Below are 56,878 nucleotides of genomic sequence, written 5' to 3' on the forward strand. Positions count from 1 at the left end.
GCCGCCGCACCCGGCATGGTGGTCAAATGGGTTTATCCGGAAAAGGGAAATGAAAAGGCCATCGGACTGGACTACCGAACAAATGAGAAGCAACGGGCGGGCGCGATGCTGGCGCGCAACACCCACAATATCGTGCTGACGGGCCCGGTCGACCTTGTCCAAGGCGGAACGGCTTTCGTCGTCAGGTGCCCGATCTATATCGACAACGGAACAAGCCAGGTCTTCTGGGGCCTGCTGTCCGGACTGATCGACATTCCCAGGCTCTACGGCGAAAGCGGCCTTGGCGCGAGCGAGCTTGAGATCGCCATCAGCACCGTGCCGGATCCGAACGCGCCCAAACAGGTTTTTTTCGGCAGCCTGGAAACTTTTTCCAAGCAACCGGTCGTGACCTCCGTCGATATGACCTATGGCCGATGGACGCTGGCCGCCGTGCCGAAGAGCGGATGGGGCCGATATAGCGGGCTCGGCACCTTTGAACTCTATGCGAGCCTATTGTCACTCTGTGTCGTCGCACCGATGATCTGGGTCGGCTTTCTCACGAAATCACGCCAGAGAACCATCGAAAAGCTTCGCCTTCACAAGAAAAAGCTCGTTCGCGCACGCCAACGGCTGGAATATCTGTCGCTGCACGATGCCCTGACCGGGCTTCCCAATCGACGGTTTATCGACCGGATGATCGCAGAGCCACCGAGACCCGGCCCGGACGATTGCCTGATCCTGATCCATATCGACCTCGATCGCTTTAAGGAGATCAACGACACGAAAGGCCATGCCGGAGGCGACACGGTCTTGCAGACAACGGCTTTCCGCCTTGCCGAACTGGCCGGCCCGAACGATGTCGCGGCGCGGATCGGCGGCGATGAGTTCGTCTTCGCCAGCTGGAGCAGCGATCCCGAACCGAAAGCCAACGGACTGGTCCAGCAGATCGTCGAGACGCTCGAGCAGCCCCTCTTCATCGATGGTGCGGAATGTGTGGTCGGGGCGAGCGCCGGTGTCGCCTGGGAAACCGAACAGGCGCGCGGACGCGACCTCGGCCAATTGCTTTTGAATGCCGATCTGGCTCTATACGAGGCGAAGAAGACGGGCCGCGGCCGCGCGGCGATTTTCACCGAGGAACTTCGCAGCGCGGCGATCCAGTCAAAAGAACTGGCGGATGAATTCGATCATGCGCTCGACAGCGATGAACTCGTTGCATTCTTCCAGCCGCAGTTCGATGCCAATACATTGGCGATCGCCGGCGTCGAGGCCCTTGCCCGCTGGGATCATCCGAAAAAAGGTCTGCTCGGCCCGAACGCATTTCTCGATGTCGCCGAAAGGCTCGGGCGCAGCGGCGACATGGACAGGCTGATCCTGCAAAAGGCGCTGTTCGAGCTGACGCGATGGGATAGTCTCGGAATGCAGATCCCGCGTGTCTCGGTGAATATATCGGCGCGCCGGCTGGCGCAGGCAGATCTGCTTGCCGAGCTCTCCGCGCTTCCCGTCGCCAGGGGCCGGCTCTGTTTCGAGCTGCTCGAGACAATCTCCTTCGACCATCTTCAACCTGTTCTCAGCGAGATCATTCCGGCGGTCAAAGCGCTCGGCATCGAAATCGAGATCGATGATTTCGGCACCGACCATGCCAGCATTGTCAGCCTGCTTCGATTTGAGCCACGCAGACTGAAGATCGATCGGGAGATCATCAAGCCGATTATCGCCTCTCCATCCCAGCGCCGCCTGGTCTCCTCGATTATCGAAATCGGCCGCTCACAGAACATCGACATCGTTGCCGAGGGCGTGGAGACAATGGAACATGCGAAGATCCTGAAAGATCTGGGCTGCCATCTGCTGCAGGGTTACGCTCTCGCACGGCCGATGAGCTCGCAGCAGCTGATCGACTTTTGCAGCATGAAGGACAGGGGACTGACAGGGGCAGGCTGATCGCTGCTCCTGCTTCGACACTCTAGAGCATGTCGCGCAAAAGTGTGCAGCGGTTTTGCGGCAACGATATGCGAAAACAAGGACCTAAAGCGCGAGGAGCGAATCTGAAAGATCGCGACGCGCTTTAGACCGAGAAGCCGTCCAATGCGTCGGCGAGCTTCAGCCACAGATCATGGGGAGGCGAAGGAATGGGCCGCGAATCCTCATCGGAGATCCGAATTGCGAAAGCGGTCTCATCGCGTGTGAAAGCCGTCAGCATCCGGCGAAATTTCGCAGCCCTGTCGGTAAACTGATCCGAACCCTGCTCGCCCAGCACCGTACGCACCGTTGCAATGGCCAGATTGAAATTCTTCTGCAACGGCCCGAAGGCGCCGCGGTGCTTCTCCCGCACGCGGCGATGCAGATCGCCCTGGGCGAGAGCGGCCATTGCATCGTTGAAATCATGCAAATTATCGCCGATCGATACGATCAGCTGGTTGAGGATGGCGGCCGAACGGCCAAGATCCGGGTCGGCATAATCGGCATGCATGCGCTGCGTCAGATCTCCGCTCATGACAGCCGTCGCCAAGGCCGCGATCTCGGCGCAGAATCTGATTTTCTGATCGTTGGGATCGGTTGATGCTTCCATGGTTTCGGGATCTTCGGAATCTCGATCCTGGCACGTCTTATTCCGCCCGGAGCCGTTCGTTATCTCGACCATGTCCGCTCAAGCCCTAGCGCAATGCACCGCGGCCGGACGACCCAAGGCGGATCATAAGCCCACAATTGCCACGTACCATGTCGTTTCCCATATGCCTGCTGGAACCCCCGCCGCTGTCGCCGCCTGACGGGTTATCCCAGCCGACAGCGCGCAATCCCATCCAATGCGGCAACGCTTAAAAAAATCCTTCGGCCTTGCCGCGGCCCGCTCTTTTGCGCGCAGAACGGATAACCTCGACGCATTTTGATTAGGACAGCGGCCTGCACAACGCGTTTCGAAGCCCCGCGGATCGGCAGGCCCCTCCTAAAACAGCAACTCGCCCGCGGAGAGTTTTCAATCGAAATTCACTGCGCAGCTGCCGTCACCAGACTGATTAAGCGGCGGCTGGAGGACAGCCGTTGCCCGCACCAAAATTCCCGGGAACCTTTTCGCCCGATCTGCATCCAATGCTCGCTACCGAAGGCGCATCACCGATGCTGCCGGCAGACATTCCGTCATGCGCGAACAAAGGAGACAGATCATGTTCAAGCAAATTCTCGGCGCAACCTTCATCGCGGCGTCGCTCGGCACCGCCGCGCTCGCCGCCGATGCCAAGCCGACCGACCCGCAGATCGCTCATATCGCCTATACGGCCGGGCAGATCGATGTCACCGCTGCAGAGCAGGCGTTGAAGAAGAGCAAAAATGCCGAGGTCATCGAATTCGCCAAGACGATGGAGCGCGACCACAAGGCCGTCAACGATCAGGCGCTCGCGCTTGTCAAGAAGCTGAAGGTGACGCCTGAGGACAACAAGATCAGCCAGTCCTTGTCGACACAGGCAAGCAAGGAACTGACGACGCTCGGTGCCCTCGATGGTGCGGCCTTCGACAAGGCCTATGTCGAAAACGAGGTCGCCTATCACAAATCGGTCAACGACGCGCTTGCCAAGGTGCTGATCCCTTCGGCTCAGAACAAGGAGCTGAAATCGCTGCTGGAAACGGGCCTGACCCTGTTCAAGCAACACCAGATGCATGCCGAGCATCTTGCTTCGATGATCAAGTAGGCCAGCGATGGGCAGGCTTATCAAGGTGCTGCGGCTTCCCTTGCTGTTGGCGCTGCTTTGGGCGAGCGCCGGCGTCGCCTCGGCGGCGGAGTATCAGGTCACCATCGCGGGCATGAAATTCGGTGCGCCGCCGGCCGAACTGCATGTCGGCGATGTGATCGTCTGGCGAAACGATGATATGTTCAGGCATACGGCGACGGCTCGCGACAAGAGCTTCGATATCGATCTGCCGCCGAAATCGGAAGCGCGGATGACGATCAGCCGGGCAGGAGCGGTCGATTTCTATTGCCGTTTTCATCCCGCCATGACGGGCAAACTGAACGTCCGGCCATAGGGCCGGGCTCCGATCAAACAACGCGGAGATTTGCATGGCAGCCATTTCGGTTCCGGTCGCGCGACACCGGCAGCACATATCGACGCTATCGGACGCCGAGCTCGTGCCCCTAGCAAAGCAGGGCGACGAACCCGCCATTCGTGCTATTGTCCAGCGCCACAATCAGCGTCTGTTCCGCACAGCGCGCGCCGTCATCCGCAACGATGGGGAGGCGGAAGATGTCGTGCAGGCCGCCTATATCAGGGCCTTCACCAATCTGGCGACGTTTCGCGGTGAGGCCGAGCTTTCGACATGGCTGACCCGGATCACGCTCAACGAGGCGCTGGGTCGTGTGCGCCAACAGAAGAACACCACTACGCTCGAGGAAATCGACATGCAGACGACGTCGCCGGGCGGCGAAGTGCTTCAATTTCCATCCTCGCTTTCCGCAACCGATCCCGAAACCGAGCTGTCGCGGAGCCAGGCGCGCCAGCTCCTCGAACATGCGGTCGACGAACTGCCGGATGATTTTCGCGCCATCTTCGTGCTGCGCGATGTCGAAGGCATGAACACCGAGGAAGCTGCATCCTATCTCGGCATCAGGCCCGAAACCGCCAAGACACGGCTCCACCGGGCGCGAAAAATGATGCGTCAGTCGATCGAAAAACGGCTCTCCGGTGCATTCCAGGCACTGTTCCCCTTCGATGGCGCCCGCTGCGTTTTCATGGCCGATCGCGTCATCGCCGCGCTTCGGCAGCCGTCATGATATCTCGCAATAACATCGCATAACCCACCGGGTCTCGCCAACCAATCGTGCGGGCAACAATGGTCACCCTATGCCCCCGCCAGCGAGGAGCAGGCTTGCAGTGCACCGGTTAGTCTATCGAGTTCGTCCAAAACGTTTCGGATCCGGGCACGCGCCTGGAGCATCTGATCCATCTCCGGATCGCCGGACGGTTGGCCCGGGATCTGCGGGTCGTGAAGCTCCATCGACGTGCCAGAGACCGGATTTGGAAAGAGGATGATTTCAGCCATTTGCATTCTTTGTTTCGTTGGTCTGGCGGACAGGAAACGCTCATGTCTCCGGATCCGATGGCTTAAAGGGATGCGGTCTATTTCATGCCGATCGCCCGGAACATCCTCGCTATTCATTGCAGCGAGTTGCATGTGTTCGTCAGGCCATAAACACCGCCTCAGCCTTAACAAATTCCTATTTTCGCGTGGGCCGGAATTCACATGACAGCTTTGCTGCGCCAAGTGGATAGGGCTGCGACAATCGCACATTTTCGGATCGTTGCGCCATCGGCTCCTGCCGCTCGACAAGCGCTCTCGGCCGGGCGAACGCCGTAGATTTCGCAGCAGTCTCGTGCAGGGCAGCAACGGCGCCTAGATCATCATTTTCCAGCGGCCTTCATCCGCAAGACAGTATCTCGCCCGGCTTGGCGCCGCTCGCCGCAGAGCGCAGCCACAGGGCGATGATATCGGCCTTGGGCACGGCTTTGCTGTAGAGGAACCCCTGCGCCGAACCGCATCCGTTTGCCGCCAGGAAAGCTGCTTGCTCGGCGGTTTCGACGCCCTCTGCCACCACGCTCTGTCCGAGACAGCGCGCGATGGACAGGATCGCCTTGACCAGTTCCTCGTTGCGTCTGTCGGTGCTGTTGATGAACGAGCGGTCGATCTTCAGCGTGTCGATCGGGAAGCGCGCCAGATAATTCAGCGCCGAATAGCCGGTGCCGAAATCATCGATGGCGATCGAAAATCCCATGCTTCGAAGTTCGCAGAGCGCCTGCAGCGTTTCGTTCTTCTGATCGAGCAGAAGGCTTTCGGTTATTTCGATCTCGACCCATTCCGCGCGGCAGCCGGTCTCGTCGAGAATTTCGGCAATCGACTTTACCAGTCCGGCAGACTGGAACTGCTTGACCGACAGATTGATCGCCACCTTGTGCGTTGACTGGCTATCGGCGTTCAATTCGGTCGCCGTCTGGCAGGCCTCGCGCAGCACCCACCGCCCGAGTTCCACGATCAGCCCCGTGTCTTCGGCGACCGGAATGAAACGGGCGGGAGGAATCATGCCCATTTCGGGGTGACGCCATCTCAGCAAGGCTTCGGAGCCGACCATGGCGCCGTTCTCCAGAAGCACTTTCGGCTGGTAGTGCAATTCCAGCTCTCCACGCTCGATGGCGCGGCGCAATTCCGATTCCAGCCGCATGCGCTCCTCGGCGCTCGCCGTCAGGTCCTTCGAGTAGAAACGAAAATTGTTTCGCCCCGAGCGCTTGGCGAGATACATCGCCGAGTCGGCGTATTTCACGAGGTCGTTGGCGTCGGCGCTGTCATCGGGATAGAGCGCGATGCCGACACTGCATGAAATGAAGACCTCCTGGCCATCCAGCAGGAAACCTTCCTTGAACTTCTCGAGGATCATGCCGGCAATCCGGCCGAGATCGCCCGCCTGGCGGATATCCGGCAACAGGATCGCGAATTCGTCACCGCCGAGACGCGCGACAGTGTCGTAGTCGCGCACGCTGTCGTTGAGCCGCGCGGCGGCCTGGCAGAGCAACTGATCGCCGACGGGATGGCCCATCGTATCGTTGACCACCTTGAAGTGATCGATGTCGATCAGCATCACGCCGGCCCGCTGGCCGCGCGAAACGGCCGAGGTGATCATCTGCCGCAATCGATCGTTGAACAGCGATCGGTTCGGCAAAGAGGTCAGGGGATCGTAGAAGGCCATCTGGTGGATTTTCTGGCGCGAGACATTCAATTCGGTGACATCCCGCGATACGCCGAGAACCCCGACGACTTCTCCTCCTGCACCCAAGACCGGAACCTTGCGCGTTTCAAGAAGAACGGATTGCCCGTTCTCCTGGGAAATGACCCATTCCTCGTTGACGAGGATGCTCCCGGCCTGGATCGCCGCTTCATCGAACTCCCGGAAGGACCGAGCCCTTTCGGCGTCGAATAGCTCGAAATCCGTTTTTCCGACGACTTCGGTCTCCGTCTTACCCGTCAGTCGCTCGAATGCGTGGTTGCATAGGAGATAGACGCCGTCCATGTCCTTCACCCAGACCATGTCAGGCATGGTCTGAAGCACGCTGAGCAGCTGCGTCCGCACGGAATTTATGGCTTCTTCCGCCCGCTTTCGCTCGGTAATGTCGCGCGAGAATGCCAGAAGCGTGTTGACCGTGGGATCGGCGCTCGGTCGTTTGGCGACCGACAGCTCGAACCATCGCGTCTCGCCGTTCGGCAAGGAGACGCTGATGCAGCGACCGTAGGCCACCCCCCTTTTGGCGGCCGTGCCGAGCGCCTCCATTGCAATGGCCGCCTGGTCCGGAGCCAGAACGTCGTTGACCGTTCTGCCGAGCAGCATCTCCTTCTGCTGGGCCAGCAGTTCGGGACTTCTCGTCCAGACTTGGAGATAGCGGCCTTCCTCATCCGCCTCGAACAGAACATCCGGAATGGCGGTGATGATCCCCTCCGCGAATTCGAGCGCCTTCGTGAGGTCTCGCTGCGCCTGCTTGTGCTCGGTGATGTCGACGACGGCGCCGATCAGGCCAGCCGGAGCGCAGTTATCGCCGGTCAAGACAGCCTTGTTGATGGCGACGTCCCGAACGGCCCCATTCGCCGTGGTAAACTTCCTTTCGGTGTACTGGGCTCCACCCCTTTGAAGGAGCGCCCCATTCTCAGCGAAATAGAGTTCGGCCAGATGTTTCGGATGGAGATCGAAATCGGTTTTCCCGATGATCTCGTCGCGCGTAAGACCAACGAAGTCTTCGAAAGCCTTGTTACAGCCGATATAACGGCCATGCGTGTTCTTGTAGAATACGGGAAGGGGACATACGCCGAGCAAGACTTCCGGAAGAGCCTCCTGGGCGAAGGCCGCGTCCTGATGCTGCGCTCCATCCCGCTCGCAGCCCTCCATGAAAAGGACTGGCTGCTGGAGCGATTGGGACGACGACTTCGTCATGAATATCCTCACCATGCGTACCGGCCGGATGCGTCATTCATCCGACCGCGAATTCTCTAGGAAAGCCGCCCAAGTCATTTGAGGCGCAAACTGATGAAGATGTGACCGCAGGAGCGCCGGGCCGCTGCAACCGCAGCACGTCACTCAGACCTGAATAATGCGGCCAGAAAATTAAGAGATCGCTGCGTCCTCCTGCAGCGCCTCACCTTTCGCCGCGCGATCCGGATTGAACGGCGCAATTTGGATATTGCCGACTTGCCTGCCAGGGTTTCACCACCGGCCCGGAAAGGGACATCGTCTTTATCCGGAATCCGAACAGCGTGGCCAATTCACGATGTTTTCGTGCGAATCTTCTCGCAAGAATCTGGTTTTGTTAGTTTTTCGCCAAGGCGTTTACGCTTCTGAAACCAGACCGTCCGCAGTTTTGAACCATTCGAACGAGGTGCTGCCCGTACCTCTCCGCCATGAAGACGGGTTGCGGGACAAGCAGAAACAGGCGCTGCTCATCAATGCAGATGGCATGCGCTCAGAGGGGAAAATGTTCAATAATTCGCATGCACATGGCAGCAGTTTTTCTCGATGCGGCGCAGAAAGTGCGCGCCGGTCCGGCTCGACAGATCGGAATATCCCTGTCGCCTCGAACTCTTGACCCACGGAGGCGCATCGCTCCGGCAAGTTCCACGACAGTCTTGCCAGCGAGCGTCGATGCGATAGCGGTTCGAAGAGCGCACGTCACGGCGTGAGCCCCGCACTTTCCGGCGCGAACCCAGGCCATGAGGGCCGATCTTCCGATACATCATGGTGATGCTTCCGTCCGGCGCAAACGTGGCGGCTTCGGGCAGCGGGCTCCAGCAGCAAAAAACTCAAGCCGTCTTTGAGAACGGGCTGAACGGCCTGTGCGACGAAGGCAGCGCGGCCAATTTATACTTTCCTGATGGAGCGCGAATGGGGGGTGGTTCGAATTTGGAAAATACGGTGACGCCGCCCGGCGAGTCCCATTCCTCCGTGGCGAAATATATCCGCTCCATCGGGCGCCATTACGTGCTCGCCGTCGTCGTCATGACGGTTCTGATCGGGGCAACCTTCCTGACGGTCAAGGTGGCACTTGACCGTCATTCCCTGCAGCAGAACATCAGCTATCTGATCGGCCGCCAATTCATTCGCTTCCAGCAGCTTGCCAATCAGACCCGGGCGATCATGCGCGCTTCGGCCGATCCGAACATGCCCGAATATATCGTCCGGCCGATGGTCGAGGACGTTCAAGGAGCGATCGACGACATCCGCGCCATGAGCGCGCAGTTGAACGCGCTGAATGCCGAGGTCAAGACGAACCTTCTCGAACGACTGAACGGGCGGGACGCGGCATCGGAGAAGCTGCGCCTGGAACTCGACGGGCGGCTGGAAGATTTTCTTCAACGAGCCGAACGCGTCGTCACCGCGAAATTGCAGGATCGGCGGGAGCGTTACAGTTTCTGGGGACCGATCGACTTCGCCGTCTCCTCCGACAGCATGCTCATGCGTCAGTTCAGCGCCTTGATCGAGAGCGCGCATGACCGGAGCGATGTGAGCATCGATCATACCCGCCTGATCAGCGCAGTGCTTCTGAGCCTCACTGCGGCAACACTCATCCTGGCGACCCTCATTCTGTTCATACCGCTTTTGATAAAGCTGCGCAGCGAGCACCGTCGGACGCTCGATTTCGAGATCAAGCTGACGCATCTTGCCCATACCGACACGCTGACAGGCCTTGGCAATCGCTCTTCCTTCAATGAGGCACTGAACGGGCTTTTCAGCTCCGTCGAACGGACGGGCGCCGGTTTCTCCATGCTGCTGGTCGATCTCGACCACTTCAAGGCCATCAATGACAGTTTCGGTCATCCGGCCGGGGATGCGGTTCTGAACCATGTTGCGAGCGCGCTGCAGAAGACGTTCCGCGCCGGCGACGTCGTGGCACGGCTCGGCGGTGACGAATTTGCCGCTCTCATTCCGGGGATATCGGATACGGCGACGCTGGAAGGAATTGCCGAACGCGCCGTTGCAGCCATTGCCACGGAATGTCGCTTCGAGGGCCGGCTGCTGCCGGTTTCAGCCAGCGTCGGCGGCGCGGTCGTGCCCGGCCATGCGTCCGATGAGGCAACCCTCATGCGCATCGCCGATCTGGCGCTTTATGCCGCCAAGGCCAAGCGCAATACCGCAGTGATCTTCGATGAGACGTCCTTCGCCCAGCGGCTGGAGCAGAACCGGCTCGCCGCAGCCCTCGCCTTTGCTGCCGACCGCGACGAGTTCGTCGTCTACTATCAGCAGAAGGTCAATCTGCAAACCGGCGAGCATCTGGGCTTCGAGGCGCTGGTGCGCTGGCGCCACCCCCAGCTCGGCATTCTGCCGCCCGGCCGCTTCCTGCCGCTCATGGAAGGCCATCTCATCCAAAGCATGACGCGCTGTATCGTCGATATCGTCGCTCGTGATCTCAGAGCATGGAAGGCTGCGGGGCTAAGGGTGGGATCGGTCGCCATCAACCTGCCGGAGGCCCTGCTGGTCAACCACGACGGTTACGACCTCATCGCAGCGGCGGTCAAAGCGAACCGGCTCGACTGGCGTGATTTTGCCATCGAAGTCACCGAGGACGTTTTCCTCAATCGCGGCGCCGATCAGATCGCCGAAACCATCTCCCGTTTCCGCAAGCATGGGGTGTCGATCTCGCTCGATGATTTCGGCACCGGCTTCGCCTCGCTCGTGCATCTGCGCGACTTCCCCTTCGACGAACTCAAGATCGACCGTAGCTTCGTGGCCGAGATCGGCAAGGATATCCGCTCCGAGCAAATCATCAGGGCGATCATCGATCTCGCCCGCAACCTCGGAAAGCGATGCGTCGCGGAAGGCATCGAGGAGGAAACCCAGCGTCATTTCCTTTTGAACGCCGGTTGCGAGATCGGCCAGGGTTATCTCTACGCCAAGCCGGAACCGGCTCTCGCAGCGGTCGAACGACTGACCCGCCGGCCGGCCCTGCGCGGGATATCAGGGCGATCACGTAAATTGCGGGTTGAATCCATCTCCTGAGCGCAGCGCACAGAAACGATGCGGCAGGATCGATCAATGAAAGAGGGGCAGAGAATGAACCGGACAATCAAACGGGCATGGCTTGCCGCGGCACTCGCGGCAGCGACACCCGCAGCGCAGGCTTTTGCCGAAGAAGGCCTGGCGGTGGACGTCGTGCATTTCTGGGTATCGAAAAGCGAGTCCGCGGCACTCGACGTATACCGCAAGGCCTGGGCCGCCGCCGGCAATCGATGGGTCGACATGCCGGCGCAGAACAAGGTTGCCGTCCAGCAGGTGGTGAGCGATCGCATCGCCAACGGATATGCGCCGGCGGTGATGCAGTGGAATGCCAACGAGGGATCGCGCGAGCTGCCGGAAATGGGCATCGTGCAGGATATCGATGATGTCGCGCGGGCGGATCATTGGCAGGAGGTCATTCCCGCAACAGTTCTAGACCGGATCTCCTACAAGGGAAAAGTCTATTTTGCGCCGACCAATATTCATGCCGAAAACTGGCTCTGGACAAGCACGGCAGCGCTGGCCGAAGCCGGTGTGAAGACACCGCAGAGCTGGGACGAGCTCTTCGACGCGGCCGAAAAGATCAAGGCGACGGGACGCCTGCCGATCGCGCTCGGCGGCAAACGATGGGAAGTATCTCTCATTTTCAACGACATCGTCTATCATAAGTTCGGGCCGGAAGGTTATGCGCGCCTGATGAGCGGCGATGCCGAACTCGTGCAGGATCCGCGCATGATCGAAGCCCTCGATCTGCTGCTGCGTCTGTCCAATTATGTGGAACCGATCGAGCAGCGAAAGGACAAGACATGGGCCGATGCCACCGCGGCCGTGGGCCAGGGCAAGGCCGGTATGCAGTTCATGGGTGACTGGGCCAAGGGCGAGCTTGCGGCACGCGGCTACAGCGTCGACAAGGATTTCGATTGCAGCCTGGTTCCAGGCACATCGATCGCCTATTTCATGGTGATCGATGCCTTTGCCTTCCCGCTGACCAATCGGGACGGCGCGGCAGAGGCACAGCAGGCTTTCGCCCGCATGGTGCTCGACCGGGACAATCAGGTCGCGTTCAGCCGGATCAAGGGATCGCTGCCGGTGCGCACCGATGTCGATCCGGCCGGACTTGATCGATGCGGCAAGCTCGGATTGGAGATGATCAAGGCCAAGAAGGGCGAAGTCAGTGCTCAATCCCAGGCCATGCCGACCCAGATGTCGGAGGGCTGGATCGCCGTGGTGGGCGACTTTTTCAACAACAGGGACATGTCTCCGCAAGATGCTCAAAAACGCCTGCATGACCTGCTGATGCAGCGCTGAGCGTGAGTTGCCGCCGATGCGTTGATCGCGCGCTTCGAAAGCGGACTCCAGCCGGATAGGGATGAAGGCTGGCGCTCCCCTCGCCCCCAGATCGGCTTCATTGAGGCCGGGGATATCATCGCCGTCGAAATCCCGGCTATAGGTGTTTCCGGCAATCCCGTCGTCAATGAAGGAGACTTGTAATGTCGCAAGAAATGTTCGAACGCGGCCTGGCGATCCGCAAGGAAGTTCTCGGCGCCGACTATGTGGAGACGGCGCTTGGTGCAGCCGACGATTTCAATCGGGACTTCCAGAACCTCGTCACGGAATATTGCTGGGGTGCCGGCTGGGGGCGATCGGCCCTCACCCGCCGCGACAAAAGCCTTCTGAATCTCGTCATGCTCGGCGCCCTGAACCGGAGCCACGAGTTCAAGCTGCATGTGAAGGGCGCCCTGACGAACGGTTGCAGCCGTGAAGAAATCAAGGATACGCTGATGCAGCTCGCCATCTACGCCGGCATCCCGGCCGGCGTGGAAGCCTTCCGGCTGGCGCGCGAAGTCTTCGCCGAAGTCGACAAGGCCTGATATCCAATCCATCCGTCGGGAGATCGCCTGCGCCATGCCATCAGCACGATAATCCGCGGGTCGACCGCGGGTTTCTGCTATGGAACCTGCTCCTGGCCCGCATGAGAGCGGGAGATCGCCGCGGCATGCGGGGCCTTGCGATATCCATAATTCGCAGACATATCCAATACGCGCAACAAACGACGCGCCCGCGACCCGTTTTGGTCAAAACTTTCAAGAATTAACAAAGGCTTAAGCGTCTTTAATACATCTAGCCCTTACTGTTTTTATGTTTTGGGCAGCGGTGTTTTATTGAAGTCGGTTTTTTCATATTCACTCGGCCGGGCCTTCGAAGCCCTTCGCGGTCTTAAAAGGGACAGAACCGGCAACGTCGGAATCATCGTCGCTCTCAGCCTGGTGCCGATGCTCGTCGCAGTCGGCGCAAGCTTTGACTATATTCGCAGCTACAATGTCCGCCAGAGGATGCAAAGCGACCTCGATGCGGCGCTGATCGCCGCGGTCAAGCAGATCAACAATACCGAGGACACCGACGCCCTCAAGGTGAAGGTCTCCGACTGGTTCCACGCACAGGTGGAAAACAGCTACACGCTTGACGAAATCGACATCGATACATCAAACCACAACATCACGGCGACGGCGAGCGGCACCGTTCCGACGACGTTCATGAAAATCGCCAATATCGACACCGTTCCGGTCAGCGTCGCAAGCGCCGTCAAGGGACCGGCGACCTCCTATCTCAATGTCTATATCGTCATCGACACGTCGCCGTCGATGCTCCTGGCGGCAACGACGGCGGGTCAGTCGACCATGTATTCCGGCATCGGTTGTCAGTTCGCCTGCCACACCGGCGATGCCCACACCGTCGGCAAGAAGACATATGCCAACAACTATGAATACAGCACGGCAAAGGGTATCAAGCTGCGCGCCGATGTCGCCGGCGACGCCGTAAAGGACGTGCTCAGCCTGATCGACACATCCGACGCGAACCACGAACGGATCAAGGTCGGACTCTATAGCCTGGGCGATACGCTGACGGAGGTTCTCGCCCCGACGCTGAGCACGGACACGGCGCGCACCCGCCTCGCCACAGCAAGCTATGGCCTCACCAGCGCGACCTCGACGGCCGCCACCTATTTCGACGTTTCGCTCACGACGCTCAAGCAGAAAGTCGGCGCCGGAGGGGATGGAACTTCCTCAGGCTCGCCGCTCAAGCTGGTTCTCCTGCTGACGGATGGCGTCCAGTCAAAGCGCGAATGGGTGACGGACAGCGTCGTATGGAAAAGTGGGAAGGCTGTATCTGGGGCATACTGGAACAAAGTTGCGCCGCTCAACCCCGATTGGTGCGGCTATCTGAAAAACCAATCTAATACGATGGCGGTGCTCTACACCGAATATCTGCCGATCACCACGGACTGGGGTTATAACGCAACCGTCGGCTCGACCATGGCGAGCGCCAACTGGAAGAACACCTGGGGGGGCACGATGGACAGCGACGTGTCGACCAGCATTACGCGGCGGGATTATATCCCTTATGCGCTTGCCGACTGCGCATCCTCCAAGAGCCTGTTCCTGTCGGCATCCTCGTCGACCGAAATCACAGCAGGCCTGTCGACGCTTTTCACCCAATATCTCTCTGCCGTTCGGTTGACCCAATGACGCGGAAAAAAACCTTCGCACCGCTGCGCCGCCTGGTCGGCGACCATAAGGGGGCTGCCGCGATCGAATTTGCGATCCTGGCCCTGCCGCTCTTCATCATGCTGTTCGGCATTATCGAAGTGTCGCTGATGTTTTTCGTCAACTCCGCCCTGGACGCTTCGGTTCACAAGATTTCCCGAATGATCCGCACCGGCGAGGCGGCGTCTTCCAAGATCACGCTAGCCGGCTTCAAGGCCAAGATATGCGACGACATGCTTCTGACCTTCGACTGCTCCAGCGGTCTCGTCGTCAAGGTGAACGTACTTTCCGACATGTCGGCCGCGGCCAGCACCGATCCCATCGACAATAGTGGCAACCTCACCGTCACTGAAACTTATGATATCGGCAAGGGCAGTGACTACATCCTGGTTCAAGTGTTCCTGCCGTGGACGGCCGTCGTCAATTTCTTCAGCCTGTCAAGCGCCCAGCTTTCCGACGGCCGCTACCTGCTTGGCTCTGCCGCTCTGTTCCGCAACGAGCCTTTCTGACATGACCAAGAAATGGAGCCTGTCCTCTTTTCGCTTCGCGCAGTCGCACTTCCGACATCTCTCACGCGACCGGTCGGCTGCTTCGGGCGTCGAATTTGCGCTCGTGCTGCCGATCCTGGTGATGCTGCTGTTCGGCACCGTCGATCTCGGCCATGCGCTGACGGTCAGCCGAAAGATCGACGAGATCGCGTCGTCCACCGGCGACATGATAGCCCAGCAGAGTTCCTGGACGAAGACCGACGTCGCCAAGCTTCTTTCCGGCGCCAGCTTCATGCTGCAGCCCTATGACACCAGCGAGCTGACGATCACGGTCGCGGTCAACGATGTTAATGCGAGCGGCAGTGCGACCGTCAACTGGTCTGCCGCGCTCAACACCTCGGCTGTGAATTCCGGCACCGCGAGCGCAGTCGCCATCCCCTCGACAATCCAGGAGACCGGCGTGCAGGTCGTGCTGACCCGTGTTCAATACACGCTGACGACACCGGTCTCGGAGTTTTTCTCAAGCTTCACCGGACAGAACGGCTATAGCTTCGATCGCTATTTCTTCAATCGTCCGAGAGTCAGCGACACGATCAAATACAATTGAACCGCAGGCTCTGTCGCGACCCCGTGGCAGTTGTCGCCGGAAGAACGATCGAGGCGGTTTCGATATCCCCTGAGCCGTCAGGCTCACTCTGGAAGCCTGACGATGCCGTATGAATTGAACTTGAACTCATTCACTTCGTAAGTGGGAATGAGCGAGAGGCTTGCCCGGCGCTTTTCAGCGTCGGCTCAAGTCCCCGCTCGGCGATCTCGTCGGCGACTGCATCCATGCTGGCGACGATCTGCCGTTCACTGCCGGCTGTGTCGAACCAAAACGAAAGCAGATCGTCGCTAAAGCCGATGCCGCCGCGCGCCTTTCTTCAGGCCCAGATGTCTCCTGGCATGAAACCTTCGGTGAAGGGATCGTCATTGTCGAGAACGAGCGTGTTCAGGCCGGAGATCCAGCTGGTGCCGGACAGCGTCGGAACGACGGCGGATTTATCGCCGATCCTCGCCTCTTCGACCAGCCTGCCCGTATAGATATTGCCCAGGATCCCCTGATGCCGGAAATCCTGGTTGAGCGGCAGTTCGCCCTTCGCATGCAGAACGGCCATCTTCGCGCAGGTGCCGGTGCCGCAGGGGCAACGATCGAGCGCTCCCGTCCAGGTGGCGGGATCGTCCCAGGAAAGATCCCCCGTCGCCATCGTCACCGTATTCTTCCAGTCGGCGTTCGGATCGTCGGCCGGTCCCGACAGCTGTGAGATCGTAATGCCGACGCCGGGATAATGCGGGTGGGCAACCGGCAACTGTTCGATGGCCGCCTGCCGGATCATCGCGGAAACACGCGCGATCTCCCGCCCATGTGCCGGGATCAGTTCAAGGCCCTTGAACTGCCTGACATCGGCGATGACATAAAACATGCCGCCCCAGCCGACATCGACGGTGACCTTTCCAAGATGCGGCACGTCGATGACGGCATCGAGATGGGCGGCAAATGCCGGCACGTTCTTGAAGGTCACGCTTTTGACCTTGCCGTTGCTGCATTCCGCCTTGACGCGAATGAGGCCGGCCGGCGCCTCGAGAACCAGTTCGGTGACGGGTTCTTTCATCGGAAGCATGCCCATTTCCAGCAGGACCGTCACCACCGAGATGGTGTTGCCGCCGGACATCATCGGATATTCGACCTGCTCCATGATGACATAGCCGGCATCGGCCTCCGGATGACAGGGCGGCACGATGATGTTGCAGCAATGAGCGGGATAGCCGCGCGGCTCACGCAGCATCAGCTTGCGCAGTTGGTCGTCATTGCTCTCCAGCCATTTCATCTTCTCATAGACGGAATTGCCGGGAATATGCGGAACACCGCCCGTGATCACCCGCATCGGCGTGCCGGCGTGCGTATCGACCGCGTGAATCGTCCTTTTAAATCCCATTTCTGCTTCCTCCTCTGTTCGGTTGCGAGTGCGTTTTCAGAGCGCCGCGGGTTTCCCTGTCAGGAAATCAGCGCGCCGCATCTGGATATTGCTTTTGGAATATCGTATACGATATCTGAAAACGCAGACTCGTCAACCGGGGAAGGCGGAAAAATAGACATAGCTGTACATTTTACCTGTCAGCATTCCCCCACTTTTGCTAGAGAAGCTTCAGAACGGCTCTGTCCGCTCCGTCGCTCAGAAAAAACAGGAGGAGATTCAAGATGTCGGATGAGATCATACTCGATCTGGCGGAAGCCGAAGCCTTGGCGATGCGCGCCTGCCTGGCGGCAGGTGCTGGGGAAGCCACTGCCCGCTCCCTCGTGGACGCCACCTTGTCCGCCGCGCTTTATGGACCTGCCGTGCTCGGATTTCCGCACATGGTGGACTATCTCGACAGCTTCCGCGAGGGCCGCATCAACTGCGACCCAGCGCCGACATGCGAACGTCCCTATCCCGCCTTCTTCGCCGCGGATGCCGATCGGGGCATCGCGCAGCTTGGCTTCGATCTGTCTTTTGACGATCTCGTGGCAGCGGTGCGCAACTTCGGGCTAGCAGTCTTCACGCAAACAAACAGCTATACGACCGGAGAACTCGGCTATTACGTTCGCCGTCTCGCCGGCGAAGGGATCGTCGGGATCGCCGCCACCAACGCCAATGCCATGCTGGTGGCGAAAGCGGGCGGTCCGGCCGTCTACAGCACCAACCCGATGGCCTTCGGCTTCCCGCTGGGTGAAGGGGCACTGCCTCTGATCATCGACCAGGCCTCAAGCGCGACCGCCTATGTCAATATCGTCGCCGCCGCGGCCGAGGGACGCGCCATCCCCGAGGGATGGGCCGTCGACGAAGCGGGTGTCGACACCCGGGATGCGGCAAGAGCACTCGGTGGAGCGCTGCTTCCCTTCGGCGGGCGCAAGGGCGCCAATGTGGCGCTGATGGTGGAAATGCTGTCGGCCGGCCTGTCCGGAGGCCCCTGGTCATTGGACACACCGTCTTTCAGAGAGGGGAGCGCCAGCCCTGCCGTCGGATTGACCGTCGTCGCGATGATGCCGGGGCGCACTGAGAACGGCCTTGTCGAACGCGCCCGCCGCCAGGCTGAGCGCCTTCAGAGCCACGGTGTCTTCGTGCCCGGCGTCAGCGGCATCGAATATCCAAGGCCGGCGACGGAAGGCCTGAAAGTGCCGCGCACCGTATTCGAAGCTGTCGTGAAGATCGCAGGCGCCTGACGGCTCCCGCCGTCGATGCGATGACGCTCAGCGGGGCTTTTTTGCCGGAAGATGTTCGAGAAGCGATTGGCAGGCGCTCATGATGTGCGCATAGAGCAGGCCTGCCGCCTTTTCTTCGTCGCGCGCGCGGCAGGCTTCGAGAATCTGGCGATGTTCGCGATCCGCCGTCTGCTTGCCATGCGACAGCGTCAACTGCACCCGCAGATACCGTTCCAGCCGGTCGTTGACGGAGCGGATCGTGGTGACGAGAAATGGCCGCTGCGCATCCTCGTAAAGGCAGCTATGGAATCGCCAGTTCAATTCCGACCACCGGGCGACATCGGTTTCCCCAGCGAAGGCATCGCAATAGGCAAGCGCCTTTTCAAAGGTCTCTTCCGTCATATGGGGGATCGAGAGCTTGATGGCATTTGATTCCAGGATCGCGCGCACCTCGAAGATCTGCGCGATCTCGGGCTCCGAGACGCTCGTGACGATCGCGCCCTTGTTGCGGTGGAATTCAACGAGGCCTTCGGCCTCGAGCCGTTTGAGCGCCTCCCGCACCGGGATCTTGCTGACGTTGAACAGTCGGGCGACGTCGTCCTGACGGATCGGTTCGCCTTCATCAAGCGAACCGTCCGCAATGGAATCGCGGATGAATTTCAAAATGACATCCGAGGCCGTAGGCGCCTTCCCGAGATTTATCACCTGAGCGGTGTTGAAAGGCATAGCCCAAGCTCCTTAATGTCCATGGGACAACGTTCCTGCTTGGGATATCGTAGACGATCTCATTCCTCAAGATCGTTTGGCCTCAAGGTCGATCAGCCTCGAGATCGATTGGCTCTTTCACACCACTCGCCGCTTCTATTGTTTTATTGTCGGCCCCGTGTCGACGAACAAAGATATGTCAACAGCGCGTCGACAAATCCAAGCGGAAAAATTACATTGCCGACAGGCTGCTTTTCTGGCCCAATGCGACCATGCGTCGAGAGAAAGGGACTTAAGTGTCTGATGAATCGGAAGTGAAACGTATCCGCGGGACCGGCTGGAAAAGCGTCTACGAGGCGCTCCGCAACGAGATCCTGTCGCTCGCTCTGCCGCCCGGCCAGATTCTCGACGAGATGACGCTTGCCGAACGTTTCGACATGTCGCGGTCGCCGGTCCGAGAGGCCCTGATCCGGCTCAGCGCCGACGAGCTGGTGGTGACGCTCTCGAACCGCAGCACGATCGTCGCGCCCATCGAAGTGGCGACCTTTCCGAAATATGTGGAAGCACTCGACATCGCGCAGCGGATGAATACACGGCTTGCCGCAGCACTGCGGACGGAAGCCGACCTGAAGATCATTGCCAAACGCCTGAAATTATTCGAAGCGGCGGTCAGGACAGGCAATCATCTCGCCATGTCGGAGGCCAACAAGGAATTCCACATGGCAATCGCCCATGCCGGAAAAAACCAGTATCTCGCCTCCTTCTACAACAAGCTGCTGTCGCAGGGGCAGCGCATGCTGCACCTGCATTTCGAATATCTGGAGCGCACCCATGAGGGCTATCTGCTGACCGACGAGCACGCGCTGATGCTCGATGCGATCAGGGATAAGAATGTCGAGCTCGCCGACGAGCTCGCCCACGCCCATACACGCCAGTTCCAGGATAATTTCATCAACTTCATGCGCGAGAACTACACGACCGATGTCGCGCTGGGGCCGTTGCGGGCCGCGGAGTAATCACATGCACGTCAACAGCATTGGGTTCGTCGGTACCGGCGCCATCACCGAAGCCATGGTTCGCGGGCTTCTCGCCGAGCCGGCCTACGCCTCCGAGATTCACGTTTCGCCACGAAGCGCTCACATCGCAGCGACACTGGCGGACGAATTTGCTGCCGTGCGGGTTGCTGGGGATAACCAGGACGTCGTCGATCGCAGCGACATGGTGTTTCTGGCGATACGGCCACAGGTCGCCGAGGAGGTCGTGCGCGGGCTTTCGTTCAAGGCCGGCCAGAGGATCGTCAGCGTCGTGGCGGCGACGGAGCGCCAGGCCCTGCTCGACTGGATCGGCGCCGACGTGCATCTCGTCCAGGCGATCCCTCTGCCCTTCGTCGCAAGCCGGCAAGGCGTGACCGCCGTCTATCCGCCCGATACCGCCGTCGCCGCGCTGTTCGATACGCTCGGAACGGCTGTCCAATGCCAGTCGAGGAAGGAATATGATCTTCTCGCAGCCGCGAGTGCGGTCATGTCGACCTATTTCGGCGTCATGGAGCAGGTTACCGTCTGGCTGGAAGGAAGCGGGCTCGAAAGGACCAAGGGACAGGCCTACATCGCCCCGCTTTTCGCAAGCCTGGCGCAGAAGGCGAACAGCCCCGGCACCGAGCCGTTCAGCGCGCTGAGCCGCGAATTCGCGACCAAGGGCGGGCTGAACGAGCAGGTTCTTTCGGATTTCGAGAAGAAGGGCGGCGTTGCCGCGCTGACTGCCGCACTCGACGGCGTGCTTGCGCGCATCGAAGGCCGCACGCCTTGAAGCGATGGCGGCATGCCGGAGGACGGGGATGATCCGCAGATATTCGGCCGGAAGCGACAATCCCATTCATGGCGCTCGCCCATGCGAATAGGAACGATCCTTCTGGCTGTCGCGACCATTCTGGCCGCGCCGGTCCTGGTGCATGCCGAAGCGGTGAAACCACCGGTCGTCTCCACCGTCATTCTTTCCGCCTCGCCGCGGATCGTTCGTTGGGCCACCGTTTACAAGTTGCCGGATCCCGCCGATCACGATCCCTACTACCATGTGGAGGTGATCGAGAAGGAGCGACATACGCCGCCATGGCAATTCAAACGGCTAGCCGCACATATGGTCGTGACGGCCGATGCTTTGGATAGGAGCCGCCAGAGACAAAAAGTCAGGACCTATTTTTATAAAGACATCGAATTCCGGGGCTCCTACCGAGCCTGGCGAGCGCAACCTCTTCGGCAACGGGAGGCCGGGGTTTGCCGCACGACAATTCTTGAATGCATCGGCGCCGCCGGCACTATCGCCCCTTAAGCATAGCACGCACGGAGACGTATCGATGCCGCCAGAGCGTGAACGACAGAAAACCGCGGCACAGTTTTGCGAGACATGCTTCAGAAGGTCGGCGGCGTGCAGGCGCTGATGACTTCGCAGGGCACCGGCCCGACGCAGCGGAAACGGTGCGGGCGCCGGCTTTCGAAATAGTAGGCATCACCCGGCCCAAGGATGCGCCGCTCGTCATCGACGGTCACCTCCAGCCTTCCCGAGAGGACGATCCCGCCCTCTTCTCCCTCGTGAACAAGCGGAATTTTTCCGGTGTCGGCACCGGGCTGATAACATTCCTTGAGGATTTGCAGGCTGCGTCCGAACAGATTTTCGCCGACCTGCCGGAAGGAGATGGCTCCCTTGCCGATCTCCACCAGTTCCTCGGCGGCATAAAAGGCCTTTCTCGGGCGGTCGGGCTCAAAGGCAAAGAATTCCGCAAGCCCGATGGGGATGCCGTCGAGAATGCGTTTCAAGGCTCCGACCGATGGGTTGGAGGCGTTCGATTCGATCAGCGAGATCGTCGAATTCGGCACGCCGGTGCGCTTGGCGAGTTCACGCTGGGAAAGCTTGTGGGCGATGCGGAGATGGCGAAGGCGGCCGCCGATATCGATGGACATATGCGCTCGTTTCTGTTGTCTAGAATATCGAAAACTTACCTCCCCGTTATCACGATTTCAATGGGTTACGCCGGCAAAGAAAAGGACTTGTTTGAAAAGCAGAAATCACGCCATTCTCGGTTCATCCCCAAGGAGGCCAGGATGGACCAGATCAGCAAGACGAACGCGCCCGTACTCGAGAATTTCTGGATGCCGTTCACCGCGAACCGGCAATTCAAGGCGACGCCGCGCCTTCTGGCCGCCGCCGACGGCATGTATTACACCGACGTCGATGGAAACCAGGTTCTGGACGGTACGGCCGGGCTCTGGTGCTGCAATGCCGGCCATGGCCGCAAAAAGATTTCCCAGGCCGTCGAGCGGCAGCTTGCGACGCTCGACTATGCTCCGACCTTCCAGATGGGCCATCCGATCGCCTTCGACTTCGCAGCGAAGCTGGCCGCCAACGCGCCGGGCGGCGCTGAAGCCAAGCTCGACAGGGTCTTCTTCACCGGCTCCGGCTCGGAATCGGTCGATACGGCGCTGAAAATCGCCATCGCCTATCAGCGTGCGATCGGCCAGGGCACCCGCACGCGGATCATCGGCCGCGAAAAGGGATATCATGGTGTCGGCTTCGGCGGCATTTCCGTCGGCGGGCTCGTCAACAACCGCCGCGTCTTCCCGCAAATACCGGCCGACCATATGCGCCACACGCTCGACGTCGAGCGCAATGCGTTTTCCAAGGGCCTTCCCGCCCACGGCCTGGAACTGGCCGACGATCTCGAACGCCTGGTGCAGTTGCACGGCGCCGAAACCATTGCCGCCGTCATCGTCGAGCCGATGTCGGGATCGGCCGGCGTCGTCCTGCCGCCGAAGGGCTATCTGGAGAAGCTGCGCGCCACCGCGGACAAATACGGCATCCTGCTGATCTTCGACGAGGTGATCACCGGCTTCGGCCGTCTCGGCACGCCTTTCGCGGTGGACTATTTCGGCGTCGTGCCCGATCTCGTCACCACGGCAAAGGGCCTGACCAACGGCGCGATCCCGATGGGCGCGGTCTTTGCCAGCCGCAAGGTCTATGACGGCCTTATGGTCGGGCCTGACAATGCCATCGAACTCTTCCACGGCTATACCTATTCCGGCCATCCGGTCGCCTGCGCCGCCGGCCTCGCCACTCTCGAAATCTACGAGGAAGAAGGCCTGCTGACCCGCGCAGCCGATCTGGCCGACCACTGGCAGGAGGGTCTCCATTCGCTGAAAGGCCTGCCCAATGTCGTCGACATCCGCAATCTCGGTCTGGTCGGCGCGGTGGAACTGGCGCCCCGTGCCGGCGCACCGGGAACCCGCGCCTACGACGTCTTCGTCGATTGCTTCAACAGGGGCCTGCTGATCCGCGTGACCGGCGATATCATCGCGCTTTCTCCGCCGCTCATCATCGAAAAAGGCGAGATCGACACGCTCGTCTCGACGCTCGGCGATGCGCTGAAGCGTGCAGCGTAAGCCTGTCGAAGGAATTATCGACACGACGTCCTCGGGCGGCTGCATCCCGCCCGGGGAAGGAAGGAAGCGCCCCTGCAAGTCCCGAGACGACAAGTAAACATATTGTTAACTCTCAAGCCCCAAAGTCGGGTTAATCGTTAACCAGCGAATCGGGGGACAAGATGGGGTGCGCCTCAGTTGAAAGCCTTTGCCATTTCAGGGATCTTCGCGAGGTTCCCGCCCATCGGCAATTGCGCAACAGCGACCTGCTGGAACAACTGAGGAAGGCCATCGATTTCCGCTACATCGCTGTCGGCGGGCTGGATCTGGAAGGATATCACATCGGAAGGGGCCGCTCGATCGATACCGATATGCCTCCCGCCTACGTCGATACCTACTTTGGGGAAAAGCTCGGCCTATCCGATCCGCTCGTCGTTCAGTCGCTCGAACGAACGACGCCGCTGACGGAAGACGAAGCCTTCGACATTCTGGCCCCGTCCCAACGCCTCCGGTATTTGCTGCGTTCCTACGAGATCGGGCGGCGAATACAGATTCCGCTCTCAAGAAATGGCATCGTCTACGGAGGGGTCTGCTTCACGCGAGAACGGCCGTTCACCGCAAGCGAACAGGAATTGCTTGTCTTCTTTGCCGAGCCACTGCATCGGGCAATCACCAAGCCGCTGATGGATCGTTTTGCAGCCGGCGTCCTTCGCCTGACCAGCGGCGAACTCCGCTGCCTCGAACTGGCGGGCAAAGGGCTGACGAGCGAGCAAATTTCCGATGCGTCGGACTATCAAACGGAAACCATCAACAGCTATCTGAAGAGCGCGACCAAGAAGCTCGGGGCGGCCAATCGCGCCCATGCGATTGCCGAAGCAATCCGCCGACAGCTAATAAGCTGAACATCGAATCTTCCAAACCGAATATCCTTGAAGCGCAGTTCCCCACACGGGAGTTGTCGCCGTTCGCAGGCATGCGTACATGTTCCACTGAAATTCCTGCATCCAAAAATCGCATAATGTATCCGGATATCGAAAAAATTGACAAAAGCCATTTCCGTGTCGGTTTGGTTAACTGGAAATAAACCAAATACCCCAAATTTGGGGTTATCGATCAGGCGGGTGGACGCCGCGTTCCGACATGAGGGCGGGTTTCGATGTGATTGAGGCACGTGCCCAATTACGGTTTCAGCCCAGTTTCGAGGTCGGGAATGTCGAGTCAATTTCATACGCATGCCAGCAGCAATTCGGTCCACGGTCACGACGGCGGCGCCGGACCGCGCCATGCGAAGAGCAAAAGCCAGAGTGTCGAACGCCGCCTCGACTTCATGCAGCTCGACCGTCAGGGCCGCGCCGGCATCCGATCTTTAAAGACGCTGATCGAACGCGAACTGCCGCATGGACTCGACAAGTTTTACGCGCAGCTTCGCAAGAGCCCGGAAGTCAGCCGCTTCTTCTCGACGGACGAGAATATCGCCCGCGCAAAGGGTGCGCAGATGGGCCATTGGGTCAATATCGCCGACGGCAACTTCAACGAGGAATATGTCGGCAAGGTCAAGACGATCGGAACCGTCCACGCCCGCATCGGGCTGGAACCGCAATGGTATATCGGCGGCTACGCGATCATTGTCGACCATCTGATCAACCGCGCCGTCGAGGAGATGGCCCCGAAGGGCGGAGTATTCTCGAAGAAAACGATGAAGCCGGCGGAGTTCGGCAAGGCTCTGGCAAGCCTCGTCAAGGCCGTGATGCTGGACATGGATCTCGCCATCTCGGTCTATATCGACGAGGCCGAGATCGCCAAGCAGAAGGCGCAGGCCGATGCGATCGAGGCGGAACGGCAGCTCGTCTGCGGCACCTTCGGCAAAGCCATGGCAGCGATCGCCGCCAAGGATGTCAGCTACCGGATCGACGACGACCTGCCTGCCGCCTACCACGCCTTGCGCAACGACTTCAACAATGCGCTGGAACAGCTGTCGACGACCATAGAACAGATCAACGGGGCTGCTTCGCAGATCAATGCCGGGTCGCAAGAGATCCGGTCCGCCGCGGACGATCTTTCCAAGCGAACCGAGCAGCAGGCCGCCTCCATCGAGGAAACGGCAGCCGCGCTCGAGGAGATCACGACCACCGTCAAAGACTCCAGCCGGCGCGCGGAAGAGGCGGGCCAATTGGTTGCAAAGGCCCGCATCGGCGCCGAGAAGTCGGGCCAGATCGTCCAGCAGGCCGTCGCCGCGATGGGGGCGATCGACAGCTCGTCACGGGAAATCTCCAACATCATCGGCGTCATCGATGAAATCGCCTTCCAGACCAACCTTCTCGCGCTGAATGCCGGCGTCGAAGCGGCGCGTGCGGGAGAGGCCGGCAAGGGCTTTGCCGTCGTCGCCCAGGAGGTTCGCGAACTGGCGCAACGGTCCGCGAAGGCCGCAAAAGAGATCAAGGGGCTGATCAACAATTCCGGCGAGCAGGTAAAGGCAGGCGTGTCCCTGGTTGGGCAAACCGGCGAGACGCTGACGGTGATCGTCGACGAGGTCCAGGAGATCGACCGCCACATCGGCGCCATCGTCAGAGCATCGAGCGAGCAGGCAACGGCGCTTCAGGAGATCAACACGGCCGTCAATGCCATGGACCAGGGTACCCAGCAGAACGCCGCCATGGTCGAAGAATCCACCGCCGCCAGCCATTCCCTGGTTCGGGAAGTCGGCCGCATCGCTCAAATGCTCAGCGCGTTCAACATCGGCAAACCCCTTGCATCCCGGCCGCACATCGCCGGGCGGACAAGCGGACAGGCGGCAGTGCCGTCTCCGGCGCGCGAGTTGCGGGCAAAACTGGGTGCCGCCTATCCAAGCCAGGGCAACGCCGCTGTCGCAGCAAGCGAGTGGGAGGAGTTCTGACGAGCCGTCGCGCCCGGCCATTCCCGGGATTTCCGCGTTATGTTATGACCATGACCAGCCGCGAGACACGCGGCTGGTTAGGCGACCGGGGCCGTTGCCCAATCTCAGATGTCGGAATGCAGCCGAACGCCCTGGGAGTTCAGCGCTTCAACGTCTGTGACGGCAGCTCACCGAAACGTTTCCTGTACTCGGCCGCAAGCCGCCCGAGGTGTATAAATCCCCATCTGAGCGCGATCTCGGCGACGCTTTGCTTCCCGTCGCATTCCAGCAGATCCCGATGCAAAGCCTGCATTCGGAGTTCATGCAGGTATGACATCGGGGTGGTATTCCTGAACTGCCGGAACCCCTGCTGCAGAGTGCGAACGCTGACCTCCGCTACAGCAGCGATGTCGTCAAGAGAAAGCGGCTCGGTAATATGCTCCCGCATATAGTCAATCGCCCGTTTCACATGGCGCGGCGCCGGAGCCGGAGCGGGACGCGCCAGTTCCTCCGAATAGCGATGGGAACAAGCCTCCAGAAGCAGGTAGACCGCCGCCTCGCGGAGCGAGTTGACGGCCAGCGGCGAGCCTTGTAGCGGGCCGTCGCCGCTGAGGCCGCTGTGGAGGGTCGAGACCAGTTGCTGCAAGACAAGCCCCGGACCGGCTGTCAGATCGATATCGGGATGAATATCGATGCCACCGCTGATCGTCCGCTCGAACATATGCGTGAGGCGCCTGGTAATCATCGCCTGATCGATGAACATGCAGAGGTGACGACGGGGGCCGGAGATGCTGATGCCGCTGGCATCGCGCGGCTCCAGGATCACACCTCGACCCGGCACCGAATATATCGGCTCCCGTCTTCCGCCGAAGGACATATTGCCCTCCGTCGGCAGGAATATCGTCATCCTGTCGATGACCCCGTCCCGCTGGCCAACGATCGTGCCTTCATAGGAGCAATCGGCAACGCTGACATCTCCCACCGAGATGAAATTGCAGCGATATGCAATGGATGTATTGCGTTCCGCCGTCATCTTGATCGCGGCGTTTGGGGTGGACAATACCTCCGAGAGCTCGTCCAGGTCCGTTCCGCTCCGCGCGGTTTCCCGAAGCGCCATGCTCTGTAGAGCCGGCGGTTGGGAACTGCCGGCGGTATGCCTATCGGAACGAACGGACATGCGCGTACCCTCGCAAGACGACCCATGCTTGGGATAGCCGATTTAAATAGTAATACAATTCCTTTTTTGTGCGCGCTCAGCCGTATCGGCTGACGGCCAGATCCCGCGCGTCGATTTCCGGCTTGGCGCCGCTGACGAGGTCGCCGATCAACCGCGCCGAACCGGTGCTCATCGTCCAGCCGAGCGTGCCGTGACCGGTATTGAGGAAGAGTCCCTTGATCTTCGTCGGGCCGATCACCGGCGTACCGTCCGGCGTCATCGGGCGCAGGCCGGACCAGAAGGAAGCCTTGGAGACATCGCCGCCGGGGAAGAGATCGGTGACGGAATGCTCCAGCGTGCTGCGGCGGGCGAGGCCGAGATCGTTGGTATAGCCTGAAATTTCAGCCATGCCGCCGACGCGGATGCGATCGCCGAGGCGGGTGATCGCAATCTTGTAGGTTTCGTCCATGACGGTCGATTCCGGTGCGCGGGATGCATCGATGATGGGGATGGTCAGCGAATAGCCCTTGACCGGATAGACCGGCAGCTTGATGCCGAACGGCTTGAGCAGCAGCGGCGAATAGCTGCCGAGCGCGACCACCACCGCATCCGCACTCATCCGCTCGCGCTCGCGATCGCGAGCGGTGATGACACCGCGCACGCGGCCGGCCTCGACGTCGAGCCCCTCGATCGTCGTGCCATAGGCGAAGCGAACGCCGAGCGCCTCGGCTTTGGCGGCCAACGCATTGGTGAACTTGAAGCAGTCACCGGTTTCGTCCTTCGGCGTCAGCAGACCGCCGACAATCTTGTCGCGCACATGCTTCAGCGCCGGTTCGACGCGAATGCAGCCGTCCCGGTCCAGCACCTCATAGGGAATGCCGTCCGCGGCGAGCGCCTTGACGTCCTTCGCCGAGGCATCGAGCTGCTGCTGCGTGCGGAACAGCTGCAGCGTTCCCTGCATGCGCTCGTCATAGGCGATGCCGGTTTCGGCGCGGAGCTCGGCGAGCGCGATACGGCTGTAATCGGCAAGGCGCAGCATGCGGCTCTTGTTGATCGCGTAGCGCTCGGAGGTGCAGTTCGACAGCATCCGCGCCATCCAGGAGAGCATCGCCACATCGAATTTCGGGCGCAGGATGAGCGGCGCATGCTTCATGAACAGCCACTTCATCGCCTTCGCCGGAATGCCGGGCGCCGCCCAGGGCGAACAATAGCCGAAGGAGACTTCGCCGGCATTGGCAAAGCTCGTTTCCAGCGCCGGGCCGGGCTGACGGTCGACGACCGTCACCTCGTGGCCGGCTTTGGCGAGTTGATAAGCGGAGGTGACGCCGAGGATGCCGGCACCCAAAACGATGACTTTCATGATCTTCCCAATGATGGAGCCGCGGGCTCAGCGATATTGCCTGTGATAACGATCGCCGAGACCGGTTAGGATTTCGTAAGATATGGTGTCGGCATCGCGCGCGATGTCCTCGAGCGTCTGATGCGGGCCGAGCACTTCGACAAGGCTGCCGAGCGTCAGCGTGCTTTCCGGCAGGGCCGATATGTCGATGGTGATGCTGTCCATCGATACTCGGCCGACGATCGGCAGGCGGATGCCTTGGTAAAAGACGGCGCCGCGGTCGCCGAGCGACCTGGGCAGGCCATCGGCATAGCCGGCGGCGATGGTGGCAAGGCGCGTTTCCCTTTGCGTAACATGCGCGCCGCCATAACCGACCTTCGTGCCCGATGGCACGGTGCGCGTCTGCACGACGGCGACGTCGAGGCTGACGACCGGCTCCATCGGGTTCTTCTCGTCGGCATTGGGCGCGCCACCATAGAGCGCGATGCCGGGCCGGGCGAGGACGCCGTGATAGACCTCACCGAGAAAAACACCGCCGGAATTGGCAAAGGAAATATCGAAGCCCGGAAACGCCTCGGCGATGCCGGCCATCTCCGCCAGCTGCTCGCCGTTCTGCTCGCAACCGACCTCATCGGCCGAGGCCAGATGGCTCATGATGAACAGAATCTCGACATTGCCGCCGTCGCGAAGCGCAGCCGCGAGTTCGGCCCTTTCCTCCGGGGGAAAGCCGAGCCGCGACATGCCGGTATCGAACTGCAGTACGGCGGGCAGGCAACGCTTCAGCCCGCGCGCCGCCGCCGACCATTGCCGCCACTGGGCAAGCGAATTCAGGACCGGCACGACGCCCATCTCGGCGCAGGCGATTTCGTTGCCCGGCTGCAAGCCGTTCAGCACGAAAATCTGGGCGTCCTGCGCAAGCGCCGGCCGGAGCCGGACGGCCTCGACGAACTGGGCGACGAAGAAATGCCTGCAGCCCTGACCGTAAAGGGTTTTGGCGACCCGCACGGCGCCGAGGCCATAGGCATCCGCCTTGACGACAGCGCCCGCGCGCACCGGCGCCAGCATCGACAGGAGCTTGCGATAGTTGCGGCCGAGGGCGGCCAGGTCGATCTTGAGATAGCCCGTGGCTCCCTCCATGATTGCGGCAGTGTGTGCGTGGGAAACCAGAAGATCGCCGTCCATGTCCACCCCTCTTATTCGTTATGGGAGTGTATGAAATAATGGGTGAAATTGCCTGCAATTTCGTCGTTGATTATTGCGGAATTTGCATATTATACGCATGATCAGTGAAAATTTGGAATAATCGATCATGACCGCCCTCGACGCGACAGACCGCAACATCCTGAGGCTCCTGCGCCTCGACGCCCGCATGAGCAATGCCAGGCTCGCGGCCGAGGTCGGGCTCTCGCCATCGGCCTGCCTCAGGCGCATCAAGATCATGGAAAAGACGGGGGTGATCCGCGGCTATACGGCCCTTCTCGATACGAGCAATGCGGATGCAATGATCGCCGTGATCATCAACATCACCCTCGAACGGCAGACGGAAGATTATCTCGACCGCTTCGAAGCGGCGGTCCGCCGGCATCCCGAGATCCGCGAATGTTTTCTGATGACGGGCGGCTCCGATTACCTGCTGCGCGTGGAGGTCGCCAATGCAGGCGAATTCGAGCGGATCCACAAGGAGATATTGTCGGCCTTGCCGGGAGTCCTCAGGATTCACTCCAGCTTCTCGATCCGCAACGTGCTGGCGACACGGACGAAAGGCAGGCGCTGAACCACGGTTCCCCCGTGTTTCGCATTGCAGCCCCTCGGGAGAAGATTACTTGTGGCATTCGGGTCTGGGCAGCTCTTCGTCAGCTCCCCATGTCGAAAGCCACTTTTCAACCTCGTCGCCAGTCAAGTGCAGGCCGGTCGCCTGAAATTCGTCCCAGACATTGAGCGTCTCCTGCCGCAGCGTCTCCCGCTTTTCTTCACGGCCCTTCAGCTCGTCATTGAGCTCGAGCGAGATCGGCGATGCCATGAAGCCCCAGTAGTCAAAGGTTATACTAGGCGCTAATGTAGCCTCTCCCATCCCCGTGTCCACGAAGATGTTGAGCGGCCTTCACAGAAGTCTGACTTCAGGCCGAGAAGGTCAGGAACATTTCCAACTATATCAACTCAAGCGCAGTGGCCCTGGCGACCGCTTCGCTCGTCGTGGCGACGGTCAGCTTCCGGCGCGCCGAAGCGAGATAGAGTTGTACCGCGCTGACCGAAATGGACAGGCGGGCGCCGATCTGTTTTGCCAGAAGGCCATTCGCCGTCATACCCAGGCATTGGAGTTCGCGGCGCGACAATTGCGGGAAATCCGCACTTTTTCTCATGCCCGAAAGAACCATTGCCCTGTCATGGAGATGGTGGGCGAGAAACTGGAGATCGCGGATGCTGTCCACACGGAACTGCCGCCAATAGGCATCGGGATGGTTTGATGTGACGGTAAACAGCGATCGCTCGCCTTGCGGTCCCCGCACCGGCAGGGTGATGCCTTGCCGGCCGACGCCGAAGGCCATCGCCTCCTTGAAGAAGATCTGCGCCCGACCTGAATCCCATTTCGACGCGAACCATTCTACCGGCAGGAAACCGCGCCGGCCGAGGCGCACGATGGGATCGATGCTGAAATAGTCCCGCTCACGATATTGCTTCACCCACTCGGGCGGATAGGTCAGCATCAGCAATGGATTGTCGGCGGAGGCCCCGGAAGAGCGGGTCACATGCAGAACCATATGCGAGATCGCATAGATGTGGCGGACTTCATCGAGCGTTGCTTCCAGATCCTGCAATGTCGGCGATGCGGAAATCCGGTCGAGACTATAGAAAAAACGAGAACTGCTCAGCATGAGATGAACTCGAAGTTGCGCGTTTCTTTTTCTGCTCGCATTGGTATCATTTAGCGATTGCTGATAATAGTCCATACCCCCGCATGACGTGAAAAATGCGTTAAGGTCCGGCGTCGCATATCCCACTCTGGACGACGGTTCTCTCCGTCTCCCCGGAACGGCGGATCGCTGCCGCGACAACCACCGCGTATGGCACCGTCCGTTCATCTGATTCCCCCATGTCTTTCATCGACGGCAGCTCCGGCGGGATTGCCAGAGGCCTGCTCGATAAGCCGGGAGAGATTGGCGCGAAGCGTGCGGCCATTGTCCGCCGTCACCTCCCACAGGCCGACATAGAGATTGCCGATTTCGGGCCGGGATCTGGCAAGCGGGATCGGTCTCCAGCCGATCCTGCGATAGACGCCAGTCATCGCGGCGTCATAGACGCCGACGATGCTTTCGATGCCGGTGTCGAGCGCGAGATCGCAAAGCCCGCAGAGCAGTTCCGTGGCGACCGTGCGCGACGAATTGTGATCGGCGTGGGCAAGCGGATGAACGCAGAAGCGAGTGCATTCCCACGTCGTCGGGCTGTCGACATCGATGGGATCGTCGAAGAATTGACGAAATTCGCTCTTGAGCATCGTCGCCCCCGTCGTCGGCAACAGACGCAGCGAGCCCGTCAGCGCGCCGGAGGGCCATTGCGTCACGAGATAGACGGGATCTTCCGTCTCGTCGTATCGATCCCTTTCCCACTCATCCCTGACGTCGACCTGCCATCCCAGCCGATCGCGAAAAACGGCGGCGCGAGCCCGAAACATTTCGTCGAAAGCACGCCGATCGGTCTCGAACATATCTTTGGTGAGAATCCGCAACATCTCCGTCCTCCTGATCGTCGAAGTTTCACAACGGGAGGCCGACCCACGACAATATGGATATTTCACCAGATTGACCGGCGCTTCGCTTTGCCTTTCATTTTCATAAGCGATTTCTGATATTGCCCGGCCGAACGCTCTCCGTGGTCGCCAAATTCAAGAGAACATGGGGAGGATTCCGATGACGCACGACCTGGCACGCGGCAAACGCATTCGCGAGGCAATATCCCGCGGCAAGTTCCGGAAAGTTCACGCGCTCGCGGCGGAACTGAACGTATCGGTCGCCGCCGTCTCTCGCTGGCAGAATGGCGGCCACACCTCGCTCGAAAGCGCCTGCGCGCTGGCCCACCTCCTGGATGTCTCCCTCGACTGGCTGCTGCTCGGACGGGGGACCATGGATTGGCATCGGAACAGCCCGATCTCGACCACGGAACTGCAACTGGTTCTGGCGCTGCGCGACCGGCCTGCGGCGGCCCGGTTCAATCTCATGGGACTGGTCGAATCCATCCCCCCGGAACACCCGTAACGCCAGGCGCAATTTTGCGCAGTTTTTCAATCTACGCTCAACACGTTTAGGTTGCCATCAATAAATTCATCGACAATATTTCTAGCCAGGGTTTCATCAACGGTATAGGCGGAACGGCTTACCCGCCTGCCCTCGCCGCCGCGGAAATCCTTGTTTTCACTCTCAATCGAGAAAGGTCGTCGACCATGGCTACTTTGCTGACCATCAACGTGAAAAACTTCGAAGCTCAGACGCAAGGCTTCTACTTCTTCCAGCAACCCGCCGTTTATACCGGCGGCGGGCAAGTCTATTCGAACAGCCTATTCTCGCAATCGCTCGGCAACTACGATGGCACGGGCTCGATCCTGACCTTCCAGGTCAACCTGCAATATTATGCCGGTATCCAGCAGGCCAATACGCCGCCACAAATCGGCGCCTCTTCCGGCTACGCATCGGCCAGCCGCGCCATCGATCTCGCTCCGAGTTCAGGGAGCGGTAAGCCGAACGACTGGACGACGGCGACCGTCAATCCGCTCGGTCTTTCCGCACCGGTCTATGGTGAAGGTGTGCAGCCTGGCGCCTTCCGCATCACCACGCCGGTCTTCAACTCGCCCCCCTATTACAATGTCGGCTCGGCGGTCGCCGTCAATGGCGGCATTGTGCTCTCCAATTTCGTGCAGGCAAACCCGGCCAGCAACACCGATTGCCAGCCGATCCTGAAATATTACGTCCAGACCGGATCCTATACGCCGGGCAGCGTCATGGACTTCACCCAGTCGAGCGTTACCGCAGCGCTTGCCGATTTCACCGGCGGCTATACCGTCTGCAACATCACCCTGAACGCCAACGGCACCTGGAGCACACAGCTTCAGTAAGCCTCGGCAGGCATGCGGGTGAAGAACATCCCTTTTTCACCCGCATGCCTGGGCCATCCGCGCAATTGCAGCGCCCACCCGGGTGACGGATAGACTGATCTAGGACGGGAGTGTCGCACGCCATGACCAGTTCGTCCTACCAGATCATCGTTCGGAACCTGTCGCAGACAACGCAATATTTTTATATCTTCCAGAAGCAGGCCGCATTCCCTTCGTTGGTCGGCCCTTCGGTTCTCAGCAGCAGCCTCGGCTGCCAAAGCGTCGGCAATTACGCGAGTTCGGGAGCCCAGATCAATTTCGGTCTGGACAGACAGATCTATGCGGGCGCCCTCAGCACGATGCAATCGGCGCCCTCCTCGCAGCTTATCGCGCTCATCGCGCTCGATGCCACCACGCGATCGATCGTCACCAGCACCACGGCGGCCCGCGCGATTACGCTCACCGCAGCCGGCGGCGAGCCGAACAATTGCACGAGCTTGACGCTCGATCCGCTGGGACTTTCCGCGCCCGCTTACCAATCCGGGGTTCCGGTCGGCGCCTTTGCCATGAACGTGCCCACCTATACGCCCTTACCGGCTCCGGAGCTTTATTGCGGCGTCGCCGCCTTGAACAACGACCAGGCAATCATCCTGTCGAGCTTCGTTGCCCCTGTCCCCAACGCCGTCATGAGCTGCATTCCGCAGCAGATCTTTTTCGTGAAGACGAGTTACCAGCCCGCAGGAACGGTTGTGCCCTATGACGACACCAACGCCGCCCGCTGCGATTTCACCACCGGCTACGGGACCTACACCGTGACTTACAACGCTGACGGAACGTTTTCGGCGACAGGAGGACCATAGATCCAGAATTCCATTCATCACCGACGATCGAGCAGACCATCAAACGCTTGAATCAAAAGGAGAACAACAATGCTACGGAACACCTCGACATTCGCCGGCCAAACAGTCTGCCGCGGCAAAATCGCCGCCGCGCTCGCCATTGCCAGCCTCTCTCTGCTGGCAACCGCGCTGCCCGCCGCCGCGCAACTCGCCTTTTCGCCCGATTGCCGGAACCATCAACCGATCGCCGTCGTGCCGCCGCAGGATGCGATCCTGTTCACCAAGCAGCCGGCGCCGCATCCGAATGGAACCGCCTCGATATTTGCGATCAACGGCTTGGACACCTATGTCATTCCGGCCGGAGCCAACTCCTGCGTCGTCGCAGCCCCTCATGCCAATGACGATTATTGCTTCATTGCCCGCAACGACAACACGATCGACGGCGTCGGTTTTGCCGCCATTCGAAATCCGGGCGGCCTGACTGCCTGCCAGTAGGAGGCAAAGCTCCTCCGCAAAACAGGTCCTCTCTTCGTCTTGGCCGAAGGTTTAAGGCGGGAGAGGAAATAGAGTCGGATCCCGCGTGCTACCGCGCGAGCGTCTGCCTGATGCCGGCAATCCCGCGGCGCAGGAAGGGATCAGTGTGGATGTAGAAGAACTGGACCCCCTTCTGCAGCCAATGCGGCAGTTCGTCGGCGGTGGCAAGCGTGCCGGCAACCTTGCCGGCCGCACGGATCTTGTCGACGGCAACCGCGACCTTGTCCATAACCGCTTCGGGACGCGGCTCGCCGAAGGGCGGGGCCGGCGGATAGCCCATATCCTGCGAGAGATCGCCGGGTCCGATGAAGAAGACGTCGATGCCGTCGACCTTCAGCATGTCGTCGAGATTGTCGACGGCATCTACCGTCTCGATCATCGCCACCACCAGGCGCTTGTCGAAGTCGGAGGGAAGAGCGTAACGGACGGCATCGACGATGGCGCGCGCCTGTTCGGCCGTATCCACCATCGGAACCATGATCCCGTCGGCGCCCGCGTTGAGGTAGCGGATGATGATCGGGCGCTCGTGCGAATGCGGCCGAATGATCGCCGCCCCGCCGACGGAGCGAACGATCTGCGCCGTCATGCGCACATCCTCGAAGCTCCAGCTTCCGTGTTCGCAGTCGACGAAGACGGAATCGGCGCCGAGTTCCACCAGCCGAGCTGCCAGGCCCGACGAGGAATGATGCGGCGTATACATGGTGACGGCCTCGCCGGCCAACAGCCGCGCGCGCAACTTCGCTCCGTTCATCGATATTCTCCCAATTCTACTTTTTCGGCATATCCGGCGTATCGGCCGGCGCTCCGACCCAACGGGCAATTTCGATATCCGCCGACGTGTCCCGCATGAATGTCGGGCAGATGTGCAGCTCGGGGATCACGGCGCTCTTGTTCAGGCTGGCGCAGAGGACGATCGCACGGGCGACGTCATGAGGATCCATCATGACGGCACGTTCCTCCTGCAGAGGCGGACGCGCGCGATTATCCATGATCGGCGTATTCGTCTCGCCGGGCAGGATCGTCGTCGCCCGGATCCCCTGATTGCGATAGGTATTGTGCAGGAAGGTCATGAAGTTCTTCACGCCGGCCTTGGCCGCACCATAGGCCGCGCCGCCGAGCAGGTTGGGGTTGATCACGGCAAGCGACGAGACCGTGATGATCGTCCCCTCGCCCTTAGCGATCATGTCCGGAAGCACCGCCTGGGTCAGGTTAAAGACGGCCGTCAGATTGACGTTGATGGTGGAGATCCACTCGGCCTCGCTCAGGAAGCGCGCGTTCAGCACCTTGCTGGCACTGCCGGCATTGTTCACCAGGATGTCGACGGGTCCAACGCTGTCCTTGATCTGCTTTACCCCGGCGAAGATCTCTTCGCGCCTCTCGATATCGAGCGCGTGCGCGACGGCCTTGCCGCCAGCCTCCTCGATCAAGGCCGCCACCTCGCGCAGCGGTTCGATCCGCCGCCCGGTCAGCACGGTGGTGGCGCCGTCCTTTGCCAGCAGTAGGGCGGTCTCGCGACCGATCCCGGAGCCGGCGCCCGTCACCAGAGCGATTTTTCCTTGCAGAAGTCCCATGTCTTTTCCCTATTCGGCCGCAGCAGCGATCGGGCCAGAATAGCCGTAAATTTCCCGCGCAGCCCTGGCCGTGATCAGGTTTTCGGAAAGATCCTGCTCGATGAGGGCGCGTGAACGATCGCTGGCAAGTCCCCAACCGCCGCCGCCCGGCGTCTCGACCTCGAGGCGCTGGCCGGTCTTCAGGACCACCTTGCCCTTCGGGAACTGAGGCTTGCCGTCCTTCAGGACCTTTCCGGCCGATCCGCTCTGCCCTTCGACGACGCCGAAGCAGGGATGGCGGACACGCTCGGAGGCGAGATAGATGTTCATCGGGCTCTTGCCGAGGTTGCGCAGCACGACACGCTGGCCGAGACCGCCGCGATATTTGCCTGCGCCGCCGGAGTCGGCGATCAGTTCCTTCCGTTCGGTCAGGACCGGCACGGCAACCTCGAACATCTCGATGGCCGTCACCTTGCAGTTCGAGGGGAAGCTCAGCGTGTCCAGGCCATCGAGCTCGGCGCGCGCGCCCTGCCCGCCATGGAAATTCTGGACGGAGCCATATTGCGAACCGTCGTTGCGCTGGCCGACGCAATTGGCGGCCCAGATCGGAGCGCCGCCGCTGTCGCCCATGACCTTCTCGGGCACGACGCCTTCGAGCGCCTTGAAGATCAGCGAGGGAATGACGTGGCCGATCAGGTTCCGCGAATTGCCCGCCGTCCAGTGCTGCGGATTGAGAATGCAGCCGAGCGGAGCCTCGTCGGTGATCGGGACGATACAGCCCTCGTTGTTCGGCGTTTCGGGGTCGAGCAGGCATTTCAGCGCATAGACGGAATGGGCGTAGCGATAATTCGTCCGGCAGTTGATCGAATGCAAAACCTGGTCCGACGTGCCGGTATAGTCGACATGAACGGAGTCATCCCTGATGATGACCGAAGCCTTCAGCGTCACGTCGACATCGTAACCGTCGAGCAGAACCTCGGCGGCATAAGTGCCGTTCGGCCATTCGCGGATCGCCTTGCGGGTCTGCGCTTCGGAGCGGGAATGGATGGCGCTGGCCAGGCCCTCGACATCGTCGAGACCGTACTCGTCGAGGAATTTGACGAGTTCGCGGCCCATGACGTTGTTGGCGGCGATCATCGATTCCAGATCGCCCCGCACCTCTGTCGGAAGGCGGACCGAGGCTTCGATGATGTCGAAGACGTCCTGGTTCGGAATACCGGCCTTCAGCAGCTTGACGATCGGGAAGCGGATACCCTCCTCATAGATGTCGCTCGCTTCGGAATGCAGCGGCGCGCCACCGATATCGGGAAGATGGGCGATGGAGCCGGCATAGGCGACGACCTTGCCGTTCTTGAAGATCGGCGTGATCATCGTGACGTCGGGAAGATGGCCGGTGCCGATCTCCGGATCGTTGGTCGCCAGCACGTCGCCCTCTTCGAGCCTGTCGGCCGGGAATTTCGGCAGGAAATAGTTCTGGGCCGCGGCCGGCAGCGAGGTGATGAAAACCGGGATCGACCAGGTGCATTGCGCCAGTGCCCGTCCCCTGCTGTCGAGGAGCACGGTGACGTAATCGTGATTCTCGCGGACGATCGGCGAGAATGCCGTCTTGCCGAGAACGTTGTCGGCCTGGTCGGCGATGAAGATCAGGCGGTTCCACATGACCTGAAGATTGATCGGGTCGTTGAAATCGGTGGCGGGTTTCGACATCAGAGTCCCTCTTAGTGAATGTTGATCACGAGGTTGCCATGGGCATCCACATGGAAGACGCCGCTGGGGCCGACGACCGCGGTCGATTCACGCTGCTCGACGATTGCCGGACCCTTGACCTCTTCGCCGACGGGAAGCTTGTAATGGTCGTAGACCGCGGTCTCGGCAAAGCCGCCGATCTCCTGGAAATAGACTTTGCGGCTGCCCTTCCTGGCGTCGGCAACGACGGTCTCGTGCGGGCGCGTGACCTGATCCTTTTCGCCGCCGGCGCGCAGGCGCCAAGTGATGACCTCCAGCGGAGCGGCAACGGTACGGCCGAACAATTCGCGGTAGAGCTTGAAGAAATTGCCGCGGAGCTCGCTGAGGAATTCCTCCTTCGGCAAGGTCCGGTCCGGCAGAGCCACGGTGATTTCATGGCCCTGGCCGACATGTCGCATGTCGACGGTGTAGCGGTTGCCGATCGTATCCTTCGGGACGCCGGCCGCCGACACGACTTCGGCGCCCTGGGCCGAAAGCTCGTCCAGCAGGCGGTTCATGGCTTCGACATCCCAGGCGTCGAGCACCATCGGATGGCTTGCGGAAAGATCGACGGCCACGGGCGCGATCAACAGGCCGATCGCCGAGCTGACACCCGCGCCGGTCGGGCAGATGATGCGGGAAATGCCGAGCTTGCGGGCAATGCCATAGGCGTGAACCGGGCCGGCGCCGCCGAAGGCCACCATCGGCAGCGAACGGGGATCGACGCCGAGATCGGTCGCATGCATGGCGGCCGCCTTGCTCATGGATTCATTGACGAGGTCATGGATGCCCCATGCGCAGCGTTCGACCGAAACATCGAGCGAGGCGGCGAGTTTGGCCATCGCCTCGTGAGCGGCCTCTCGGGAAACCTTGAACGACCCGCCGACGAAGGATTCGGTGCCCATATATCCGAGCAGGATGTCGGCATCCGTAACGGTCGGCTGGGTGCCGCCGCGCTGATAGGCGGCCGGTCCGGGCATGGCGCCTGCGGAGTGCGGGCCGACGTCGAGCAGGCCGAGAGGGTTCTTGGCGGCGATCGAACCGCCGCCCGCGCCGATCTCGATCATCTGGATCGACTGGATCTTCAGCGGGAAACCGGATCCCTTGCGGAAACGCTGATAATGGGCGACTTCGAGATCGGTGCCGACATTCGGCTCACCGTCCGGGATCAGGCAGAGCTTGGCGGTCGTGCCGCCCATGTCGAAGGAGAGGACACTCGCCTCTCCTGCCGTGCGGCCGAACTCGGCTGCGGCGACTGCACCGGCCGCAGGGCCTGACTCGATCAGGCGAACCGGCAGCTCTGCGGCGCGCCGGCTCGGCACCAGCCCGCCCGAGGAGGTCATCCACAGGACCTGGCGATTAATGCCCTTGGCCGCGAATTCACGCTGAAGATGGGCGACGTGGCCGGCCATCTGCGGCCTGGTATAGGCGTTGACGACAGTCGTCGAGGCGCGGTCGAATTCGCGCATCTCGGGGCAGACTTCGGACGACAGCGAGACGAAGATATCGGGGTCTTCCTCGCGCAGCAGCGCTGCGACGCGCTGCTCGTGCTGCGGATATTTATAGGCATGGAGCAGGCAGACGGCGACGGAGCGGATGCCCTTTTCTTTCAGGCGGCCGGCGATCTCGCGGACCGTCTCTTCCTTGAGCTCGGTCATCACGGAACCGTCGGCGGCGATCCGCTCCCTGGCGCCGAAGCTGTTGGCGCGGGTGACCAGCGGGTCGGGATATTTGATGTTCAGGTCGTAGAGGTCGTAGCGCCCTTCGTTGCGGATACGCAGCATATCCTGGAAGCCGTCGGTGGTGACGAAGCCGGTCTCCACACCCTTGCGCTCGAGAACGGCGTTGGTGACCACGGTGGTGGCGCCCAGCACCTGCAGCCTGTCGATGGCGATGGTGCCGGCGAATTTCTCCAGCAATTCGGATACACCCTGCACGACGGCTTCGGCCGGGTTCTTCGGCGTGCTCAGGACTTTGTGGAGGTGGAGGTCGCCCCTGTCGTCCAGGAGCGCGAAGTCGGTAAAGGTACCACCCGTGTCGAAAGCCAGTTTTGCCATGTTGTCCTCGAAGCGACTGTTCGGCGCGGCAGGCGCCGCTATGCGGATCCGATGCCCGGACCCGGTGTCTGCTTGAAGGTTAGGGGAATGGCCGGCGCGTTGGCTAACACAACTACAGTCTGCCGCTATAGGGTTTGCTTATGGCGACGCGGCGATCCGCCATCGGACTGCCGTGGCGAAGACCAACTGCCGGTTAGGCCGGCTTAATCCCCTGGTGATGACTGCTCATCAGCTTGCCGACGACATCGAGCAGAACCGAGCGTGCGGCGATGGCGGGTTCCGACAGGGGAAGATGATCGGCGACGCAGAGCGACACGGTCGCGTCGATCACCGGCTTCGTCAGCGCCCGCACCTGCGCGCCGGAGAAGATCGCCGCCTCGGTGACCACCGAAGCCGGGAGAATGGTCGATCCAAGCCCTTCGAGAACAGCCGCGCTGAGGGCCGGCACGGATTCGATTTCCGAGACGACCTCAGGGGTGGCCCTGGCTCTCGCCAGCGCGTCGTCGATCAGCCGGCGGAGCAGATGGGCCTTGCTGGGAAGAAGCAGCGGGATTTCCTGGAGAGCGGCAAGCGGCAGCGGCGCGCTGCTGTCGCCGGGGAGTTCGATGCCCGGCGGCGAGACGAGGAACATTTCCTCGCGAAACAATGGCTGCAGCGTGACGCCCTTGATCGGCGCAGCAGCATAGATCAGCGCCATATCCATCTTGCCCGTCATGATCAGCTCGCTCAGGATCTGGCCGAAACTGTCATTGATGTGGACAACGATATGGGGATGCCTCGCTTTCATTTCCTTCAGGATCGGCAGCGACAAGGCGCTTGACGAGGAATAGGTCGCCAGTCCAATCGAGACGCGGCCCGCCACCGACTTGGCGGACTGATCGATATCGACCTGCGCCTGCTCGATCTGCTTCAGCATCAGCTGCGCATGCCGATAGAGGATGAGCCCCGCCTCCGTCGGCGTGATGCCGACATTGCTGCGGATGAGAAGCTTGTGCTTGAAATGCGCCTCGAGAGAGGCGATCTGCTGCGACAGCGCCGGCTGCGCCGTCCTCAGAAGGCTTGCCGCGCGCGATACGCTGCCGGTATCGACGATCTTGACGAAGCTCTTCAGTTTTCGGAAATCGACGCTCATGGCCACCGGCTTCTTGTTTCATGCAAAACGTAAAGCCTGCGGCCGGAGGGACGCAAGTCCCACCATACACAAGTCTCCCTGGCTTTTCGCGGTTAACGCAGCTCGGCAACGGCCCGTTCGATGCGGTCACATGCCTGGGTGATCGTCTCCATCGACGTCGCGATCGAGAGGCGGAAATGCGGCGATACGCCGTAGGCAGCCCCCTGCAGCGCCGCGACCCCGACGCCATCGAGCAGATAGAGCACGAAATCGAGGTCCGTCTCGATCGTCTTGCCTTCAGGCGTCTTCCTGCCGATGACACCGGCGCAGTTCGGAAACAGATAGAACGCCCCGTCAGGCACGAGGCAGGAGAGGCCGGGCACGGCATTGAGCCGCGCGCACGCATAATCCCGGCGCTCTTTGTAAAGCTTGACACTTTCGCCGACGAATGACTGGTCCGAAGACAGCGCATAAGCGGCGGCGGCCTGACTGACCGACGACGGGCAGGACGACATCTGCGACTGCAGCTTGTTGATGGCGGCGATCAATGCGGCCGGACCCGCCGCGTAGCCGATACGCCATCCGGTCATGGCATAGGACTTAGAGACGCCGTTGGTCAGGAGAACCCGCTCCTTCAGTTCCGGGACGGCGGCAACCAGCGTCGTCATCGGCTCGTCCTTGAACCAGACCTGGTCGTAAATATCGTCTGACAGCACGAAGACGTGGGGATGGCGCAGCAGCACCTTGCCGAGGGCCTCGAGCTCGTGCCTGTCATAGGCCGCACCCGTCGGATTGGACGGCGCGTTGAGGATGAGCCACAGGGTCTTTGGCGTGATCGCCTTTTCCAAAGCCTCCGGCGTCAGCTTGAAGCCGGTTTCCTGCGGGCATTCGACAATGACCGGCTTGCCTTCGTTGGCGATGACCATATCGGGATAGGAAACCCAGTAAGGCGCGGGAATGATCACCTCGGCGTCTTTTTCGACGCTCGCCATCAGCGCGAGAAACAGAATCTGCTTGGCGCCGCCGCCGACGCAGATTTCATTGTCGGCATAGCCGAGGCCGAGCCGGCGCTTGAAATCGCCGATGATTGCCTTGCGCAGCGCCGGCGTGCCGTTGACGGCAGTATATTTCGTTTCGCCCCGGTCGATGGCCGCATGCGCCGCAGCCTTGATGTTGTCTGGCGTGTCGAAGTCCGGCTCGCCGACCGTCAGATCGACGATGTCGCGGCCTGCCGCCTTCAGTTCGCGCGCCCGGGCGGCCGCGGCCGTGCTGGGTGAAACCTTGATTCTCGACACGCGTGATGCAGGCACAAAAGTGCTCATTGGAATTTCCTCGTTTTGCGAGATCGGCTTCAGTGGACGGCTTCGGTTTCGCCGCGCATCTTCCCGGTCAGGAAAAGTTCGCCGAGTTCGTCGTGGGTGATGTCTTTCGGCAGGCCGTCCCAGATGACTTTGCCAAGTCTCAGGATGACCGCACGCTCCGCCACTTCCATAGCCTTCTTGGTGTTCTGCTCGACGAGCAAGATGGTCATGCCGTCGGCGTGAAGCCGAAGAAGTTCGTCGAAGACGATGCCGATCGCCGCCGGCGACAGCCCAACCGATGGCTCGTCGACCAGCAGCACCTTCGGCCGCTGCAGCACCGCCATCGCCACTTCGAGCAGCTGCTGTTCGCCGCCGGACATGTTGCCGGCGAGTGTCGCGCGGCGCGTCTTGAGGATCGGAAAGAGGTCGTAGACGTAGTCGCGGTCGGCCTTCACTCTGGCGTCGCGCAGGGTATAGGCCGCCATCTGAAGATTTTCGTCGACGGTCATGACAGGGAAGTTGCAGCGCCCCTGCGGCACGAAGGAAATCCCCTCGCCCAGAATGGCCCTGGACTTGCTGCCGGCAATGTTCTTGCCGCGCCAGTCGATGTTGCCCTGCTTGATCGTCGTCATGCCGTAGAGCGTCTTGAGGAGCGTGGATTTGCCCGCCCCGTTCGGCCCCATCAGCGCCACGAACTGTCCCGCCGGCACGTCGAGTTCGACGCCGTTGAGGATGTCCAGATTGCCGTAACCTGCACGCAGGTCACGGATCGAAAGGTTCGAATTACCCGCCAAGATAGGCCTCCCTGACGCGCTGATCCTGAATGATGTCACCCGGCAAACCTTCGACGAGCTTGGCTCCCTGGTCGAGCACGATGACGCGCCGGCAGATGCTGGTGACGACATCGATATTGTGTTCGATCACCAGGAGGCTCACGCCGAGCGACTTGTTGGCATAGAGGATGGTGTCGACGACGCGTTCGATGATCTTCGGATTGATCCCGGCCATCGGCTCGTCCAGTAGGATGAGCTTGGGTTCAGGCATCAGCATCGATGCGAACTGGATGAGCTTCTGCTGTCCGCCCGACAGGTTGCCCGCCGGCTGGTGGCGTACATCCCAGAGACCCGCCATCTTGATCAGCTCGCGGGCTCTTTCCCTGAGACCCTCGATGCGCTGGCGGGACATCTTTCCCAAACCGAAGGTCGACGCGATGGACGGGAAGGTGAACATCTGACCGGCGATGACGAGGTTCTCCTCGACATCGAGCGACTTGAAGGTGACGGTCTTCTGGAAGGATCGCAGCATGCGGCCTTCCCTGGCGATGCGGTTCAGGGACCAGCCGGTGATGTCCTGTCCGTCGAGGACCACCGTGCCGGCGTCCGGCTTCGCAAGGCCGGTGCTGCAATCGAAGAAGGTCGATTTGCCCGATCCGTTCGGCCCGATCAGACCGGCGATCTCACCCCGGTCGATGTGAATGCTGACATCGTTGACAGCCTTGACCGCGCCGTAGGATTTGCTGAGGTTCTTGATCTCGAGAAGCGGAAGATGAGCGGTCATTTCGCACCTCCGATCGCATTCCAGAAGCGATTGATCAGCGGCGCGAACCCGTTCTTGAACCAGAAGACCAGGACGAGAAGGCTAAAGCCGTAGGCGATCATCCGCAATTCGGGGGTGATGCGCAGCGCCTCGGTCAGCCCGACGAAAAGCAGGCTGCCGAAGACGGTGCCGGAAATCATGCCCGCCCCGCCGCCGAGCACGATGATCAGCATCGTCGTCGAATAATACATCTGGAAGGTCAGCGGGCTGACGACCGTCAGGTAATAGGCGTAAAGGCAGCCGCCGATGCCGGCAAAGACGGCGCTGATCATGAAGACGATCAGCTTGTAGTGCCAGGTGGGGACGCCGAGAGATTCGGCGAGCGTTTCGTTCTCGCGGATCGCCACCATGTTGCGGCCGGCCGGCGAGCGGACGATCGCCCAGACGGCAAAGGTGGCGAGGATGCCGATGATCAAGGCGAGATAATAGAAGTTCGTCGTGCCTGACACCGTGAACGACAGCGGGCCCAGTTCGAAATAGGGTTTTGGAATGCCCGAAAGCCCCATATCGCCGCGGGTGAGCGAGATCCAGTTTTTGGCGATCGCCTGACCGATGATCACGAAACCGAGCGTACACATGACGAAGGACGTCGAGCGCAGCCGCAGGGCGGGAATGCCGAGCGGAAGAGCAAGGGCGCCGGAGACGGCGCCTGCAGCGATGAGATTGACGTAGAACGGCGTGCCGTAGGCGACGGCGAGAAGACCCGCCGTATAGGCGCCGATGCCGAAAAACGCCGCCTGGGCCAATGACAGAAGACCGGTATAGCCGACAAGCAGATTGAGCCCATGGGCCGGCAGCATGAAAATCAGGGCGATGATCAGCGAATGGGTGATGTAACGGCTGCCGATGAACGGGGCGGCGAGCGCGACGACGATCAGGACTGCGGCGAGCGGTATGCGAAGATCGCGCCTGCGTACCTGTTGAGCGGTTTCCGTCAGAGACATGTCGTGTCCTCGGTCGTTCGAGAAAGGTCGGCGGGCGCTGCTGCTTAGAAGCGCGCCTGCGTCGAAAAGAGCCCATGCGGCCGCCACATCAGCATCAGGATCAGCGTGGCGAAGCCGACGGTGTCGCGGAATTGCAGGCCGACATAGGTGGCGACCAGGCTCTCGGCCACGCCGAGGATCATCGCCGCAACGAACGTGCCGCGCACATTGCCCAAACCGCCCATGATGATGATCGGCAGCGTCTTGAAGGTGATCAGCTCGCCCATGCCGCCATAGACGCTGACATTGACCGGCGCCGTCAGAACCCCCGACAGTGCGGCGAGGCCAGCCCCCAGCATGAAGGTTCGAAGCACCACCTGCGGCACATCGATGCCGACGACGCCGCAGCACTCGACGTTCTGGGAAACGGCGCGCATCGCCATTCCCAGGCGGGTGTAGCTGACCATCAGTTCGAGGCCGATGAACACCAGCAAACAGACGACGAGAATGAGAATGCGCTGCTGGGCCAGGCTGAAGCCGAGGATGGAAACCGGCTCGATATAGCCTCCGGCGAAGAACTTGTAGCCTCCGCCGAAGACGAGAATGATGGTGTTCTGCAGGATCAGCGCGATGCCGAGGGTGGTGAGCACGCCCGACTCCGCGGGCGCGCCGACCATTCGGCGCATGACGAGTTGCCCGACCACATAGGCAACGACGATTGTCGCAAGAACCCCCACGACGATCGACGCTTCGTAAGACAGGCCGAGATAGTCGATTGCAAACCACGCCCCGAACGTGCCGAGCATGTAGTATTCGCCGTGAGCAAAGTTGATGGCTCTCAACACGCCGAAAATCATGGTCATGCCGACGGCGACGATGGCGTAAACGGAACCCGTGACGATGCCATTCACAGTTTGCTCAACGATGGTCGAGAGCATGGGCGTGCCTCCTCCCGGCAGATCAGTTGGCGGGGTACTGAATGTCCGCCGTATACGCACCCTTGATGCTCGGCTTGCCGTTTTCGATCTGCAGCAGGATCATCGGCAGGCGGGCCTGGTTGTGGTCGTCGAATGTGACCTCGCCGACCGGGCTCTTATACTTGATCTTCGAGAGTGCGTCGCGAACCTTCACCTTGTCGGCGCTGCCGGCCTGCTTGATCGCGGCTGCAAGCAGATTGACGGTATCCCAGTGAACATAGGCATGGTTGTTCGGGGCTTCGTTATAGGTCGCCGTGAACTTCTCGACGAAGGCCTTGCTTTCGGGCGAGTCGAACTGCGGAAGCCATGCGGCGGCTTCGACGGCGCCTTCGAGCGCCGACGGGGCCGATTTGATGGTCTTTTCCGTGTTGAACTCGCCGTTGCCGATCAGCGTGACCTTGCCGGCTATCCCGAGCTCCACCATCTGGCGGGCGACGATGGGCGTCGTATCGGCGAGGCCGTACATGATGATCGCCTGGGCGCCGTTGTCGCGGATCTTGGCGAGAACGCTGCGGAAGTCGACTTCGCCTTCCTTGTAATAGTCTTCGCTGAGGATCTCACCCTTGAAGTCGGGCAGATATTTCTTCGTGAAGGCGATCGCCGAGCGGCCGTAGTCGCTGTCGACGGAGAGCACCGCGAACTTGGTGAAGCCACGCTGTTCCGCGGCATATTTGGCGACGATCAGCGCCCGGTTCTCATCGGTGGGATAGTTGCGATAGGTCCATTTGAAACCGCCGACACCGGCCTGGTAGGTGATCTTCGGATTGGACGAGGCGGCATTCAGCAGAAGCACTTCGGCATCTTCGGCGACGGGCTGGATGGCGAGCGTCACCGAGCTGGAAACGTCGCCGATGATGAAGTCGACGCCATCCTGGTCGATCAGGCGACGGGCGGCCGAAACGCCTTCGACTGGTGTGCCCTGGCTGTCGGCATTCAGGAGTTCGATTTTCATCCCATTGACGCCGCCGGCATCATTGATGTCTTTGACGGCGAGTTCGGCGCCGTGCATCGAAAATGCGCCGTAGCGCGCATTCGGGCCGCTCATCGGCGCAACGAGTCCGAGTTTGATCGTCCCGTCCGCTGCCAGCGCGCCAGCCGGCAGGCCGGAAACGGCAACCGCCAGCGAAAGGACTGCTGTCGAAAGGAAAAGTGCTCTGCGGCTTACGGTAAGTTTCATGTTCCCACTCCATGTTCTCGGGTGCAAACGCTTGGGGCATAGCCCAGCATACTCCTGACCGCTTTCCGCGGTTCTTGTTGCGTCAGCCCAGCGCTGACACCGTCACAGTAGGTTCAGGAAAGCGTCGCTGGCCAACACAACTCCATTCTGCCGCTATAGCGTTTATTTATAGCGAACCGATCTATTCGGCATTGCGGGAACAGTTGTTCACCAGGGGGCCATCGGCAATATCGATGCCATCGTCGCGGCGCGCGGCGTCCGCTTTGTCGAGACGAAATCTCAAGATCGATGGCGGCATTCGCTCGCGGATGGAGCGGCGCGTGGTAATGCGGAGCCGGACGCCGCATGGCCGGCCTCGTGGTATCGTCAGCTGCGCCGCTGGCGCAGGTTGGAGATTCTCCTCGTCATTCGGGTCCGGCACGCCATTCGCGATAGGCGAGATGGGCCTTTGCGCCGATCGTCGTGAAAGGCTGCGGCGGCAATGCCGTCGGGGCAGCCAGGCGCGTATAGACGCGCCCGAGTTCGGATTCGTGTCCGAGCGCCAGTTCCGCGGCCGCGATCCCCGACGCCGTCGAGTTCGACGCGCCAAGGCCGTTGCAGCCGCATGCCGCGAATACGCCGCGCTCGATCTCGCCGAAGGCCGGGACATGATTGCGTGTGAGCGCCATGGCGCCGGCCCAGCGATATTGCATCCGGACGCCGCCGAGGGTGGGAAAGCGTTGGGAGAATTTGCTGTCGTGGAGGCGGCCGGCCCGCCGGATCGCGGCGTCGCTGATTTCGATGCCCGGATTGTAGCTGTAGCGCGAGCGCACCAGGATTCGATCGCCGCCGCTCGTGCCGATACGGCGGACGGTTGTTCCCATCGGTAGGGCCGGAGTGGCGGCCCACTTGCGCTCTCCATCAAGGCGCGAGGGGTCGAACTCCTCGGTGAGGGAGGCGTAGGTGAAGACGTGGAGCAAGCGCCCGCGGAAGAAGCCGAAGCTTTCGGCATGACCGTTGTTCGCCATGATGATCTTTGCCGCCTGCACGGACCCCTGCGGCGTCTTGACGAACCAGCCCGTGCCCAAGCGCTCGAAGGAGAGCGCCGGTGTCCGCTCGTAGAGGGCGACCGGCTCCTTCAGGCAGTCGGCGACCCCGCGTATATAGGCGGCGGGCTGCACGATGACCGTGCCGGGCGTGAACAGACCGGAGGTGTAGACCGGCGATCCCGTCACCGCCCGGATCTCCCTGAGTGTCAGGAGCCGGTGGGCTTCGCCCATTTTCGAGAGCTGCTGCGCATAATCCTCGAGGTGCTTGTCGCCTTCGGCGCTGATGGCGACGCTGTATCGGCCGCAGGGGTCGAAGATGTCCTTGCCCCAGCCGTTTTCGGCCGCCATCTCGCTCGCCAGAGCGATGGCCGAGCGCTGGATGAGCACGGACTGCCTGAACCTCGCCTCCGACTCTCCGCTGAAATCGTCGGACGAGACTTCATGCGGCAGATCGATAATGAAACCCGAATTGGCGCCTGCAGGCCCCTCGCCGACGACACCCGCTTCGAGGATGGCGACCCGCACGCCCGGGTCCAGGCGGGAGATGCGCCGGGCCGCGGAGAGGCCGGCGAAACCACCGCCGATGATCGCGACATCGGCAATGACCGATCCGTTCAGCGCGGGCCGTGGCGTGCGCGATGCAAGCGTGGCGACCCAGCCCGAAACGCCTGCGCGTTTCGGAAGCCTGGATGCAACGAAGACGTTCCTTGCGGCCTGGGTCACGTCAGATCGCTTCCCGCTCCATGAGCGCTTCGAGGGAGTGCCGAAGCGCCGGAAGCTTTTCCGGGGCAAGCGCGCGCAGCGGTTTGCGCGGAACGCCGGCGCCGTAACCCACCAGATCCGCCGCCGCATAGACGGACTGCACGTAATCGCCTTCCCAGATCAGCCCCATCGCCGGCTCCAGGATTTTCCAGAGCGCGCGGACCTCGTCCCATTTCCGCTCGGCGGCAGCCTCGACGAGGGCGACGCAGGTTTTCGGAGCGAAGTTCGCCCCACCCCAGATCAGGCCGTCGCATCCGGCATAGAGCGCGTAGGGAACGAGAGGGTCGGCGCCGTTCATAACGAACTTGCCGGTGCGGATGAGTGCGGCCTGCTTTCCGAGATCGCCGCCGCTGTCCTTGACGGCACAGAAGCCCGGGATTTCGTTCAGCTTGTCGAGCAGTTCGGGCGTGACGGCGACGCCGACCGCCTGGGGAACATTATAGCCGATCACCGGAAGACCGGCCTTCGCGACCTCGCTGTAGAAATCGAGGATGCCCTGGTCGTCGGTCGGCCCTTCGAAAAAGGGCGGCAGAACCATGACGGCTTCGGCGCCGGCGTCGCGCGCGCGGATGGTGCGCTCGACGACGTCCTCGACGAGGAGGGCGGAGGCCTGGGCGATCACCTTCGCCCGTCCGTTGACGATCCGCGCTCCGCGCCGGATCAGTTCCTCGGATTCCTCCTTGGAAAGGTAGACATGCATGCCGGTGCCGGAGCTGAACAGAAAACTCCTGACGCCTGCCGCAAGGTAGCGCTCGACATTGTGTTCGAGCCTTGCGTAGTCGATGCGTCCGGCGTCGTCGAACGGTGTAGTAATAGCAAGATTGAGGCCTGGAAACTGGAAGTCAGACATTCGTGTGTGTCCCGTGTTGGGCTGCCGAAAGGTCGAGCCAAATGGTCTTGATCTGGGTGTGTGCCTGCTTGCTCTGACGTTTGCTCATTGGTCTCGCCAGCAGTGTTCAATGCATTCTTCGAAACGCCGGCCCTAGAGGCTCGGCGCCTCCAGGCCCTCAGGGGCCGCGTACATGGCCATGTTTCGCCGTGAAAGTTCGAGGTGAAGCCGCGCCAGTTCTCCGGCCGCATCGGCGTCCCGCTTCTCGATGGTCGCGATCATCTCGTCGTGCTGCTGCGTGGCGAGCTCGAGCTCCTCCTGCATGCGCGGCGTGTTGGGATATTTGTAGAAGACCTTGCCGATGCGGGCGTGATCGATCTGCAGGCGCCGCAGGCTCGGAACCAGATAGACGTTATGCGCCATCTCGCCGATCTGGCGGTGGAACTGGTCATTGTAGAAGACGCGCCCCTCGACATCGCAGTTGTCGACCGACTTTCGAAATGACTGCTGAATCTTCTTGAGCACGTCGAGCTGCCCGCGCGTTCCGTTCTCGGCAGCCAGCCTGTTGGCGGTGATGTAGATCATCGGCGCAAGAAGAAAGAAGTCGCGCAGCGACTGGTAGCTCATCGAACTGACGCGTGCAGCGCGGTTGGCTTCCAGCTCGATATAACCTTCGCCAGCCATCTGGCGCATCAGCTCACGAACCGGCGGACGGGATAGGCCGAACTCTTCACTCAGCGCCACTTCGTCCAACACCGCCCCCGGCGGCAGTTCCATCGTAAGGATGCGCCTGCGGAGCGCAAGGCCAAGATTGCCTTTGCGGTCTGGGTTGATCTCGGCATCCATATCAATCTCTCCTACTTTGAGAAGACAATATGTAGACATAAGATAGGCGTCAATACTCCTTTGGAATTAGGACGCGCCACATCGTGCGAATTGTAGGGGAAGCGCTTGCCCGCGCCGATTGCTCCGCCCGTCGCAAGTTGCTGCAATTATTGGACAATCACCGATGGCGAGGCCGGCCTTCGGCCGATCCCGCCGGAATTGCTGACGGCGTCGATCGAATGTGGGAGGGGGTCTGTCGAGACTGCCGGAAACTCGATTGCGGCCCGAGGGCACAGCCAGGGTTATGGCTGTCGCCGCCGGCGTCTTGATAAAGAACACGTGGGAAAGATGCGCGGGAGCGATCCTTGCCGCTTCCTCTGCCGAACGCCCATTGCTGCGCCGGGCTTAAAAAATAAGCTGCACCTTGCAGGCGACCGTGCGGTCGCCGGCGAGGACGAAAGCGGCATCGGCTTGTTCGAGCGGCAGGCTGTGGCTGATGATCGGACGGACGTCGATCTTGCGGCTGGAAATCAGCTCCACGGCGGTAGCAAATTCCTCGTGGAAGCGCTGCGTTCCGTGGATGTGAAGCTCCTTGCCGACAATGGCGTTGAGGGGGATCGGGATCTCGCCTGTGACACCGACCTGCACGATCGTGCCGCGTGGCCTGATGGCGGCAATCGCGCTGCGGATCGCCGGGACTGCGGCCGAGCATTCGAAAACGAGATCGAAATAACCCTTTCCCGCCTCGAATTCGGCAAGCGCCTGGGCATCCCTAGCAACATTGATCGTACGGCTGGCGCCCATCGCCTTGGCCCGTTCCAGCGCCGCATCGGCAAGATCCGTCACGACGATCTCGCTTGCACCGTGATAACAGGCGACGGCGACCATCAGCGCGCCGATCGGCCCGGCCCCGGTGATGAGGACACGCTTGCCGGCGATATCTCCTGCGCGCGATGCAGCGTGCAGGCAGACGGAGAGCGGCTCGCTGCAGGCCGCTTCCGCGGCCGTTGTCGCGGGTCCTGCCGCAAAGCACTGCCTGGCCGGCACCACCAGCCATTCCCGGAACATGCCCTGCTCATGCGGCAGGCGCATCGCGCTGCCCATGAAGCGCATGCCAAGGCAGTGGATCGGCATGTCTTTGTCGCAATATTCGCAATGCCCGCAGGGCTGGCTGGGATTGACCGCCACCAGTGTCCCGACCGAGAGGCCGACGCCTTCGCCTGCCTGGCTCACGGTCCCCGATGCCTCGTGGCCCGGGATGATCGGTTCGCGAACCCTGACCGGCCCGAAGCCGCCGTCCTGATAATAATGCAGGTCGGAGCCGCAAATGCCCGCGGCCGCCATTTTGAGAAGCACCTCGCCGGGACCGGGGGCCGCAACCGCAGCGGTTTCGATCCTGAGATCGCCCTTTTGGTAAAGCCGTGCCAGACGTGTCTGCATTGTGCCCCTCCTATCTCAGCAGCCCGAGTTGCTGCGGCAGCCAGAGCGACACGGCCGGAACGAAGGTGATCAGGATCAGCGCCAGGAACAGCGGCACCAGCCAGGGCAGGATCGCCATGGTGGTGCGTTCGACAGACAGTTTCGCCACCCGCGACAGCACGAAAAGCACCATGCCGAGCGGTGGGTGCAGCAGGCCGATCATCAGGTTCAGCGTCATGATGAGGCCGAACTGGACCGGATCGATCCCGAACTTGACGACGATCGGCAGCAGGATCGGCACGAGGATGGTGATGGCGGCGATCGTATCCAGGAAGCAGCCGACGAACAGCATCAAGAGGTTTACCAGGATCAGGAAAACCCATTTGTTGTCGGTGATCGACAGGATCGCATCGGAGAGCAGCTGGGCCGCCTGGCTCACCGTCAGCAGCCAGGCGAAGACCGATGCCGCGGTGACGATGAAGAGAACCGATGCCGTCGTCTCGATCGTATCGAAGCTTGCCTTGGCGAGCGTCGAGGGCGTCATCGTGCGGTAGCGCACCAGGCCGAGGAACAGCGACCAGAGGACGGCGGCGACGGCGGCCTCGGTCGGCGTGAACCAGCCCATCGTCATGCCGCCGATCAGGATGACGGGTGTCATCAGCGCCATGACGGCGGAGAATCGGAAATACCAGTCCAGCGCCAGAAGCCCGGCAAGGGCAATGCCCGCCGCCGCATTCATCGAGACGCCGGCCAGCATCAAGAGATAGATGGCCACGGGCACCGCCAGGACGACGACGATTTCCAGTCCCGCCGACAGCAGCTGCCGGACATCGAACGGCGCGTCCGAGCCCCAGCGCTTCCAATAGGCGAAGGCGGCGACGGTGATCATCATCAAGAGCGTCATGACAACGCCGGGCAGGATGCCGGCCATGAAAAGAGCGCCGATCGAGACGTTCGCCATCATGCCATAGATCACGAAAGGCAGCGATGGCGGGAAGATCGGCCCGAGCGTGGCCGAAGCCGCCGTCACGCCGACCGCCGCCTCGACCGGATAGCCGTGATCCTTCATCGCCTTGATCTCGATCGTGCCGATCCCCGCCGCATCGGCAAGGGCGGTGCCGGACATGCCGGAGAAGATGACGGAACCGATGATGTTGACCTGCGCCAGCCCACCCTTCATCCAGCCGACGAGCGCCACCGCAAAGGAATAGATGCGGCCGGTGACACCAGCCGAGTTCATCAGATTGCCGGCGAGGATGAAGAAGGGGACGGCGAGCAGCGGAAAGCTTTCGACGCCGGCGATCATGCGCTGGGCGACGATGATGTCGGGGGCGACGCCGTAGAGGACGATGTACAGCACCGAGGCGACGGCCATCGAGATGGCAACAGGCACGCCGATCAGCATCAGCACCAGAAACGAACCAAGAAGCAGCAGCATCGGATCACTCCTCGACGGTCTGGAATTCTTCGGGCCGCTCCAGAACGGAGTAGCCGCGACGCATATTGGCGATAAAGACGATGACCGCGCGGATCAGCATCAGCACGAAGGCGACAAGAACCGCGTAGAAGACGATGTTGCGCGGCAGGTCGATGGTGACCATCTGCTCGTCGGCGACGATGTCGACATAACGCCACATCAGGTGGCAGCCATAGGCGAAGAAGCCGATGCGGACGATATCGACGAAGGTGGCGAGCACGCGCGCCAGGCCTGACGGCATATAGTGATAGAACACATCCACCTGGATGTGCCGCGACGTCCGTACGCACATGACGGAACCGAGGAAGACGACGCCGATCAGGCAGTTGATGGCGATCTCCTCGGTCCATGCATAGCTGTCGTTCAGCACATAACGCGTGAAGAACTGCAGAAAGACGCAGCCGGCCATCAGCCAGAAGACAACAAGCGTGATCCAGTCTTCGACGGCATAGTCCGAGACGTTTGCGGTCGGCGCGTGTCCTTCGAATTCGTGGCCGATTTCCTCGGCCGTGATTGGCGTATGAATTTCTTGCGACATGATCGGCCTTGTCCAGGTTGGGGAAGGAGAGCGCGCGGCGTGCGGGCGCGTGCCTTCGTGTCGACATCGTTTTGCGCGCGGTGCCTGCCCCTCATCCGGCTGCCGCCACCTTCTCCCCGCTCGCGGGGCGAAGGGACACGCCGCGCCGGCTTCCTCCACCTCGACGTTGCGTTTGGCACGTCCCCTCTCCCCGTTTTTACGGGGAGAGGGTTAGGGTGAGGGGCAACGCCGGTAGCGAACCCCTACTGGATCGCCCGGATCGCTTCCCAATCGGCCTTTTCGTAGCCGAAGTCCTCGAATTTCACCTTTTCCATGACGTTCTTTTCGAAGTCTGTTTTATCGACTTCGGTAACGTTGAGGCCCTTCTCCTTGAAGGTCGCAACCAGGCTGTTTTCCCTAGCGGCGATCGTCTTGGTGGTGCGCTCGGCTGCTTCCTGCATCACCTCGCCGAAGATCTTCTTGTCCTCGTCGGACAGGCTCGCCCAGCGCGTTTTGGAGATGACGGTGTTCAGGTGATCGACGATGTGGCCGGTGAGGATGATGTTCTTCTGGACTTCGTAGAACTTCTTCGCCTCGATCGTCGTCAACGGATTTTCCTGCGCCTCAACCGTGCCGTTCTGCAAAGCGAGATAGACCTCGGCGAAGGCGATCGGCGTGGTGTTGGCGCCGCAGGCGCGCGGCATGGCGAGATAGGCCGGAACGTCGGGCACGCGGATCTTCAGGCCCTGCATGTCGGCGCATTTGGCGATCGGCTTGTTCGATGTCGTGTGGCGCGTGCCGTAATAGCTAACGGCGGCGATGTGGTTGCCGGTCTTGTCTTCATAACCTTTGGCAAGGCGCTTGAAGACGTCGCTTTTGGTATAGGCGATCAGGTGATCGGGACCGCGGAAAATATAGGGGAAGTAGGTGACGCCGATCGGCTTGTAGTCGCGGGCCGCAAAGCTCGATCCCGAGATGATGATGTCGACCGTCCCGAGCTTGAGACCCTGGTTGATGTCGGCTTCCTTGCCGAGCTGCGAGGCCGGATAGACCTCGATCTTGTAACGTCCGTCGGTGCGCTTGGCGATCTCTTCGGCGGCCCAGACGGAATCCGTATGGAAGGGCTCGGATGTTTCATAAACATGCGCCCATTTCAGCACGGTCTGGGCTTGGGCGAGCGCGGTACTCGCCATGATCGCGGCCGCGGCGCAAAATATCGTTGCCAGTCTGCTCTTCATCGCTCTCTCCTCCGGAGCTCGAGTTAAGTCTTGTCCGTTGCTTTTGCGGGCCCCTTGTCGCGGCCGCGCTCCTCCTCTCCCGAAAACTCCTCCCCGAAGCTCTCGGAAAACCTCTTCTGCGACATGGTGAGATGGGCACGCATGGCCGCCTTTGCGCCGATCGCATCGCCGGCGGCAATCGCGTCGCGGATAGCCCGATGCTCCTCCAGGGCGCTGCGCCATGTCGTCGGCCCCTCGAAATGGCTCGCGAGCTTTTCGAAATATGGGCTCATGCGCATGTCGAACATTTCGCCGGTCACGCGGATCAGCGTCGCATTGCCGACGATCGCGGCAATGCCGGTGTGAAAGGCGCGGTCGGCGGCGATGACCGCGCCCGCATCGTTGACGCCGCCGCTCATGCGCACCAGCGCTTCATCGAGGAGCACAATATCTTCGGGCCTGGCGCGGGTCGCGGCTTCCTCGGCGATGGCGCATTCGATGACGGCCCGTGCCTGAAGGAGCTCGAAAGGCCCTTCCACCGGCTCGCCTTCGCTTGCCGCTACGCTTGCGGCATGCCGGCGCACCACATAGATGCCGGAGCCCATGCGGATGTTGACGAGGCCCTCGACCTCCAGGACGATCAGCGCCTCGCGCACTGTCGGACGCGACACCGACAGTTGCTCCGCGAGTTCACGCTCGGCCGGCAGCCGTTGGCCGACGGCAAGTTCGCCGCTGGCGATCATCGATCGGATCTGATCCGCCACCTGCCGATAGAGGCGACGTGATTCAACAGGCGAAAACATCCTGGCCTCCCCGGCGGCTTCTCCTCAAGCACGCAGCTGGTCAAATGGCCTGACCAATTTGTATAGAGGTATCATCCCGTGAGTTGTGCGTCAATCCGCCGCACAAACGTTAAACAGGAAAGCCACGGGGCTGGGAAGCTTTGTGATTGGACAGATCGGCGATCCTGCCGGCTTCAGCCGCTCGGAAGATTTAGATACCGGCATACCATTCGTAGCCGCGATCCTCCCAGAAGCCGCCATTGCCGCCATAAAGCTGGCCGAGGTCCGCGACACCCTCGATACGGGTCAGATACTTCGCCTGCTTGTAGCCGAGCTGCCGCTCGACCCGGAGCCTCAGCGGCGCGCCATGCGCCACTTCCAGGTCGCGTCCATTCATCGAATAGGCAAGGATCGTCTGGGGATGG

Annotated in this window: 54 protein-coding genes (2 of these 54 only partly in view); 22 read left to right on the top strand and 32 right to left on the bottom strand. The window is 61.1% G+C overall.

Annotation, left to right across the window (positions count from 1 at the left end; translation table 11 throughout):
• Positions 1-1,917 carry the 3' portion of a bifunctional diguanylate cyclase/phosphodiesterase gene (locus tag CO666_RS19675; RefSeq protein WP_097613977.1) on the top strand. 342 nt of this gene lie to the left of the window's left edge, so 1,917 of the gene's 2,259 nt are visible here — the last part of the coding sequence; its start codon lies off the left edge, out of view; it ends in the stop codon at positions 1,915-1,917.
• A gap of 124 nt (positions 1,918-2,041) precedes the next feature.
• Here the strand turns inward: CO666_RS19675 and CO666_RS19685 are convergent, their stop codons facing one another.
• Positions 2,042-2,470, bottom strand: a complete 429-nt coding sequence (locus tag CO666_RS19685) for a chemotaxis protein (RefSeq protein ID WP_245436818.1) — start codon at positions 2,468-2,470, stop codon at positions 2,042-2,044.
• Between the two features lie 667 nt (positions 2,471-3,137).
• On the opposite strand from CO666_RS19685, the gene CO666_RS19690 reads away from it, so the two are divergent.
• Genes CO666_RS19690 through CO666_RS19700 form a run of 3 tightly spaced genes read left to right on the top strand, consistent with a single transcriptional unit; the run spans position 3,138 to position 4,738 of the window.
• Positions 3,138-3,659, top strand: coding sequence for a DUF4142 domain-containing protein (locus CO666_RS19690; protein ID WP_097613886.1), 522 nt, complete (start codon positions 3,138-3,140; stop codon positions 3,657-3,659).
• 7 nt (positions 3,660-3,666) lie between these two features.
• A complete protein-coding gene (locus tag CO666_RS19695; RefSeq protein WP_097613887.1) occupies positions 3,667-3,993 on the top strand; it encodes a cupredoxin domain-containing protein in 327 nt (108 codons plus the stop codon).
• A 34-nt stretch (positions 3,994-4,027) separates the two neighbouring features.
• Positions 4,028-4,738: an RNA polymerase sigma factor gene (locus CO666_RS19700; protein WP_097613888.1), complete on the top strand. Its 711-nt coding sequence runs from the start codon at positions 4,028-4,030 to the stop codon at positions 4,736-4,738.
• A gap of 68 nt (positions 4,739-4,806) precedes the next feature.
• On the opposite strand, the gene CO666_RS19705 is transcribed toward CO666_RS19700, so the two are convergent.
• Together CO666_RS19705 and CO666_RS19710 are read right to left on the bottom strand one after the other, a co-directional pair.
• Positions 4,807-5,007 carry a hypothetical protein gene (locus CO666_RS19705; RefSeq protein ID WP_245436819.1) on the bottom strand — a complete coding sequence of 67 codons (201 nt, stop codon included), beginning with the start codon at positions 5,005-5,007 and terminating at the stop codon, positions 4,807-4,809.
• Between the two features lie 376 nt (positions 5,008-5,383).
• A complete protein-coding gene (locus CO666_RS19710; RefSeq protein ID WP_097613890.1) occupies positions 5,384-7,936 on the bottom strand; it encodes a sensor domain-containing protein in 2,553 nt (850 codons plus the stop codon).
• A gap of 945 nt (positions 7,937-8,881) precedes the next feature.
• On the opposite strand from CO666_RS19710, the gene CO666_RS19715 reads away from it, so the two are divergent.
• The 6 genes from CO666_RS19715 (at position 8,882) to CO666_RS19740 (ending at position 15,630) form a co-directional block, all read left to right on the top strand.
• The gene (locus tag CO666_RS19715; protein ID WP_097613978.1) at positions 8,882-10,993 is read left to right on the top strand and encodes a putative bifunctional diguanylate cyclase/phosphodiesterase; all 2,112 of its coding nucleotides are present in this window, start codon (positions 8,882-8,884) and stop codon (positions 10,991-10,993) included.
• A 54-nt stretch (positions 10,994-11,047) separates the two neighbouring features.
• The gene (locus CO666_RS19720) at positions 11,048-12,298 is read left to right on the top strand and encodes an ABC transporter substrate-binding protein (RefSeq protein WP_097613891.1); all 1,251 of its coding nucleotides are present in this window, start codon (positions 11,048-11,050) and stop codon (positions 12,296-12,298) included.
• A gap of 182 nt (positions 12,299-12,480) precedes the next feature.
• Positions 12,481-12,861, top strand: coding sequence for a carboxymuconolactone decarboxylase family protein (locus CO666_RS19725; protein WP_097613892.1), 381 nt, complete (start codon positions 12,481-12,483; stop codon positions 12,859-12,861).
• Positions 12,862-13,152: 291 nt separating this feature from the next.
• Positions 13,153-14,517 (top strand): TadE/TadG family type IV pilus assembly protein, encoded by a 1,365-nt coding sequence (locus CO666_RS19730; RefSeq protein WP_097613893.1) that lies wholly within the window; start codon positions 13,153-13,155, stop codon positions 14,515-14,517.
• Positions 14,514-15,044, top strand: coding sequence for a TadE/TadG family type IV pilus assembly protein (locus tag CO666_RS19735; RefSeq protein ID WP_097613894.1), 531 nt, complete (start codon positions 14,514-14,516; stop codon positions 15,042-15,044). Before CO666_RS19730 ends, CO666_RS19735 begins: the two co-directional genes overlap by 4 nt.
• Position 15,045: 1 nt before the next feature.
• A complete protein-coding gene (locus CO666_RS19740; protein WP_097613895.1) occupies positions 15,046-15,630 on the top strand; it encodes a TadE/TadG family type IV pilus assembly protein in 585 nt (194 codons plus the stop codon).
• A gap of 316 nt (positions 15,631-15,946) precedes the next feature.
• Here the strand turns inward: CO666_RS19740 and CO666_RS19750 are convergent, their stop codons facing one another.
• Positions 15,947-16,999 carry a proline racemase family protein gene (locus tag CO666_RS19750; protein WP_097613896.1) on the bottom strand — a complete coding sequence of 351 codons (1,053 nt, stop codon included), beginning with the start codon at positions 16,997-16,999 and terminating at the stop codon, positions 15,947-15,949.
• 263 nt (positions 17,000-17,262) lie between these two features.
• On the opposite strand from CO666_RS19750, the gene CO666_RS19755 reads away from it, so the two are divergent.
• Positions 17,263-18,264, top strand: a complete 1,002-nt coding sequence (locus CO666_RS19755) for an Ldh family oxidoreductase (RefSeq protein ID WP_097613897.1) — start codon at positions 17,263-17,265, stop codon at positions 18,262-18,264.
• A gap of 27 nt (positions 18,265-18,291) precedes the next feature.
• Here CO666_RS19755 and CO666_RS19760 read toward each other — a convergent pair whose 3' ends face one another.
• A complete protein-coding gene (locus CO666_RS19760; RefSeq protein ID WP_097613898.1) occupies positions 18,292-18,969 on the bottom strand; it encodes a GntR family transcriptional regulator in 678 nt (225 codons plus the stop codon).
• Between the two features lie 275 nt (positions 18,970-19,244).
• Between CO666_RS19760 and CO666_RS19765 the strand changes: the two genes are divergently transcribed.
• From CO666_RS19765 to CO666_RS19775, 3 genes are read left to right on the top strand one after another with little or no spacing between them, the layout of a single operon-like run.
• A complete protein-coding gene (locus tag CO666_RS19765) occupies positions 19,245-19,964 on the top strand; it encodes a GntR family transcriptional regulator (protein WP_097613899.1) in 720 nt (239 codons plus the stop codon).
• 4 nt (positions 19,965-19,968) lie between these two features.
• Positions 19,969-20,754: a pyrroline-5-carboxylate reductase gene (locus tag CO666_RS19770; RefSeq protein WP_097613900.1), complete on the top strand. Its 786-nt coding sequence runs from the start codon at positions 19,969-19,971 to the stop codon at positions 20,752-20,754.
• 12 nt (positions 20,755-20,766) lie between these two features.
• Positions 20,767-21,273, top strand: coding sequence for a DUF5086 family protein (locus CO666_RS19775; protein WP_245436820.1), 507 nt, complete (start codon positions 20,767-20,769; stop codon positions 21,271-21,273).
• Positions 21,274-21,353: 80 nt separating this feature from the next.
• On the opposite strand, the gene CO666_RS19780 is transcribed toward CO666_RS19775, so the two are convergent.
• Positions 21,354-21,902 carry a cupin domain-containing protein gene (locus CO666_RS19780; RefSeq protein ID WP_097613901.1) on the bottom strand — a complete coding sequence of 183 codons (549 nt, stop codon included), beginning with the start codon at positions 21,900-21,902 and terminating at the stop codon, positions 21,354-21,356.
• Between the two features lie 141 nt (positions 21,903-22,043).
• Between CO666_RS19780 and aptA the strand changes: the two genes are divergently transcribed.
• From aptA to CO666_RS19795, 3 genes are all read left to right on the top strand, one after another.
• The gene (aptA, locus tag CO666_RS19785) at positions 22,044-23,378 is read left to right on the top strand and encodes an omega-aminotransferase AptA (protein WP_097613980.1); all 1,335 of its coding nucleotides are present in this window, start codon (positions 22,044-22,046) and stop codon (positions 23,376-23,378) included.
• A gap of 161 nt (positions 23,379-23,539) precedes the next feature.
• Positions 23,540-24,259: a helix-turn-helix transcriptional regulator gene (locus CO666_RS19790; protein WP_097613902.1), complete on the top strand. Its 720-nt coding sequence runs from the start codon at positions 23,540-23,542 to the stop codon at positions 24,257-24,259.
• Positions 24,260-24,567: 308 nt separating this feature from the next.
• Complete coding sequence (locus CO666_RS19795) at positions 24,568-26,250, top strand: globin-coupled sensor protein (RefSeq protein WP_097613903.1); 1,683 nt, start codon at positions 24,568-24,570, stop codon at positions 26,248-26,250.
• A gap of 139 nt (positions 26,251-26,389) precedes the next feature.
• Here CO666_RS19795 and CO666_RS19800 read toward each other — a convergent pair whose 3' ends face one another.
• The 3 genes from CO666_RS19800 to alr form a co-directional block, all read right to left on the bottom strand.
• On the bottom strand, positions 26,390-27,406 hold the full coding sequence (locus CO666_RS19800) for a helix-turn-helix transcriptional regulator (protein ID WP_097613904.1): 1,017 nt from the start codon (positions 27,404-27,406) through the stop codon (positions 26,390-26,392).
• 76 nt (positions 27,407-27,482) lie between these two features.
• The gene (locus CO666_RS19805) at positions 27,483-28,745 is read right to left on the bottom strand and encodes a D-amino acid dehydrogenase (protein WP_097613905.1); all 1,263 of its coding nucleotides are present in this window, start codon (positions 28,743-28,745) and stop codon (positions 27,483-27,485) included.
• Between the two features lie 27 nt (positions 28,746-28,772).
• A complete protein-coding gene (alr, locus tag CO666_RS19810; protein ID WP_097613906.1) occupies positions 28,773-29,906 on the bottom strand; it encodes an alanine racemase in 1,134 nt (377 codons plus the stop codon).
• A 127-nt stretch (positions 29,907-30,033) separates the two neighbouring features.
• Here alr and CO666_RS19815 point away from each other — a divergent pair, with 127 nt between their 5' ends.
• The gene (locus tag CO666_RS19815) at positions 30,034-30,498 is read left to right on the top strand and encodes an Lrp/AsnC family transcriptional regulator (protein WP_097613907.1); all 465 of its coding nucleotides are present in this window, start codon (positions 30,034-30,036) and stop codon (positions 30,496-30,498) included.
• Between the two features lie 45 nt (positions 30,499-30,543).
• Here the strand turns inward: CO666_RS19815 and CO666_RS19820 are convergent, their stop codons facing one another.
• The 3 genes from CO666_RS19820 to CO666_RS19830 form a co-directional block, all read right to left on the bottom strand.
• On the bottom strand, positions 30,544-30,744 hold the full coding sequence (locus tag CO666_RS19820) for a transcriptional regulator (protein WP_097613908.1): 201 nt from the start codon (positions 30,742-30,744) through the stop codon (positions 30,544-30,546).
• A gap of 127 nt (positions 30,745-30,871) precedes the next feature.
• Positions 30,872-31,597 carry a helix-turn-helix transcriptional regulator gene (locus tag CO666_RS19825; protein WP_097613909.1) on the bottom strand — a complete coding sequence of 242 codons (726 nt, stop codon included), beginning with the start codon at positions 31,595-31,597 and terminating at the stop codon, positions 30,872-30,874.
• Between the two features lie 203 nt (positions 31,598-31,800).
• On the bottom strand, positions 31,801-32,451 hold the full coding sequence (locus CO666_RS19830) for an acyl-homoserine-lactone synthase (protein WP_097613910.1): 651 nt from the start codon (positions 32,449-32,451) through the stop codon (positions 31,801-31,803).
• Between the two features lie 178 nt (positions 32,452-32,629).
• On the opposite strand from CO666_RS19830, the gene CO666_RS19835 reads away from it, so the two are divergent.
• From CO666_RS19835 to CO666_RS19850, 4 genes are all read left to right on the top strand, one after another.
• Positions 32,630-32,974: a helix-turn-helix domain-containing protein gene (locus CO666_RS19835; protein WP_097613911.1), complete on the top strand. Its 345-nt coding sequence runs from the start codon at positions 32,630-32,632 to the stop codon at positions 32,972-32,974.
• Positions 32,975-33,159: 185 nt separating this feature from the next.
• A complete protein-coding gene (locus tag CO666_RS19840) occupies positions 33,160-33,828 on the top strand; it encodes a hypothetical protein (RefSeq protein ID WP_097613912.1) in 669 nt (222 codons plus the stop codon).
• A gap of 122 nt (positions 33,829-33,950) precedes the next feature.
• Positions 33,951-34,667 carry a hypothetical protein gene (locus CO666_RS19845; protein ID WP_179869726.1) on the top strand — a complete coding sequence of 239 codons (717 nt, stop codon included), beginning with the start codon at positions 33,951-33,953 and terminating at the stop codon, positions 34,665-34,667.
• 69 nt (positions 34,668-34,736) lie between these two features.
• Positions 34,737-35,141, top strand: a complete 405-nt coding sequence (locus tag CO666_RS19850) for a hypothetical protein (protein WP_097613913.1) — start codon at positions 34,737-34,739, stop codon at positions 35,139-35,141.
• An 88-nt stretch (positions 35,142-35,229) separates the two neighbouring features.
• On the opposite strand, the gene CO666_RS19855 is transcribed toward CO666_RS19850, so the two are convergent.
• The 20 genes from CO666_RS19855 to CO666_RS19950 form a co-directional block, all read right to left on the bottom strand.
• The gene (locus CO666_RS19855; protein ID WP_097613914.1) at positions 35,230-35,931 is read right to left on the bottom strand and encodes an HpcH/HpaI aldolase family protein; all 702 of its coding nucleotides are present in this window, start codon (positions 35,929-35,931) and stop codon (positions 35,230-35,232) included.
• Positions 35,932-35,947: 16 nt separating this feature from the next.
• A complete protein-coding gene (locus tag CO666_RS19860) occupies positions 35,948-36,751 on the bottom strand; it encodes an SDR family oxidoreductase (RefSeq protein ID WP_097613915.1) in 804 nt (267 codons plus the stop codon).
• A gap of 9 nt (positions 36,752-36,760) precedes the next feature.
• Positions 36,761-38,437, bottom strand: coding sequence for a hydantoinase B/oxoprolinase family protein (locus CO666_RS19865; protein WP_097613916.1), 1,677 nt, complete (start codon positions 38,435-38,437; stop codon positions 36,761-36,763).
• 11 nt (positions 38,438-38,448) lie between these two features.
• A complete protein-coding gene (locus CO666_RS19870) occupies positions 38,449-40,512 on the bottom strand; it encodes a hydantoinase/oxoprolinase family protein (RefSeq protein ID WP_097613917.1) in 2,064 nt (687 codons plus the stop codon).
• Positions 40,513-40,705: 193 nt separating this feature from the next.
• On the bottom strand, positions 40,706-41,644 hold the full coding sequence (gene nac, locus CO666_RS19875; protein ID WP_097613918.1) for a nitrogen assimilation transcriptional regulator NAC: 939 nt from the start codon (positions 41,642-41,644) through the stop codon (positions 40,706-40,708).
• Between the two features lie 92 nt (positions 41,645-41,736).
• A complete protein-coding gene (locus CO666_RS19880; RefSeq protein ID WP_097613919.1) occupies positions 41,737-42,945 on the bottom strand; it encodes an aspartate transaminase in 1,209 nt (402 codons plus the stop codon).
• 29 nt (positions 42,946-42,974) lie between these two features.
• A complete protein-coding gene (locus CO666_RS19885) occupies positions 42,975-43,718 on the bottom strand; it encodes a branched-chain amino acid ABC transporter ATP-binding protein (RefSeq protein WP_097613920.1) in 744 nt (247 codons plus the stop codon).
• Complete coding sequence (locus tag CO666_RS19890) at positions 43,708-44,481, bottom strand: ABC transporter ATP-binding protein (RefSeq protein WP_097613921.1); 774 nt, start codon at positions 44,479-44,481, stop codon at positions 43,708-43,710. The genes CO666_RS19885 and CO666_RS19890 overlap by 11 nt, the downstream gene beginning before the upstream one ends.
• Entirely contained in the window at positions 44,478-45,464 is a 987-nt protein-coding gene (locus tag CO666_RS19895) for a branched-chain amino acid ABC transporter permease (RefSeq protein ID WP_097613922.1), read from the bottom strand. Before CO666_RS19895 ends, CO666_RS19890 begins: the two co-directional genes overlap by 4 nt.
• 44 nt (positions 45,465-45,508) lie before the next feature.
• The gene (locus tag CO666_RS19900) at positions 45,509-46,381 is read right to left on the bottom strand and encodes a branched-chain amino acid ABC transporter permease (protein WP_097613923.1); all 873 of its coding nucleotides are present in this window, start codon (positions 46,379-46,381) and stop codon (positions 45,509-45,511) included.
• 22 nt (positions 46,382-46,403) lie between these two features.
• Positions 46,404-47,597, bottom strand: a complete 1,194-nt coding sequence (locus CO666_RS19905; RefSeq protein ID WP_097613924.1) for an ABC transporter substrate-binding protein — start codon at positions 47,595-47,597, stop codon at positions 46,404-46,406.
• Positions 47,598-48,001: 404 nt separating this feature from the next.
• Complete coding sequence (locus tag CO666_RS19910; RefSeq protein WP_097613925.1) at positions 48,002-49,348, bottom strand: NAD(P)/FAD-dependent oxidoreductase; 1,347 nt, start codon at positions 49,346-49,348, stop codon at positions 48,002-48,004.
• Between the two features lies 1 nt (position 49,349).
• Positions 49,350-50,237, bottom strand: coding sequence for a dihydrodipicolinate synthase family protein (locus CO666_RS19915; RefSeq protein WP_097613926.1), 888 nt, complete (start codon positions 50,235-50,237; stop codon positions 49,350-49,352).
• Positions 50,238-50,369: 132 nt separating this feature from the next.
• Entirely contained in the window at positions 50,370-51,062 is a 693-nt protein-coding gene (locus CO666_RS19920; RefSeq protein ID WP_097613927.1) for a GntR family transcriptional regulator, read from the bottom strand.
• 384 nt (positions 51,063-51,446) lie between these two features.
• Positions 51,447-52,481 carry an L-idonate 5-dehydrogenase gene (locus CO666_RS19925; protein ID WP_097613928.1) on the bottom strand — a complete coding sequence of 345 codons (1,035 nt, stop codon included), beginning with the start codon at positions 52,479-52,481 and terminating at the stop codon, positions 51,447-51,449.
• Between the two features lie 10 nt (positions 52,482-52,491).
• Entirely contained in the window at positions 52,492-53,898 is a 1,407-nt protein-coding gene (locus CO666_RS19930) for a TRAP transporter large permease (RefSeq protein ID WP_097613929.1), read from the bottom strand.
• Between the two features lie 4 nt (positions 53,899-53,902).
• A complete protein-coding gene (locus tag CO666_RS19935) occupies positions 53,903-54,475 on the bottom strand; it encodes a TRAP transporter small permease (protein WP_097613930.1) in 573 nt (190 codons plus the stop codon).
• Positions 54,476-54,717: 242 nt separating this feature from the next.
• Entirely contained in the window at positions 54,718-55,692 is a 975-nt protein-coding gene (locus tag CO666_RS19940) for a sialic acid TRAP transporter substrate-binding protein SiaP (protein WP_097613931.1), read from the bottom strand.
• Between the two features lie 23 nt (positions 55,693-55,715).
• Positions 55,716-56,474, bottom strand: a complete 759-nt coding sequence (locus tag CO666_RS19945; RefSeq protein ID WP_097613932.1) for a FadR/GntR family transcriptional regulator — start codon at positions 56,472-56,474, stop codon at positions 55,716-55,718.
• Between the two features lie 190 nt (positions 56,475-56,664).
• Positions 56,665-56,878, bottom strand: the 3' end of a protein-coding gene (locus tag CO666_RS19950) for a molybdopterin-binding protein (protein ID WP_097613933.1). 563 nt of this gene lie beyond the right edge of the window; 214 of the gene's 777 nt are visible here — the last part of the coding sequence; the start codon falls outside the window, past its right edge — the gene reads right to left on this strand; it ends in the stop codon at positions 56,665-56,667.

The sequence above is a fragment of the Rhizobium chutanense genome (assembly GCF_002531935.1).
Taxonomy (GTDB): domain Bacteria; phylum Pseudomonadota; class Alphaproteobacteria; order Rhizobiales; family Rhizobiaceae; genus Rhizobium; species Rhizobium chutanense.

What these genes read in the sequence shown, in the direction of transcription:
- CO666_RS19685 (WP_245436818.1), bottom strand. Translation starts at nt 2,470, where the DNA reads ATGAGCGGAGATCTGACGCAGCGCATGCATGCCGATTATGCCGACCCG.
- CO666_RS19690 (WP_097613886.1), top strand. Translation starts at nt 3,138, where the DNA reads ATGTTCAAGCAAATTCTCGGCGCAACCTTCATCGCGGCGTCGCTCGGC.
- CO666_RS19695 (WP_097613887.1), top strand. Translation starts at nt 3,667, where the DNA reads ATGGGCAGGCTTATCAAGGTGCTGCGGCTTCCCTTGCTGTTGGCGCTG.
- CO666_RS19700 (WP_097613888.1), top strand. Translation starts at nt 4,028, where the DNA reads ATGGCAGCCATTTCGGTTCCGGTCGCGCGACACCGGCAGCACATATCG.
- CO666_RS19705 (WP_245436819.1), bottom strand. Translation starts at nt 5,007, where the DNA reads ATGGCTGAAATCATCCTCTTTCCAAATCCGGTCTCTGGCACGTCGATG.
- CO666_RS19710 (WP_097613890.1), bottom strand. Translation starts at nt 7,936, where the DNA reads ATGACGAAGTCGTCGTCCCAATCGCTCCAGCAGCCAGTCCTTTTCATG.
- CO666_RS19715 (WP_097613978.1), top strand. Translation starts at nt 8,882, where the DNA reads ATGGGGGGTGGTTCGAATTTGGAAAATACGGTGACGCCGCCCGGCGAG.
- CO666_RS19720 (WP_097613891.1), top strand. Translation starts at nt 11,048, where the DNA reads ATGAACCGGACAATCAAACGGGCATGGCTTGCCGCGGCACTCGCGGCA.
- CO666_RS19725 (WP_097613892.1), top strand. Translation starts at nt 12,481, where the DNA reads ATGTCGCAAGAAATGTTCGAACGCGGCCTGGCGATCCGCAAGGAAGTT.
- CO666_RS19735 (WP_097613894.1), top strand. Translation starts at nt 14,514, where the DNA reads ATGACGCGGAAAAAAACCTTCGCACCGCTGCGCCGCCTGGTCGGCGAC.
- CO666_RS19740 (WP_097613895.1), top strand. Translation starts at nt 15,046, where the DNA reads ATGACCAAGAAATGGAGCCTGTCCTCTTTTCGCTTCGCGCAGTCGCAC.
- CO666_RS19750 (WP_097613896.1), bottom strand. Translation starts at nt 16,999, where the DNA reads ATGGGATTTAAAAGGACGATTCACGCGGTCGATACGCACGCCGGCACG.
- CO666_RS19755 (WP_097613897.1), top strand. Translation starts at nt 17,263, where the DNA reads ATGTCGGATGAGATCATACTCGATCTGGCGGAAGCCGAAGCCTTGGCG.
- CO666_RS19760 (WP_097613898.1), bottom strand. Translation starts at nt 18,969, where the DNA reads ATGCCTTTCAACACCGCTCAGGTGATAAATCTCGGGAAGGCGCCTACG.
- CO666_RS19770 (WP_097613900.1), top strand. Translation starts at nt 19,969, where the DNA reads ATGCACGTCAACAGCATTGGGTTCGTCGGTACCGGCGCCATCACCGAA.
- CO666_RS19775 (WP_245436820.1), top strand. Translation starts at nt 20,767, where the DNA reads ATGCCGGAGGACGGGGATGATCCGCAGATATTCGGCCGGAAGCGACAA.
- CO666_RS19780 (WP_097613901.1), bottom strand. Translation starts at nt 21,902, where the DNA reads ATGTCCATCGATATCGGCGGCCGCCTTCGCCATCTCCGCATCGCCCAC.
- aptA (WP_097613980.1), top strand. Translation starts at nt 22,044, where the DNA reads ATGGACCAGATCAGCAAGACGAACGCGCCCGTACTCGAGAATTTCTGG.
- CO666_RS19790 (WP_097613902.1), top strand. Translation starts at nt 23,540, where the DNA reads ATGGGGTGCGCCTCAGTTGAAAGCCTTTGCCATTTCAGGGATCTTCGC.
- CO666_RS19795 (WP_097613903.1), top strand. Translation starts at nt 24,568, where the DNA reads ATGTCGAGTCAATTTCATACGCATGCCAGCAGCAATTCGGTCCACGGT.
- CO666_RS19800 (WP_097613904.1), bottom strand. Translation starts at nt 27,406, where the DNA reads ATGTCCGTTCGTTCCGATAGGCATACCGCCGGCAGTTCCCAACCGCCG.
- CO666_RS19805 (WP_097613905.1), bottom strand. Translation starts at nt 28,745, where the DNA reads ATGAAAGTCATCGTTTTGGGTGCCGGCATCCTCGGCGTCACCTCCGCT.
- alr (WP_097613906.1), bottom strand. Translation starts at nt 29,906, where the DNA reads ATGGACGGCGATCTTCTGGTTTCCCACGCACACACTGCCGCAATCATG.
- CO666_RS19815 (WP_097613907.1), top strand. Translation starts at nt 30,034, where the DNA reads ATGACCGCCCTCGACGCGACAGACCGCAACATCCTGAGGCTCCTGCGC.
- CO666_RS19820 (WP_097613908.1), bottom strand. Translation starts at nt 30,744, where the DNA reads ATGGCATCGCCGATCTCGCTCGAGCTCAATGACGAGCTGAAGGGCCGT.
- CO666_RS19825 (WP_097613909.1), bottom strand. Translation starts at nt 31,597, where the DNA reads ATGCTGAGCAGTTCTCGTTTTTTCTATAGTCTCGACCGGATTTCCGCA.
- CO666_RS19830 (WP_097613910.1), bottom strand. Translation starts at nt 32,451, where the DNA reads ATGTTGCGGATTCTCACCAAAGATATGTTCGAGACCGATCGGCGTGCT.
- CO666_RS19835 (WP_097613911.1), top strand. Translation starts at nt 32,630, where the DNA reads ATGACGCACGACCTGGCACGCGGCAAACGCATTCGCGAGGCAATATCC.
- CO666_RS19840 (WP_097613912.1), top strand. Translation starts at nt 33,160, where the DNA reads ATGGCTACTTTGCTGACCATCAACGTGAAAAACTTCGAAGCTCAGACG.
- CO666_RS19845 (WP_179869726.1), top strand. Translation starts at nt 33,951, where the DNA reads ATGACCAGTTCGTCCTACCAGATCATCGTTCGGAACCTGTCGCAGACA.
- CO666_RS19850 (WP_097613913.1), top strand. Translation starts at nt 34,737, where the DNA reads ATGCTACGGAACACCTCGACATTCGCCGGCCAAACAGTCTGCCGCGGC.
- CO666_RS19855 (WP_097613914.1), bottom strand. Translation starts at nt 35,931, where the DNA reads ATGAACGGAGCGAAGTTGCGCGCGCGGCTGTTGGCCGGCGAGGCCGTC.
- CO666_RS19860 (WP_097613915.1), bottom strand. Translation starts at nt 36,751, where the DNA reads ATGGGACTTCTGCAAGGAAAAATCGCTCTGGTGACGGGCGCCGGCTCC.
- CO666_RS19865 (WP_097613916.1), bottom strand. Translation starts at nt 38,437, where the DNA reads ATGTCGAAACCCGCCACCGATTTCAACGACCCGATCAATCTTCAGGTC.
- CO666_RS19870 (WP_097613917.1), bottom strand. Translation starts at nt 40,512, where the DNA reads ATGGCAAAACTGGCTTTCGACACGGGTGGTACCTTTACCGACTTCGCG.
- nac (WP_097613918.1), bottom strand. Translation starts at nt 41,644, where the DNA reads ATGAGCGTCGATTTCCGAAAACTGAAGAGCTTCGTCAAGATCGTCGAT.
- CO666_RS19880 (WP_097613919.1), bottom strand. Translation starts at nt 42,945, where the DNA reads ATGAGCACTTTTGTGCCTGCATCACGCGTGTCGAGAATCAAGGTTTCA.
- CO666_RS19890 (WP_097613921.1), bottom strand. Translation starts at nt 44,481, where the DNA reads ATGACCGCTCATCTTCCGCTTCTCGAGATCAAGAACCTCAGCAAATCC.
- CO666_RS19895 (WP_097613922.1), bottom strand. Translation starts at nt 45,464, where the DNA reads ATGTCTCTGACGGAAACCGCTCAACAGGTACGCAGGCGCGATCTTCGC.
- CO666_RS19900 (WP_097613923.1), bottom strand. Translation starts at nt 46,381, where the DNA reads ATGCTCTCGACCATCGTTGAGCAAACTGTGAATGGCATCGTCACGGGT.
- CO666_RS19905 (WP_097613924.1), bottom strand. Translation starts at nt 47,597, where the DNA reads ATGAAACTTACCGTAAGCCGCAGAGCACTTTTCCTTTCGACAGCAGTC.
- CO666_RS19915 (WP_097613926.1), bottom strand. Translation starts at nt 50,237, where the DNA reads ATGTCTGACTTCCAGTTTCCAGGCCTCAATCTTGCTATTACTACACCG.
- CO666_RS19920 (WP_097613927.1), bottom strand. Translation starts at nt 51,062, where the DNA reads ATGGATGCCGAGATCAACCCAGACCGCAAAGGCAATCTTGGCCTTGCG.
- CO666_RS19925 (WP_097613928.1), bottom strand. Translation starts at nt 52,481, where the DNA reads ATGCAGACACGTCTGGCACGGCTTTACCAAAAGGGCGATCTCAGGATC.
- CO666_RS19930 (WP_097613929.1), bottom strand. Translation starts at nt 53,898, where the DNA reads ATGCTGCTGCTTCTTGGTTCGTTTCTGGTGCTGATGCTGATCGGCGTG.
- CO666_RS19935 (WP_097613930.1), bottom strand. Translation starts at nt 54,475, where the DNA reads ATGTCGCAAGAAATTCATACGCCAATCACGGCCGAGGAAATCGGCCAC.
- CO666_RS19940 (WP_097613931.1), bottom strand. Translation starts at nt 55,692, where the DNA reads ATGAAGAGCAGACTGGCAACGATATTTTGCGCCGCGGCCGCGATCATG.
- CO666_RS19945 (WP_097613932.1), bottom strand. Translation starts at nt 56,474, where the DNA reads ATGTTTTCGCCTGTTGAATCACGTCGCCTCTATCGGCAGGTGGCGGAT.